General features: G+C 67.3%; 46 protein-coding genes and 1 pseudogene (2 of these 47 cut by a window edge). 32 read left to right on the forward strand and 15 right to left on the reverse strand.

What is annotated here, in order from left to right:
* A protein-coding gene (locus ABNK63_RS00750) for an IS5 family transposase (RefSeq protein ID WP_007810605.1) crosses the window boundary here: on the reverse strand, positions 1 to 729 show its 5' portion. The gene continues 270 nt to the left of window position 1, outside the view; only the first 729 of its 999 coding nucleotides appear in the window; the start codon lies at positions 727 to 729; its stop codon lies off the left edge, out of view.
* Positions 730 to 754: 25 nt separating this feature from the next.
* On the opposite strand from ABNK63_RS00750, the gene ABNK63_RS00755 reads away from it, so the two are divergent.
* The 7 genes and pseudogenes from ABNK63_RS00755 (at position 755) to ABNK63_RS00785 (ending at position 5,544) form a co-directional block, all read left to right on the forward strand.
* A complete protein-coding gene (locus ABNK63_RS00755; protein WP_350016394.1) occupies positions 755 to 1,051 on the forward strand; it encodes a hypothetical protein in 297 nt (98 codons plus the stop codon).
* A 12-nt stretch (positions 1,052 to 1,063) separates the two neighbouring features.
* Complete coding sequence (locus ABNK63_RS00760) at positions 1,064 to 1,450, forward strand: Imm44 family immunity protein (RefSeq protein WP_350016395.1); 387 nt, start codon at positions 1,064 to 1,066, stop codon at positions 1,448 to 1,450.
* 173 nt (positions 1,451 to 1,623) lie between these two features.
* Positions 1,624 to 1,749, forward strand: a pseudogene (locus ABNK63_RS00765) (transposase); the annotation flags it as partial.
* A 694-nt stretch (positions 1,750 to 2,443) separates the two neighbouring features.
* On the forward strand, positions 2,444 to 4,165 hold the full coding sequence (locus ABNK63_RS00770; protein WP_350016396.1) for a lysophospholipid acyltransferase family protein: 1,722 nt from the start codon (positions 2,444 to 2,446) through the stop codon (positions 4,163 to 4,165).
* Positions 4,166 to 4,430: 265 nt separating this feature from the next.
* Entirely contained in the window at positions 4,431 to 4,910 is a 480-nt protein-coding gene (locus ABNK63_RS00775; protein WP_007808494.1) for an AraC family transcriptional regulator, read from the forward strand.
* Entirely contained in the window at positions 4,907 to 5,332 is a 426-nt protein-coding gene (locus ABNK63_RS00780; RefSeq protein WP_007808496.1) for a VOC family protein, read from the forward strand. Before ABNK63_RS00775 ends, ABNK63_RS00780 begins: the two co-directional genes overlap by 4 nt.
* Positions 5,329 to 5,544 carry a hypothetical protein gene (locus tag ABNK63_RS00785; RefSeq protein WP_056717678.1) on the forward strand — a complete coding sequence of 72 codons (216 nt, stop codon included), beginning with the start codon at positions 5,329 to 5,331 and terminating at the stop codon, positions 5,542 to 5,544. Before ABNK63_RS00780 ends, ABNK63_RS00785 begins: the two co-directional genes overlap by 4 nt.
* Before the next feature lie 20 nt (positions 5,545 to 5,564).
* Here the strand turns inward: ABNK63_RS00785 and ABNK63_RS00790 are convergent, their stop codons facing one another.
* A complete protein-coding gene (locus tag ABNK63_RS00790) occupies positions 5,565 to 6,857 on the reverse strand; it encodes an MFS transporter (RefSeq protein ID WP_007808499.1) in 1,293 nt (430 codons plus the stop codon).
* A gap of 60 nt (positions 6,858 to 6,917) precedes the next feature.
* Positions 6,918 to 7,505 carry a DUF2239 family protein gene (locus ABNK63_RS00795; RefSeq protein ID WP_350016397.1) on the reverse strand — a complete coding sequence of 196 codons (588 nt, stop codon included), beginning with the start codon at positions 7,503 to 7,505 and terminating at the stop codon, positions 6,918 to 6,920.
* A gap of 149 nt (positions 7,506 to 7,654) precedes the next feature.
* Between ABNK63_RS00795 and ABNK63_RS00800 the strand changes: the two genes are divergently transcribed.
* The 3 genes from ABNK63_RS00800 (at position 7,655) to ABNK63_RS00810 (ending at position 11,226) form a co-directional block, all read left to right on the forward strand.
* Positions 7,655 to 9,049, forward strand: coding sequence for a pitrilysin family protein (locus ABNK63_RS00800; RefSeq protein WP_350016398.1), 1,395 nt, complete (start codon positions 7,655 to 7,657; stop codon positions 9,047 to 9,049).
* Complete coding sequence (locus tag ABNK63_RS00805; protein ID WP_350016399.1) at positions 9,046 to 10,521, forward strand: pitrilysin family protein; 1,476 nt, start codon at positions 9,046 to 9,048, stop codon at positions 10,519 to 10,521. Before ABNK63_RS00800 ends, ABNK63_RS00805 begins: the two co-directional genes overlap by 4 nt.
* A 177-nt stretch (positions 10,522 to 10,698) precedes the next feature.
* Positions 10,699 to 11,226, forward strand: coding sequence for an acyloxyacyl hydrolase (locus tag ABNK63_RS00810; RefSeq protein WP_007808507.1), 528 nt, complete (start codon positions 10,699 to 10,701; stop codon positions 11,224 to 11,226).
* Between the two features lie 66 nt (positions 11,227 to 11,292).
* Here the strand turns inward: ABNK63_RS00810 and ABNK63_RS00815 are convergent, their stop codons facing one another.
* The 5 genes from ABNK63_RS00815 to ABNK63_RS00835 form a co-directional block, all read right to left on the reverse strand.
* Positions 11,293 to 12,819 (reverse strand): DHA2 family efflux MFS transporter permease subunit, encoded by a 1,527-nt coding sequence (locus tag ABNK63_RS00815; protein WP_350016400.1) that lies wholly within the window; start codon positions 12,817 to 12,819, stop codon positions 11,293 to 11,295.
* Positions 12,820 to 12,963: 144 nt separating this feature from the next.
* Positions 12,964 to 14,163, reverse strand: coding sequence for an HlyD family efflux transporter periplasmic adaptor subunit (locus tag ABNK63_RS00820; RefSeq protein WP_350016401.1), 1,200 nt, complete (start codon positions 14,161 to 14,163; stop codon positions 12,964 to 12,966).
* A 9-nt stretch (positions 14,164 to 14,172) separates the two neighbouring features.
* Complete coding sequence (locus ABNK63_RS00825) at positions 14,173 to 15,639, reverse strand: efflux transporter outer membrane subunit (protein WP_350016402.1); 1,467 nt, start codon at positions 15,637 to 15,639, stop codon at positions 14,173 to 14,175.
* A gap of 37 nt (positions 15,640 to 15,676) precedes the next feature.
* Positions 15,677 to 16,156, reverse strand: a complete 480-nt coding sequence (locus ABNK63_RS00830) for a MarR family transcriptional regulator (RefSeq protein ID WP_204110184.1) — start codon at positions 16,154 to 16,156, stop codon at positions 15,677 to 15,679.
* Between the two features lie 71 nt (positions 16,157 to 16,227).
* Entirely contained in the window at positions 16,228 to 16,497 is a 270-nt protein-coding gene (locus ABNK63_RS00835; RefSeq protein WP_350016403.1) for a hypothetical protein, read from the reverse strand.
* 118 nt (positions 16,498 to 16,615) lie between these two features.
* On the opposite strand from ABNK63_RS00835, the gene ABNK63_RS00840 reads away from it, so the two are divergent.
* The 6 genes from ABNK63_RS00840 (at position 16,616) to ABNK63_RS00865 (ending at position 21,693) form a co-directional block, all read left to right on the forward strand.
* Positions 16,616 to 17,479, forward strand: coding sequence for a helix-turn-helix transcriptional regulator (locus ABNK63_RS00840; protein WP_350016404.1), 864 nt, complete (start codon positions 16,616 to 16,618; stop codon positions 17,477 to 17,479).
* A gap of 106 nt (positions 17,480 to 17,585) precedes the next feature.
* On the forward strand, positions 17,586 to 18,131 hold the full coding sequence (locus ABNK63_RS00845; protein WP_350016405.1) for a DsrE family protein: 546 nt from the start codon (positions 17,586 to 17,588) through the stop codon (positions 18,129 to 18,131).
* 24 nt (positions 18,132 to 18,155) lie between these two features.
* Positions 18,156 to 19,088 (forward strand): substrate-binding domain-containing protein, encoded by a 933-nt coding sequence (locus ABNK63_RS00850; RefSeq protein WP_350016406.1) that lies wholly within the window; start codon positions 18,156 to 18,158, stop codon positions 19,086 to 19,088.
* Between the two features lie 10 nt (positions 19,089 to 19,098).
* Entirely contained in the window at positions 19,099 to 19,761 is a 663-nt protein-coding gene (locus ABNK63_RS00855; protein ID WP_350016407.1) for a c-type cytochrome, read from the forward strand.
* Positions 19,762 to 19,865: 104 nt separating this feature from the next.
* On the forward strand, positions 19,866 to 20,690 hold the full coding sequence (locus ABNK63_RS00860; protein WP_350016408.1) for a c-type cytochrome: 825 nt from the start codon (positions 19,866 to 19,868) through the stop codon (positions 20,688 to 20,690).
* A 151-nt stretch (positions 20,691 to 20,841) separates the two neighbouring features.
* Positions 20,842 to 21,693 carry an alpha/beta hydrolase gene (locus tag ABNK63_RS00865; RefSeq protein WP_007808528.1) on the forward strand — a complete coding sequence of 284 codons (852 nt, stop codon included), beginning with the start codon at positions 20,842 to 20,844 and terminating at the stop codon, positions 21,691 to 21,693.
* 63 nt (positions 21,694 to 21,756) lie between these two features.
* On the opposite strand, the gene ABNK63_RS00870 is transcribed toward ABNK63_RS00865, so the two are convergent.
* The gene (locus ABNK63_RS00870) at positions 21,757 to 22,041 is read right to left on the reverse strand and encodes a metalloregulator ArsR/SmtB family transcription factor (protein ID WP_157582201.1); all 285 of its coding nucleotides are present in this window, start codon (positions 22,039 to 22,041) and stop codon (positions 21,757 to 21,759) included.
* Between the two features lie 203 nt (positions 22,042 to 22,244).
* Between ABNK63_RS00870 and ABNK63_RS00875 the strand changes: the two genes are divergently transcribed.
* The 9 genes from ABNK63_RS00875 to ABNK63_RS00915 all read left to right on the forward strand — a co-directional run bounded on the left by ABNK63_RS00875 (position 22,245) and on the right by ABNK63_RS00915 (position 31,929).
* Positions 22,245 to 23,534, forward strand: a complete 1,290-nt coding sequence (locus tag ABNK63_RS00875; RefSeq protein WP_350016409.1) for an FAD/NAD(P)-binding oxidoreductase — start codon at positions 22,245 to 22,247, stop codon at positions 23,532 to 23,534.
* Positions 23,531 to 23,941 (forward strand): DUF302 domain-containing protein, encoded by a 411-nt coding sequence (locus ABNK63_RS00880; protein WP_350016410.1) that lies wholly within the window; start codon positions 23,531 to 23,533, stop codon positions 23,939 to 23,941. Before ABNK63_RS00875 ends, ABNK63_RS00880 begins: the two co-directional genes overlap by 4 nt.
* Positions 23,942 to 23,987: 46 nt before the next feature.
* Complete coding sequence (locus ABNK63_RS00885) at positions 23,988 to 24,194, forward strand: DUF2892 domain-containing protein (RefSeq protein WP_350016411.1); 207 nt, start codon at positions 23,988 to 23,990, stop codon at positions 24,192 to 24,194.
* A 29-nt stretch (positions 24,195 to 24,223) separates the two neighbouring features.
* The gene (locus tag ABNK63_RS00890; RefSeq protein ID WP_007808536.1) at positions 24,224 to 25,315 is read left to right on the forward strand and encodes an efflux RND transporter periplasmic adaptor subunit; all 1,092 of its coding nucleotides are present in this window, start codon (positions 24,224 to 24,226) and stop codon (positions 25,313 to 25,315) included.
* Positions 25,308 to 28,571, forward strand: coding sequence for an efflux RND transporter permease subunit (locus ABNK63_RS00895; RefSeq protein ID WP_350016412.1), 3,264 nt, complete (start codon positions 25,308 to 25,310; stop codon positions 28,569 to 28,571). Before ABNK63_RS00890 ends, ABNK63_RS00895 begins: the two co-directional genes overlap by 8 nt.
* Positions 28,572 to 28,684: 113 nt before the next feature.
* A complete protein-coding gene (locus tag ABNK63_RS00900) occupies positions 28,685 to 29,551 on the forward strand; it encodes an MBL fold metallo-hydrolase (RefSeq protein ID WP_350016413.1) in 867 nt (288 codons plus the stop codon).
* A gap of 33 nt (positions 29,552 to 29,584) precedes the next feature.
* Positions 29,585 to 30,001, forward strand: coding sequence for a TIGR01244 family sulfur transferase (locus ABNK63_RS00905; RefSeq protein WP_350016414.1), 417 nt, complete (start codon positions 29,585 to 29,587; stop codon positions 29,999 to 30,001).
* Positions 30,002 to 30,236: 235 nt separating this feature from the next.
* On the forward strand, positions 30,237 to 31,001 hold the full coding sequence (locus tag ABNK63_RS00910) for a sulfite exporter TauE/SafE family protein (RefSeq protein ID WP_350017170.1): 765 nt from the start codon (positions 30,237 to 30,239) through the stop codon (positions 30,999 to 31,001).
* Between the two features lie 70 nt (positions 31,002 to 31,071).
* Entirely contained in the window at positions 31,072 to 31,929 is an 858-nt protein-coding gene (locus ABNK63_RS00915; protein ID WP_350016415.1) for a DMT family transporter, read from the forward strand.
* Positions 31,930 to 32,043: 114 nt separating this feature from the next.
* On the opposite strand, the gene ABNK63_RS00920 is transcribed toward ABNK63_RS00915, so the two are convergent.
* The 4 genes from ABNK63_RS00920 to ABNK63_RS00935 form a co-directional block, all read right to left on the reverse strand.
* Positions 32,044 to 32,382 carry a hypothetical protein gene (locus ABNK63_RS00920; protein ID WP_350016416.1) on the reverse strand — a complete coding sequence of 113 codons (339 nt, stop codon included), beginning with the start codon at positions 32,380 to 32,382 and terminating at the stop codon, positions 32,044 to 32,046.
* Complete coding sequence (locus tag ABNK63_RS00925; protein ID WP_350016417.1) at positions 32,372 to 33,376, reverse strand: RHS repeat-associated core domain-containing protein; 1,005 nt, start codon at positions 33,374 to 33,376, stop codon at positions 32,372 to 32,374. Before ABNK63_RS00925 ends, ABNK63_RS00920 begins: the two co-directional genes overlap by 11 nt.
* A 146-nt stretch (positions 33,377 to 33,522) precedes the next feature.
* The gene (locus ABNK63_RS00930) at positions 33,523 to 34,602 is read right to left on the reverse strand and encodes a LacI family DNA-binding transcriptional regulator (RefSeq protein WP_350016418.1); all 1,080 of its coding nucleotides are present in this window, start codon (positions 34,600 to 34,602) and stop codon (positions 33,523 to 33,525) included.
* 92 nt (positions 34,603 to 34,694) lie between these two features.
* On the reverse strand, positions 34,695 to 35,999 hold the full coding sequence (locus ABNK63_RS00935) for a sugar MFS transporter (RefSeq protein WP_007808553.1): 1,305 nt from the start codon (positions 35,997 to 35,999) through the stop codon (positions 34,695 to 34,697).
* Between the two features lie 420 nt (positions 36,000 to 36,419).
* On the opposite strand from ABNK63_RS00935, the gene ABNK63_RS00940 reads away from it, so the two are divergent.
* From ABNK63_RS00940 to ABNK63_RS00950, 3 genes are all read left to right on the forward strand, one after another.
* Positions 36,420 to 37,517: a glucokinase gene (locus ABNK63_RS00940; RefSeq protein WP_350016419.1), complete on the forward strand. Its 1,098-nt coding sequence runs from the start codon at positions 36,420 to 36,422 to the stop codon at positions 37,515 to 37,517.
* Between the two features lie 111 nt (positions 37,518 to 37,628).
* Positions 37,629 to 40,382: a TonB-dependent receptor gene (locus tag ABNK63_RS00945; protein ID WP_350016420.1), complete on the forward strand. Its 2,754-nt coding sequence runs from the start codon at positions 37,629 to 37,631 to the stop codon at positions 40,380 to 40,382.
* A 217-nt stretch (positions 40,383 to 40,599) separates the two neighbouring features.
* Complete coding sequence (locus ABNK63_RS00950) at positions 40,600 to 42,873, forward strand: family 20 glycosylhydrolase (protein WP_350017171.1); 2,274 nt, start codon at positions 40,600 to 40,602, stop codon at positions 42,871 to 42,873.
* 264 nt (positions 42,874 to 43,137) lie between these two features.
* On the opposite strand, the gene ABNK63_RS00955 is transcribed toward ABNK63_RS00950, so the two are convergent.
* Together ABNK63_RS00955 and ABNK63_RS00960 are read right to left on the reverse strand one after the other, a co-directional pair.
* The gene (locus ABNK63_RS00955; protein WP_350016421.1) at positions 43,138 to 43,296 is read right to left on the reverse strand and encodes a hypothetical protein; all 159 of its coding nucleotides are present in this window, start codon (positions 43,294 to 43,296) and stop codon (positions 43,138 to 43,140) included.
* Positions 43,297 to 43,300: 4 nt separating this feature from the next.
* Positions 43,301 to 47,851: a DEAD/DEAH box helicase gene (locus ABNK63_RS00960; RefSeq protein WP_350016422.1), complete on the reverse strand. Its 4,551-nt coding sequence runs from the start codon at positions 47,849 to 47,851 to the stop codon at positions 43,301 to 43,303.
* Positions 47,852 to 48,090: 239 nt separating this feature from the next.
* Between ABNK63_RS00960 and ABNK63_RS00965 the strand changes: the two genes are divergently transcribed.
* From ABNK63_RS00965 to pbpC, 4 genes are all read left to right on the forward strand, one after another.
* Positions 48,091 to 50,106, forward strand: coding sequence for a trypsin-like peptidase domain-containing protein (locus tag ABNK63_RS00965; RefSeq protein WP_350016423.1), 2,016 nt, complete (start codon positions 48,091 to 48,093; stop codon positions 50,104 to 50,106).
* A gap of 232 nt (positions 50,107 to 50,338) precedes the next feature.
* Positions 50,339 to 51,229 (forward strand): lysophospholipase, encoded by an 891-nt coding sequence (locus ABNK63_RS00970; RefSeq protein WP_350016424.1) that lies wholly within the window; start codon positions 50,339 to 50,341, stop codon positions 51,227 to 51,229.
* Positions 51,230 to 51,378: 149 nt separating this feature from the next.
* Positions 51,379 to 56,385, forward strand: coding sequence for an alpha-2-macroglobulin (locus ABNK63_RS00975; protein ID WP_350016425.1), 5,007 nt, complete (start codon positions 51,379 to 51,381; stop codon positions 56,383 to 56,385).
* A 165-nt stretch (positions 56,386 to 56,550) separates the two neighbouring features.
* Positions 56,551 to 57,671 carry the 5' portion of a penicillin-binding protein 1C gene (pbpC, locus tag ABNK63_RS00980; RefSeq protein ID WP_350016426.1) on the forward strand. 1,297 nt of this gene lie beyond the right edge of the window, so only the first 1,121 of its 2,418 coding nucleotides appear in the window; the start codon lies at positions 56,551 to 56,553; the stop codon falls past the right edge of the window.

Raw genomic sequence — 57,671 nt, forward strand, 5'->3', positions numbered from 1 at the left:
CGTCCGCCCTCGCTTGGCAGGCGCGTGTTTCTCGGCACCCGTGTAGCCGGCGTCGCCAAACACGACTTTCTCTTTGCCGTGCAGCAGATCGCCGACCTGGGTGACATCACCCACGTTCGCTGCCGTCGTCACCACGCTGTGAACCAAGCCGGTGGCCTCGTCCACGCCGATGTGCGCCTTCATGCCGAAATACCACTGGTTGCCTTTCTTCGTCTGGTGCATCTCCGGATCACGCGCCTTGTTTCGGTTCTTCGTCGACGACGGTGCACCAAGGATCGTCGCGTCGACGATGGTGCCCTGCGACAGCTTCAACCCCTTGTCGTGCAGATGTCGATTCACTGCCTTGAACAGCTCTTTGGCCAGCCCGTGCTTTTCCAGCAGGTGGCGGAACTTGCACACCGTCGTTTCGTCCGGCGCCGGCTCGCGCCCCAGATCGATGCCCACGAAGCGGCGCATCGACGCCGAGTCGTACAATGCTTCCTCTACCGCGGGATCGCTCAGCGCGTACCACTGCTGCAGAAAGTGGATGCGCAACATGCGCTCCAAACCCACGGGGCGACGCCCGCCTTCGGCACGTGCCTTGGGATAGAACGGTTCGATTACCGCGCACAGCTCCGGCCACGGCACGACCTTGTCCATCTCGGCCAGGAACACATCACGTCGCGTGGCCTTGCGGTGGGCTTCAAATCCACCGTCGACCTGCGTTGCCAAGGTCAGCTGATCGGCCATCGTCTACACTCTCTTGGACAGGTGCGTGCTTCGACAGCGAAGCAAAATCAGAGTTTCCTTAGATGACAAGCCCGCGGAGGGATATTCTTTAAGAGATTCGGAAACAGGCGAGGTGCAGAAATATGGAGAAACGACGCGTGGTGAGCGGCGATTTGGCACGCAAAAAAGATATTCAAAAAAGTATATGAAGGAAAATAAAGTCGATTATCAGAAGGAGGCTACTGGGACAAAAAAGGAGATGCATGAATGGCAGCATCAGAAAATAAGGGAGTATAAGAAGGTAAATGGCCGTCGCCCTCCGAAAAATAAAAATGACTATTGAGGTTATCTGCGTATGAAATTATGGATTGGTGCGGAGATCGAGGCAGATATCGGTGATCAATTCAGAAATGTGAGAAGGTGTGTCGTCGATACGATTAATTCCTATATTGATTTTCGTGAATATGATTTAGGAGTGGAAAGTTGGGACTGCATTGCTATAGTGCGGGACGATGATTGCTTTCCCGAAAAATTTGTTTTAAATAGAAAAAATGGCGACATGGATTTCAGAATTAGAATCGATTATTCGAAATTCAAGTCTGGAGACCGTTATGAGCAAAAGCGCTTGATATTTGAAATGTTAGAAAAAAGTCTATTGATGCTCAAGGAAAAGAATCACAATAACGGCATCGATGCGCTTTTGAGTGACATTAAGTCAATTTGGTCATCAATTGAGAAGTAGTCAGAACAACATTAGGGTCATACGACTATCAAGTGCAAGCAAAAGGTGGGCAAAAGGGGTTGGGCAAAAGGGGTCAGAGACATTATCCGACGAGGAGTGGTGGTCTGAGCTGTTGATGGGGCTTGGTTCGGGCTGCGAGGATGGGGCTGGTCAGAAGATGGCGGGAGGCCGTCATGCCACGTCAGTGCCGTCTGGACTTGCCCGGGGTTCCGCAACACGTCATCCAGCGCGGGAACAATCGCCAGCCGTGCTTCCTGCGCGTGCAGGACTACCTGTGCTACCTGAGTCAGCTCGGTGAGGCAGCGCTGGCAGATCTTGGGGTCAGGTCTTGTTTTACGAACTAAAGGGGACGTGGCTAATTAAATCGGTTGGGGGGTACATGCCGCCATAGTGCTGCAGGTGGCTGACCAGATCTGCCGGCGGGCGCTCTGCCGAGGGTGGCCTCGGCTTAATTGGCCACGTCTCTTTTTTGACGGCGAAACCGATCCGAACTACGGTCGTACGCTGTCGTACCAGACCCCGCGCACTGTTCGCCTGGGCGTACGTTACGACTTCTCGCTGTAATTCAACACCGCCGGGGGGCAACCCCCGGCACGCTGCCCAGAGTTGAGCCGCCGGTAACCCCGGCGGCTTTTTTTGGATCAAGAAACCCGGTGAGGAGGGGCGGTGGCGTCGAGCGCATGAGTTCGTTGAAGACGGCCCCTTCATCACCGGACCAAGCCGCTTCTCGTTTCGCGAACGTGCTTGCGGTCCGACTGGTTGAAGGCTGGCAGATCATCGTGAGTGCCGCTCCGCCGTACGAAGCGCGGCCCACGGGTTGTTCACGATAGCGGGCAAAGCTCAGTCGCTCTTCACGTGCTGCGCCAGGCAATGAACGCAATGCTCGGGCCTGCCGCCGACGCGCCGCTGCAAGCGCCGCCTGCTTGGCCGCCTCACCGACCGATTGTCACAATCCCCCTGCACGATGGCGGCAGTCGATTCGAGGACACCGCCATGCTGAGTATCGAGCAGTCACTGGTCGAGCGCCTGCCGTGGCTCGCGCGGTATCCGGCCATCCGTCGCCCGGTGTCGGGCATGCTCGGGCGGCTGGCCGACGAGGACGGTTTCAATCGCGTGCTGAGCCGGGTCGGCACGGCCGAGGGTTTCGATTTTGTCGAGCGGGTGCTGGATGTGCTGGGCACCAGCTGTCAGCTCAACCTGCGCGAACGCGAACACATCCCGCTGGAGGGTGCGCTGCTGGTGGTGGCCAATCATCCGCTGGGGATGCAGGACGCACTGGCGCTGCTGCAGCTGATCGGTTCGGTGCGCCCTGACGTGCGCATCCTCGGCAACGACTGGCTGGCGACGGTGCCGCAACTGGGTCGGCTGCTGCTGCCGGTGGATGTGTTCGGCAAGGGTGCGGCATCGCAGCTGCGCGGGATCTACCGTGCGCTCGACGATGGCCAGGCGCTGATCATCTTTCCCGCTGGCGAGGTGTCGCGGATGCGCCCCGATGGCGTGCGCGACGGGCGCTGGTCGGACGGTTTTGCGCGGCTGGCATTGCGGCGAAATGTACCGGTGTTGCCGGTGCACGTGGCCGCGCGCAATTCGACGATGTTCTACGGCATGTCGATGCTGGCCAGGCCGCTGAGCACGGCGATGCTGCCCCGCGAGGCGGTGGCGCCGGGCAGCCGGCGCATCGGTTTCAGCATCGGCGCGCTGGTGGCGGCGAGCGAGCTTGCACAGCGCAGCGGTGGCTCGCCGACGCAGGCGGCCAGGTTGATGCGACGGCATGTGTATCGGGTCGGCCGGCATCGTGGGCTGATCTTCGGTGGCCAGGCGCCGCTGGCGCATCCGGAGCCGGCCGGGCAGGTGGCGGCCGAACTGGCGCGTGCCGAGCTGCTGGCCGAACTCAACGATGGCAAGCAACTGCTGTTGCTCAAGGGCAGTGCCGACAGCGCGGTGCTGCGCGAGATCGGCCGCCTGCGCGAGCTGACCTTCCGCAAGGTCGGCGAGGGCGTGGGTGCGCGTCGCGACCTGGATGCGTTCGATCCGCACTACGAGCATCTGGTGTTGTGGGACGGCAAGGCGTTGCGCATCGCCGGGTCGTACCGGTTTGGCCATGGCGGCAAGCTGCTGGCCGAACGGGGCATGCAGGGCCTTTATACCTCCGGCCTGTTCGACTATTCGCCGGCGCTGGAATCGCGGCTGGCGCAGGGACTGGAACTGGGGCGCAGTTTCATTGCGCCGGCGTACTGGCGTTCGCGCGCGCTGGACCAGTTGTGGCAGGGCATCGGCCTGTACCTGCAACGCCACCCCGGGCTGCGTTACCTGTTCGGCCCGGTGAGCATGTCGGTCAGCCTGCCGCGCGAGGCGCGCGAATGGATCGCCGCCGCGCACCAGCACTATTTCGGTGCGCCGGGGCTGGCGGCGGCCAGGCAGCCGTTCGTGATCTCCGCGGAAGTCAGCCAGGGCGTGCGACAGGCGCTGGAAGGACTGGACGCTCCCGCCGGCCTGGGCAAGCTGAAGCATCATCTGGATGCGCTGGGCGTGAGCCTGCCGGTGCTGTATCGCCAGTATGTCGACCTGGTCGAGCCGTCGGGCGTGCAGTTCCTGGACTTCGGCGAAGACCCCGGTTTCTCCGGCTGCGTCGACGGACTGGTGATGCTGGACCTGGCGGCGCTCAAGCCCGCCAAGCGGGCACGCTATCTGGGCAAGCCGGCCGGCGCCGCCTGACATCCGGAACCGCCCCTGAAATCGCGACGCCCCGGTCCTTGCCATAGCGGCGGCGTCGGATCGCCAGGCCGGAACGCACCGACAGCATCTGCGCCTGATCGCGCCTGCCCATCTCGCGGTCGGCGGCCATGGCTGCCGGCCGGGGGAACTGGCATGGCGCGACACGCGGACTTGCGCAATTCGTGCTCAGGGTCTGCTTCCGCCACCTTGCCAGGCATGGTCCGCGTTGTAGGCTCTGCTGCGTTCACGAGATTGGCGAGGGCACATGGGCCAGAGTCCCGAACTGTTGCGGCGTCTGCTGCGGGCGAAGGACCGGATGGATGGGTCACCCCACGAAGAGTGGCCGGTGCGTCGGCTGGCGCAGGTAAGCGCGGTGTCGGCAGCGCATTTTGCGCGCTCGTTCCGGGGTGCGTTCGGCATGCCGCCGCACCGCTATCTGCTCACCCGGCGCATCGAGCGCGCCACGGCGTTGCTGCGCGATACCGATATGGCCGTCACCGAGATCGCGCTGCAGACTGGCTGGAGCAGCATCGGCACCTTCGGGCGGATCTTCCGCGACATCACCGGCGAGAGCCCGGGGGAGTTCCGCGCACGCCAGCGGGCGATGCCGCACGGGCACGGGCGTGTTCCGGAGTGCATCGTGCGCGCCGCGCATCGGCCCGATCTCAAGAGCGCAGTTTCGGAGAAGCGGCGCAGCGCGGTGGCCGGTAAAAAGGCACTCCAATCCACGGAGGTTCCACCATGACCCAAGGTGTCGATGTAGCCGGACTGTATGTCCGTGACCAGGATGAGGCGCTCGCGTTCTATGTCGGGAAGCTGGGCTTTGTCGTCCATGCCGATGCGCGCAACGGCGACTATCGCTGGCTGACCGTGCGGCATCCGGAGCAGCCCTCGTTCCAGCTCGGCCTGTTCCGGCCGGGGCCGCCGATGCATGACGCGGCGACCGCGCAGACGCTCTGCGAAATGGTGGCCAAGGGCGCGATGCCGCCGCTGGTGCTGGTGGTGGACGACTGCCGGGCGGCCTTCGAGCGGCTGCAGGCGCTGGGCGTGGAATTCACCCAGGAACCCACCAGCCGCTACGGCACCGTCGACGCGGGCTTCCGCGATCCCTCGGGCAATGGCTGGAAGATGATCGAGGCGAAGGCGTCGGCGCAGGGGGCGGCATGAGCGCGAGCCAGTGGATCCGCCAGAGCCATCGCTGGCTGTCGATCGTGTTCACCCTCACCGTGATCGCGAACTTCGCCTGGCGCGGCATGAGCCCGCACGAACCGCCGGCGTGGCTGACCTACTCGCCGCTGCCGCCGCTGTTCGCGCAGTTGTTCAGCGGCCTGTACCTGTTCGCGCTGCCGTATGCCGCGAGGCGGCGTATCAAGGCGTGAGGCCGTAGCACGCGGTCGCTTCAGCCGGCCGCCACCGGCGCGGGTCGCTCCATCCCGATGCTGCGCAGCGCCGGGCTGCGCATGCAGGTCAGGGCGATCGCGGTGAGCAGCAGGCCGGCGCCGGCGAACAGGTCGGTGAGCGGGATCAACCTGAGCAGGCTGCCGGCGATCGCGGCCGAGATCGGCCCCAGGCCCATGAAGGTGAACATCAGCACGCTCATGGCGCGGCCCATCATCTCCGGCGCCACCCGGCGCTGGATCCAGCTGACGATGGCGATCTGCGCGATGCCGGCGAGCACGCCGGTGGCGGCCAGCAGCACCGCGCCGGTGACCGTCGCATGCACCAGCGCCAACGTGGCCAGGGCCAGGCCGGCGAGGCTGTCGATGGTCAGCACCATCAGGCCGAGGCGGCCGCGCATGATGCGGCTGGCGTGGCCGGACAGGAAACTGCCCAGCAGCATGCCGCCGCCGTTGGCAGTCATCAGGATGCCCAGCGAGGCGGCGCCCAGATCCATCCGCGTATCGGCCAGCACCGGCAAGCCCACCTGCAGCGGGCCGCCGACGAACACCGAGACCACCGCCGCGTAGAGCATGAACGCGCGCAGCGGCAGGTCGGCCCAGATCATCCGCACGCCGCTGGCCACGTTGGCCAGCACGCCGCCCGCGGCGGGTTTCGGATCGAAGTCGCTGTGCACGCGGATCAGCAGCAGCGATGCCAGCGAGAAGGCGAAGCTGACCGCGTCGACGGCGAATGCCAGGCCCAGCCCTTCGGCATCCTGCATGGCCTGCGGCTGTGCGCCGTGCGTGCCCACGCTGATCACCACGCCGGCCAGCGCCGGGCCGACGAACATGCTGAGCTGGCGCATGCCCATCACCAGCGCGTTGGCCGGTTGCAGCTGATCCTTGCGCACCAGTTGCGGCAGGATTGCCGAGCCGGCCGGGTAGGCGAACGCGGTGGACAGGCCGATGCCCAGCGCGATCAGGTACACCAGCCACATGCGGATGTCGCCCAGCAGCACCAGCGCGGCCAGCAGCGCCACCAGCAGCGCGTTCACCCCGCGCGCGGCCAGCAGCACGCGGCGCGGCGACAGCCGGTCCACCAGTGCGCCGCCGATCAGCATGAACAGCGCGCGCGGCAGCGCCATCGCCGCCAGTACCAGGCCCAGCGCGGCGGGGTTGCCGGTGAGCTTCAGCACCAGCCACGGCAGCGCCACCAGGGTGAACTGGTCGCCCAGCATCGAGATCGTGCTGCCGCCGAACAGCAGGCGGAAGTTGTGGTTGGCGAAAACGGAATCGCGGTGGGCGGTGGCCATCGGTGGGTTCGCAGGTCGGGTGGCTGAGCGGGATGAAAATGCAATGGGCTGCCGCCCGGGTCAGCCGGCGTCCGCGCGCTCGTCCCAGGCGATCGCCGCCAGCTGTTGCAGGTGCGCGCTCACGTCCGCCGGCCACGCGGCGATCAGCGCGCCGAAGCGCTCGCGGTCGCCGCGGTAGAAGGCGCGCGAGGCTTCCTCGTAACCCGGTTCGTCGCCGGCCATCACGCGCATGAAGCGATCGACCGATTCGATCGCCTGGCGTGCGCGCTCCTTCGCGCCACCCTGGCGGATGGACTGCTCGACCAGTCGCCGCAGCACCGCCGAGGCGCCGCCGGGTTGCTGGCCCAGCCAGTCCCAGTGTCGTGGCAGCAGGGTGACTTCGCGTGGCACCACGCCCAGCTTGGGGCGACCGGGTCCGCGGCTGGCCGGCTCGGCGGGTGTGGCAGGTGCCAGCCGGGCCAGCACGTCGTCGACGCTGCCGCGGAAGTCGATCTCGATCGGCCGGCTGTCGCGCTCGTCGAACACCAGCAGCGGTCCGGCGGCGCCCGCGTCCAGGCGCTGTTTGGCGGCACGGGCGACATCGGCCAGGGCGCCCTGGCCGATCCGCTGCGGGCCGTCGAAGGCGATGCAGGAGGTGGTTGGCAACATGTTTTGTCCGGGTAAATTCGTTTGGCGGATTTTATACGGATCAAATCCCCTGTCAATACTGCCCGGGTAAAAAGCGAGATGCGGCCGGGCATTCCCGCCCGCCGCGTGCGCCTTGTATGGTTGAGGCTTTCCACCCGAAAGGACTACGGATGACCAAGCGTCTGCGCACGGCCAGCTTGCTGGTTTCACTCGGTGTACTTGCCGCCACCGCGATTCCCCTGCCGTCAGCGGCCGCGGAACTCGCCGTGCCGCCGATCGCCTACCACCAGCGCACCTTGCCGAACGGCTTGCAGGTGCTCAGCGTGGAGGATCACGCCAGCCCCAACGTGGCGGTGCAGATGTGGTACCACGTCGGCTCGAAGGACGACCCGCAGGGGCGCTCCGGTTTCGCGCACCTGTTCGAGCACCTGATGTTCAAGAGCACGAAACACATGCACGCCGAGCAGTTCGACCGGCTGACCGAGGACGTGGGCGGCGCCAACAACGCCTCCACCGGCGACGACGTCACCAACTATTTCGAGATCGTGCCCAGCAACTACCTGCAGACCCTGCTGTGGGCCGAGGCGGAACGGTTGTCCAACCTCAACGTGGACGAGAAGAACTTCAAGTCCGAGCGCGCCGTGGTGGAAGAGGAATACCGCCAGAGCGTGCTGGCCAATCCCTACGGCAAGCTGTTCAACGCGATCGATCCGAAGTCGTACACGGTGCACCCGTACCAGCGCCCGACCATCGGCAGCATCGAGGACCTGGAAGCGGCGTCGCTGCAGAACGTGATCGACTTCCACGGCACCTTCTACCGCCCCGACAACGCCACCCTGATCGTCGCCGGCGACTTCGACCCGAAGCAACTCGATGCCTGGGTCGACCAGTACTTCGGCGGGATCGCGAAACCGGCCACGCCGATTCCGCAGGTCACCGCGAAGGAACCCGCGCGCAGCAAGGACCAGCACTACACCGTCACCAGCGAGACCGCGCCGCTGCCCGGCGTGGCGATCACCTGGCTGATCCCGCCGGCGTCCGACAGCGCCGACAGCATCGCCCTGAAAGTGGCGGCGGCGCTGCTGTCGCAGGGCGAATCCTCGCGCCTGTACCAGTCGCTGGTGTATCGCCACCAGGTTGCCCAGGAAGCGGGCGCCGATGCCGACAGCCGCGTCGGCCCGGGCCTGTTCACCGCCTACGCGATCCTCGCCAGCGGCCACCAGCCGGCCGAGGCGGCCAAGCTGCTGCATGAAGAGATCATCTGGCTGGCGACCCAGCCGATTCCCGACGCCGAGCTGGACAAGGTGAAGACCCAGTTGCTCACCTCCGCGCTGAAACAGCGCCAGACCGCCGAGGGCCTGGCGTTCGCCCTGGGCCAGGCCAGCCTGATCGACGGCAACGTGGAGCGCGTCAACACCGACCTGGATGCCTTGCAGAAGGTCAGCGAGAAAGACGTGCACCGGGTGTTGCAGAAATACGTCACCGGCGCGCACAGCGTCACCATCGACTACCTGCCGCAGGCTGCCGCAGCCAAGCCGGCCGCCGCACAGGGAGCAGTGAAATGAGCCGTCCGATGAAGCACTTCCGCCTGACCGCGCTGGCCGCCGCGCTGATCGCCAGCGGCAACCTGTTCGCCGCCGACTTCCCGGCCACGCCGCCGGCACCGGGTCCGGCACCCACGCTGAGCGTACCCACGCCGTCGTCGCAGACGCTGGCCAACGGCCTGCAGGTGATCAGCGTGCGCCGCGCCGGCCTGCCGCTGGTCACCGCGCAGCTGGTGGTGCGCAGCGGCGGCGAGATGGACCCGCCGACCCTGGCCGGCCTGGCTGACCTCACCGCCAACCTGCTGACCAAGGGCGCTGCCGGGAAGACCGCGCCGCAGATTGCCGCGGCGGCTGAAGCCTTGGGCGGCTCGCTCGGCGCCAGCGCCGGCTGGGACGAAAGCGCGGTGGGCATCACCGTGACCACGCCGAAAGTGCCGCAGGCGCTGCAACTGCTTTCCGAAGTGGTGCGCCAGCCGGACTTCAGCGAGGCCGAGCTGAAGCGCTCGAAGGCACAGGCGCTGGATGACCTGCACCTGATGCTGAGCCGGCCCACCACGCTGGCCTCGTTCGCGGCCAGTCGCGGCGTGTACGGCGATGGCGCCTACGGCCATTCGCGCAGCGGTACGCCCGGCTCGATCCCGCGCATCACGCGGGCCAGCGTTCAGCAGTTGCACGCGGCGCTGTATCGCCCGGACAACGCGATGCTGATCCTCACCGGTGACATCACGCCGGCGCAGGCGCAGCAACTGGCGCAGGCCAGCTTCGGCGACTGGGCCAGGCCGGCCACGCCGCTGCCGGCGCGACCGACCGGCAGCCACGCCGGCCGGCTTCCCGCGGTGCTGCTGATCGACCAGCACGGCGCCGGCCAGGCCGGCGTGGTCGCCGCGCATCCGGCGCCGTCGCGGGCCGATCGCGGCTACTACGTGGGCACGGTGGCCAATGCGGTGCTCGGTGGTTCGTACTCGGCGCGCCTCAACGAGGAGATCCGCATCAAGCGCGGCCTGTCCTACGGCGCCAACAGCCGCCTGATGCCGCTGCACGACGCAGGCATGTGGCTGGCCGCGGCGCAGACCAAGAACCCGTCCGCGCCCCAGGTGGTGGAGCTGATGCTGGGCGAGTTCAAGCGGCTCGGCGGCACGCGGGTTTCCGCCGACGAACTGGCCGCGCGCAAGGCCACCCTGATCGGCGGCTACGGCCGCAGCCTGGAAACCACCGCCGGGCTGGCCAACGAAGTCGGCGACCTGGCCGTCTACGGCGTGCCGCTGGACGAGATCGGCAAGTACATCGCCCAGGTGCAGGCGGTGACCCCGAAGCAGATCGAGAAGTACGCCGACAAGTACCTCACTGCTGATGCCGGCACCGTGGTGGTGGTGGGCGACGCCTCGAAATTCGCCGCGGAGATCCGCAAGACGCACCCACAGGCGGTGCTGCTGGAGTCGACCGCGCTGGATCTGGACAGCCCGACCCTGCAACCAGGCTCAGCCGCCAAATAGCCGTCTCGACACAGCCGTCTCAACCCGGCGTTCACCCGACCCCGGCCATCGTGCCGGGGTTTTTCGTGCCTGGTGAAACACCGTGTTGCCGAGATCACCCGAATCGATGGGGCGGGAGGCGCGCGACGTTTGGTAAACTGTAAGGTACATTAATTCCTTCCACTCCCCGGAATTCCCATGTCCCTCCGCACTCTTGCTCGTCACGCCCTCGCCCTCGGCCTGATTGCCGCCGCCGTGCCCGCCACGGCCGCCACCCGCATCGAGATCCAGGGCGGGCGCAGCTACATGGACAGCTACGGCAGCCATGCCGCCTTCGTCGAGGCGGTGTTCCCGGCGCAACCGATCGGCGGCACCCGCTACAGCTGGTCGCCCGACGTGTCGCTGGGCTGGATCGATGGCCGCGACGTGCATCGTTACGACTACAGCTCCTACACCACCCGTCCTTCGGTGGCGCTGCTGGCCGCCGGTGTGCGCGTCCACCACGGTGACGCGGGCGACTGGTACCAGCCGCTGTTCGCCAGCTTCCAGGTGGCCGCCACCAACCATGCCACCCAGGCGCTGTCCAGCCACTACCAGTTCGTCAGCACGCTGGGTTGGCAGGCGAAACACTTCACCCTGGCGATCCGCCATGTCTCCAACGGCGGCCTGAGCGGACCGAACCGCGGCGAGACGATGGCGGTGGTCGGCGTGGCCTTCGATATCTGAATCAACGGAAGCACGACGGCCCCGAACGGGGCCGTCGTGCTGTTGCGGGTCGCCTGCGCGGTGAGCTCAGTGGCCGCCGGCGGCCGGTCCGGCCTTGGCACCGAACGGCGGCTTGGCCAGCCAGATCACCAGCACCAATCCCAGGAAGATCCAGCCCAGCGCATGGAACACCTCGTTGAACGCGATCTGGTAGCCCTGCTGGGTGATCATGTTGTTGATCAGGCTGCTGGCGCCCTGCGCGTCGCCGTGGCCGAGCTGGCTGATCGCTGCCTGTGAAGTGGGGTCGTAGGCGGTGATGTGTTCGGTCAGCTGCTCGTGGTGGCTGACCGCGCGGCGCTCCCACAGCAAGGTGGTGATCGAGGCCGAGAAGCTGCCGCCCAGCGTGCGCAGGAAGGTGGCCAGGCCCGATCCGGAGGCGATCTCGTTCTGCTGCAGGTCCGACAGCAGGATGGTCAGGATCGGCATGAAGAACAACGCCACGCCGAGGCCCTGCCACAGCTGCACCATCGCCACGTGGTAGAAATCGATGCCGATGAAGAAGTCCGAGCGCATGAAGCAGGTCATGCCCATCACCACGAACGCCACCGAGGCCAGCAGTCGCAGGTCGATCCGGCTGGCGTACTTGCCCACGAAGAAGGTCAGCAGCACCGGGATGACGCCCAGTGGGGCAGTGGCGTAACCGGCCCAGGTCGAGGTATAGCCCAGGTTGCGCTGCAGCCACAGCGGCACCAGCAGGCCGATCGAGAAGAACGCGGCGTAGGCCAGGATCAGCGCGATGGTGCCCGCGGTGAAATTGCGGTGGCGGAACAGTCGCAGGTCGACGATCGGGTCCTTGTCGGTCAGTTCCCAGATCAGGAAGATCGCGATGCTGATCGCCGAGACGATGCTGGTGACGATGATGAAGGTGGAGTTGAACCAGTCCTCGTCGTTGCCCTTGTCCAGCACGATCTGCAACGCGCCGACGCCGATGATCAGGGTGATCAGGCCGACGTAGTCGATCTTCGGACGCTCGGTCTTCTCGACCTTGCCGCGCAGCTGGCTGGCCACCACCATGCTGGCGAAGATGCCGATCGGCACGTTGATGAAGAAGATCCACGGCCACGAATAGTTGTCGGTGATCCAGCCGCCCAGGATCGGCCCGGCGATCGGCGCCACCACCGTGACCATCGCCAGCAGCGCCAGCGCCATGCCGCGCTTGGCCGGCGGGTAGATGCCGATCAGCAGGCTCTGCGTGATCGGATACATCGGCCCGGCCACGGCGCCCTGCAGGGCGCGGAACAGGATCAGCATCTCCATGCTTTGCGAGACGCCGCACAGGAACGAGGTCAGCGCGAACAGCAGGGTGCAGGCGGTGAACAGCCGCACTTCCCCGAAGCGTCGGGTGAGGAAGCCGGTCAGCGGCAGCGAGATCGCCATGCTCACCGCGAACGAGGTGATCACCCAGGTGCTCTGGTTGTTGCTGACGCCGAGGTTGCCGGCGATCGTCGGCAACGACACGTTGGCGATCGTGGTGTCCAGCACCTGCATGAAGGTCGCCAGCGACAGGCCGATCGTGCTCAGTGCCAGATTGGGTGGACGGAATTGGGTGGTCATCGGCGTCGGTCAGTGATGGGGCTTTTGCTTGCTCCTCCCCCCCTGAAAGCAGGGGGAGGTTGGGAGGGGTGACGCTCTTGACCTTCCCTCAAGATCAAGAGCGAACCCCACCCCAACCCTCCCCTGCGAGCAGGGGAGGGGGCTTCATTTTCCGCCAGCCATGTTGGCGTGGATGATCTGGTTGATCGTCGCGTCCGCGGTGACCAGCTGCCGTTTGTAGACGTCGGTGCTGAAGGCAGGCTGGGTCGGCGACTTCTGCGCCAGGGTCGGGCCGTTCTGGTCGTGCAGGTTCACGTCCACGGTCACCGACATGCCCAGTCGCAGCGGGTGCTTGTCCAGGGTGGCCGGATCGTCGAACACCACGCGCACGGGAATGCGCTGCACGATCTTGATCCAGTTGCCGGTCGCGTTCTGCGCCGGCAGCAGCGAGAACGCGCTGCCGGTGCCGACGCCCAGGCTCTGCACCTTGCCCTTGTACTTCACCGAGCCGCCGTAGACGTCCGACTCGATCTCCACCGGCTGGCCGATGCGCATCTTCGTGAGCTGGGTTTCCTTGAAGTTCGCATCCACCCACACGCCGTGCAGCGGCACCACCGCCATCAGCGCGGCACCCGGCTGCACGCGCTGACCGACCTGCACCGAGCGTTTGGCCACATAGCCGTCCACCGGCGCCACCAGGCTGGCGCGGGCGTCGTCCAGATAGGCCGCCCGCAACCTGGCTGCGGCAACCTGCACGTCCGGGTGCGAGGCGACCACGGTGTCGTCGACCAGCACCTTGCTGGTCTGGTACTGCTGTTGCGAAGTGATCAGCGCGCTCTCCGCGGTGGTCAGCGCGTCGCTGGCGTGCGCCAGTTCCTCGGCCGAGATCGCCCCGGACTTGGCCAGCGCCACGCGGCGCTTGTAGTCGGCGCGGGCCTTGTCGACCGCGGTCTTGCGCGCGGCCACGTCGGCCTGGGCGCCGTTCACGCTGGAATACAGGCCGCGCACCTTGCGCACGGTATTGGCCAGGTTGGCCTTCGCCTCGGCCAGCGCCACGTCGGCATCGCTGGGATCGAGTTGCACCAGCACGTCGCCGGCGTGCACCAGGTCGCCGTCGTCGGCGCCGATGCTGACCACGGTGCCGGGCACCTGCGGGGTGATCTGCACCACGTTGCCGTTGACGTAGGCGTCGTCGGTGCCTTCGTACCAGCGGCCATCGAGGAAGTACCACAGCGCCCAGGCGATGATGCCGAGCAGCACCACCAGGCCGAGCAGGCGCAGCATGAAGCCGCGCGGATTCTTTTTCGGGGCGGCGGGAGCCGTGGCGGCCGTGCTATCGGCCGGAGTGGAAGTCGGGCTGGACATGGGGCTGCCTCAGGAACGTGGGATGGGGGAAGAAGAGGAGGGGGCGGGCGCGTCGGCCTGCGGCTGGAAGCCACCGCCGAGCGCCTCGATCAGCTGTACGGAAAGGTCGACCTGCTGCGCTTCCAGCGCGGCCACGCCGCGGTTGGCCGTCAGCAATTGCTGGCGCACCACGAGCGCTTCGAGATAGCTGCCGATGCCGGCCTGGTAACGCTGCTCGGCCAGCTGCCAGGCCTGCCGCGCCGCGGTCTGCGCCCGCCGCTGCGCGTCCAGCTGCAGTTGCACGGCATGCGCGGCGGAGAGTTCGTCGGCCACTTCGTTCAGTGCGCCGACCAGGGTCTGGTTGTACTGCGCCACGGCCAGGTCGTACTGGGCATCCTTGCCGGAAAGGTTGGCGCGCAGGCGGCCGCCGTCGAAGATCGGCAGGCTCAGCGTCGGGCCGAACTGGTAGAAGCGCGCGGGCAGGGTGAACGGATTGCCGCCACCCAGCGTGATCACGCCGGCCATCGCGCCCAGGCTGATGTTGGGCAGGAACTCGGTCTTCGCAGCCTTGATGTCCTTGCCGGCCGCCTCGACCCGCCAGCGCGCGGCGACCAGGTCGGCGCGGTGGCCGAGCAGGTCCAGCGGCAGGTTGTCGGGCACCGCGAGCTGGGCCGGGGTGAGCAGGTGCGGGCGGTCGATCTGCAGGCCGCGATCCGGGCCCTTGCCCAGCAGCACCGACAGCGAGGAACGGGCGGCGTCCACCGCGCGATCGGCCAGTGCGGCATCCTGCTGCGCCACGGCCACTTCGCCATCGGACTGCTTCAGCGCGATCTGGTTGTCGATGCCGGCGGCGACCCGCTGGCTGGTCAGCCTGCGGGCCTGGTTGGCGCGTTCCAGCTCGCCCCGGGCCAGATCCTGCTGGGTGAACGCATAGCCGAGCTGCGCATACGCGCGCGCCACGTTGCCGGACAGCTCGATGCGCGCGGCGCGGGCGTCGATCTCGGCGGCGCGGGCGGAACCCAGCGCGGCTTCCCACGCGGCGCGCTTGCCGCCCCACAGGTCGATGCCCCACTTGAAGCTCACGTCGGCGTACTTGGCCAGCGCGAAATGGCCGCCACCGGCATCCGCCGGCATCAGCGTGGTGGGGATGCGCGCGCCGGATACGCTGGCGCCGGCGTTGATCTCCGGCTTGCGCGCCGCGTCGGCAATCCCGGCCTCGGCCTGGGCCGCGCGGGCGCGCGCATCGGCCACGCCAAGGCCGGGATTGTCGTGCAGCGCCTCATCGATCAGTGCATCCAGCTGGCTGTCGCCCAGCGCATGCCACCAGTCCTGCGCGGGCCAGGCGGCCGGCGTCAGGTCCAGCCGCGCGAGGCTGCGCCCGGCTTTCAGCGAGGTGGCGTCGATGGGCGTGCCGTCCGGCTGCAGGCCGCCGCTGCTGGCGCAGCCGGCCAATGCCAGGGTCAGGGCGGTCGCAGCCGCCAGTAGGTGCAGACGCATGGGTGGAAGTCCGGGGAGGAGGGGGATGGGGGAGGGATCAGTTCTTGTCGCGAAGCGCGCTCAGCACGCGCCCCAGGTAGTCATGCAACCGGGCCTGCTCGGTCGACGTCATCGAACGCTGCGCCGCCGTCATCACCCGCTCGCTGCACAACGAGGCGGAGTTCTGCCAGACCGCGTTGCCGGCACTGGTCAGCTCGATGCGCAGGGCGCGGCGGTCCTGTGCGTGCGGCGTGCGGCGCAGCAGGCCCTTGCGTTCGAGCTGGTCGAGCTGGCGCGTCATTGCGCCACCGTCGAGCTCCACCGCGCGGGCCAGCTCGGTGGCCGACACCGCGCCCAGCTGATGGGCCTTCTTCAGGATCAGGAACTGGGTGAAGCTCAGGTCCAGATCCTGCTTGGCCAGCTCGGCCTCGACCGCGCGCACGATTTCGGCGCGCACCATGTTCAGCAACATGCCCAGGCTCGGCGGGTGTGCCGGGTCGCCGGGGGTCGAGTGCAAAAGCGGGGCTTCGGTCTTCATGCCGCGCATTCTATTGCCAAAACTATAGTTGTCAAGGCAAATATGTCTGCGTCGATGCTTGCACGGGCAAATTACGCTCGAGCGCCGCCCCCGCCCAGTTCCGCCAGCTCGTCGGCCAGCCAGGCCCGCAAGGCGGGATCGCGCAATTCGAACAGGTCGAACACGCCCAGCGCCCGCAAGGTGGGCAACTGGGCCAGCAACCGCGGTTCGACTTCGCGGCGCAGGGTTTCGGGGGTGGCGGGGTCGAGCATCAGCTGCGCCGCGGCGACGAAGGTGACGCAGGCCTCGTTGGCGTCGAGCGTGGGCCGGGTTCGCAGCAAGGTGGGGGTATTCACGGGCATCGGTTTCCTCCGGGATCAGATGGAAGACGTTTCTGCCGGCAGGGAATGGACAGAGCGCCAGAGGGACGTGCTGGATGGGTCGAACCAGTGTAGTTTTCCGCCCGCCTGGCCTGATAACGTGAATAAGTCAAAAAGTGTCGAGAACCCGCCAATGGGACACCAGGAACAATTTCTGCGCATCGAGCGGGCGGACGGCCCGGGCCTGATTGCCTTCGTCGTGAAGGACCTGGCGCCGGAACGGGAGAGCGTGTGGCACCGCCACCTGCGCGGCCAGTTCATGTACGTGGAAAGTGGCCTGGTATGCGTCCGCACCCGGCTCGGCCTGTGGACGCTGACGCCGCATCGGGTCGGCTGGATGCCGCCGGGCGAGGAACACACCGTCAGCGTGATCCAGAGCACCCAAGGTTGGGGCGTGTTCGTGGCGCCACAGGCCGCCGTCGGCATGCCGGACGAGCCCAGCGTGCTGGGCGCCAACGAGTTGATGCGGGCGCTGGTGCATCGCGCCTCCGCCTGGGCCGACAGTGACCGGCTGGACGAGGGGCAGCAACGCATCATGGACGTGCTGATGGACGAGATGCGCCGCGCGCGGATCGCCGATCATCCGTTGCACCTGCCGATGCCGGATGACCGGCGCCTGCTGCGCATCTCGCGCAAACTGCTGGCCGAGCCGCACGACAATCGCAGCCTGGAAGCGTGGGCCGACTGGGCCGGACTTTCGGCGCGCAGCCTGAGCCGGCTCTTTCGCAGCGAAACCGGCTGCAGCTTCGCCCAGTGGCGACAGCAGGCCAGGCTAAGCCGGGCGCTGGAACGCCTGGCCGCCGGCGAGCCGGTGGGCGAGGTCGCCGATGCGCTGGGCTACGTCAGCGTCAGCGCCTTCGTGGCCATGTTCCGGCGCCAGTTCGGGCGGCCGCCGGGTCGCTACTTCGCCCAGCGCTCCGCTCCGGTTGACGGGCCGCGTGATGATCCAGGCGGGCACCGATAAGTCCGGCTTATCGGCCTGATCACAAATCCGTCCTTGGTCGAAGCACCGGTGCGGCATAGCATGACCCGGCGCCATTTCGCGCTGCCGGAAAGTCCGCGAGGTCATCATGATCCGTCCGTTCGTGCCCGCGTTGCTTGCGCTGGCCCTGTTTTCCACCGGCGCCGTCGCCGGCAACGATTTCTGGCAGACCCCGACCATCCACGGCGCCGGCCGGATTCATCCGATGCCGCAGGCGGCCTATCAGCCCGATCGCCAGGCCACCTACAAGGTCGTGTTCAGCCTGGGCAAGGCCGGCGACAAGCCGACCATGGTGAGCCCGTCGCTGGATCACGTGGCGCGGGCGGTGAACCTCTACGTCAACGCCGGCGTGCCGCTGTCGCAGCTGAAATTCGTGGCGATCGCGGCCGGGCCGGCCACGCCGATCGTGTTGAACGACGCGCAGTACCGCAAGAAGTACGGCGTGGCCAATCCCAACCTGCCGCTGATCGCCCAGCTGCGCAAGGCCGGGGTGGACGTCGCCGTGTGCGCCCAGGCCGTCGCCGAACACGACTTCCAGTACGACTGGGTCGATCCGCAGGTCACCATGGCGCTGTCCGGGCTGACCACGGTGATCGACCTGCAGCAGCAGGGTTACGCGTTGAGCCCGCAGTAAGTCCATCCACAGGAGCCGATCGTCATGCGCCATCCGATTCCCCGGCTGTTGCTGGCCGCCGCATGCGTGCTGAGCGCTGCCGCCAGCGCCACCGACCAACCCGACTACCTGCCGCCGTGGAATCCGCCACCGGCCGGCCTGCAGTTCAGCGTGCCGCCGTTCGACGCGATCGCCGACCTGCACGGCGACATCGTCGATCCGCAGCTGGTGGTGTTCTTCGCCGGCAACCAGTTCATGGTGGTGCACGACCTGATGGACGCATTCCGGCAGGCGCATCCCGCCTACCAGCGGATCTTCGTGGAAACCCTGCCGCCGGGCATCCTGGCCAAGCAGATCGAGAGCGGCTCGCTGGTCATGGGCAACTTGCGCATCACCCATCGTCCGGACGTCTATACGGCCGGCAAGGGCGCCATCACCGACCGCCAGAAGGAGCGCGGCTGGTTCGCCGAGATGCATGACTACGCGCGCAATCCGCTGGCGATCCTGGTCGCCCGGGGCAACCCGAAGCACATCGCGGGGCTGGCCGACCTGGGTCGCGGCGACGTGCGGGTCAGCATGCCGAACCCGGCCTGGGAAGGCATCGCGAAGCAGATCGAGGCGAGCTACCGCAAGGCCGGTGGCGAGGCGCTCGACCACGCCATCATGCAGGCCAAGGTGGCCGACGGCACCACCTTCCTCACCCGCATCCATCATCGCCAGTCGCCGCTGCGCGTGCTGCAGGGCGAATCGGACGCGGCGCCGGTGTGGTCGACCGAGGCCTATTTCCAGCAGCAGATCCTGCATCGTCCGGTGGAAACCGTGGCCATCCCCGAGGCGCAGAACGCGGTCGCCACGTATACCGCCGCGCGCATGAAGAACGCACCGCACGCGCAGGCGGCGAAGGACTTCATGGCCTTCATGCAGAGCCCGGCCGCGGCCGCGGTGTATCGCAAGTACGGCTTTCTTCCCGCTCACTGAGGTGCACGCCATGTTCCGGCCAGCCATACGTCGTTTGTTCGGGATCGTCGCGCTGGCCGGCATCGGCATGCCGCCTGCTGCGCTGGCCGTCGATGCCGCCGCCATCGCCCATGCAGGCAACGGGCGCGGTGCCGCGCCGTGCATGGCCTGCCACGGCGCGGACGGCGCCGGCCAGGCGGCCGCGGGCAATCCGCGACTGGCGGGTCTGGATGCCGCGTACCTGCGGAAGCAACTGGACGACTTCGCCAGCGGCACGCGCAGCAACCCGGTGATGCAGCCCATGGCAACCGCGCTGAGCGAAGACGAACGCCACGCGATGGCGGCCTACTACAGCCAGCTGCCGCTGGCGACGAAACCGGCGACGGCGCTGCCCGCGCCCGACAGCGCCGGTGCAGTACTGGCCACGCGGGGTGACTGGAGTCGCGGCGTGCCCGGCTGCGTGCAATGCCACGGCCCGGGCGGCAGCGGCGTGGGTGCGAACTTTCCGCCACTGGCCGGCCAGCCCGCCAGCTACATCGAGGCCCAGTTGAAGGCCTGGCAGCAAGGCACGCGACACAACGATCCATTGCAGCTGATGCAGCATCTGTCCGCAGCGCTCAGTGCGCAGGACATCGACTCGGTGGCGGCGTGGTTCGCGGCCCAACCTGTTCCGGTCGCGGAGACTGCGCCATGAAGTACGTGCTTGCGGCTTTCGCGTTCGTCTGTGTCCTGACCGCTTGCACCCAGAAGCCAGCGCCCGCGCCTGCACCGGCGACCGCCGCCTCAGTGCCGAAAGCGGTGGCCGCCGCGCCCGCGCCGACGACGTTCTCGCCGCCGGCCGAGTCGGCGATTCCCGCCGGCCCGCTGGGCGACGTGATCCGCCAGGGGCGCGACATCTTCACCGACACGCCCACGCACGCGAAGGCGTACGTCGGCAACGGACTGAGCTGCAGCAACTGCCACCTCGATGCCGGTCGCCAGGCGAACTCGGCACCGCTGTGGGGTGCCTATGGCGTGTACCCGCAGTACCGCAAGAAGAACGGCAAGGTGAACACCTTCGGCGAACGCCTGCAGGGCTGCTTCCGCTTCAGCATGAACGGCAAGGCGCCGCCGCTGGACAGTGCCGAGATGGTGGCGCTGGAGACCTACGCCTGGTGGATGGCCACGGGCGCGCCGGTGGGGAAGAAGCTGCCCGGGGCGGGCTATCCGAAGGCCGGCTTCAAGCCGCCGCAGCCACCGGACTACGCGCGTGGCGAAACCGTGTTCAGGAACAACTGCGCGCTCTGCCACGGCGACGACGGCCAGGGCCGGCAGGTTGCCGGGCGCAACGTGTTTCCGCCGCTGTGGGGGCCGCAGTCGTTCAACTGGGGTGCGGGCATGCACCAGCTGGACAACGCCGCGGCCTTCATCAAGGCGAACATGCCGTTCAGCCGGGGCAACACGCTGAGCGACCAGGACGCATGGGACGTGGCGATGTACATGGACGCGCACGAGCGGCCGCAGGACCCGCGCTTCGACGGCAGCGTCGGCGAGACGCGCAGGAAGTATGACGACACGCCGATGTCGCTGTACGGCACGGAAGTCCAGGGGCATCTGCTGGGCTCGCCGACCGGCATGCACTGAGTTTCCAGGAGGCTGCCGGCCTGGTGGCGGCAAGCCATGGTTGACCGGATTCATGCTCCGGCGTGTTGCGCCAGGGAGTGTTCGCCGGGCGTGCGCCAGGAGTAGAGTTCCGCCGACGGCGCAGGCGATGCCACCACCCACAGGAATGACCATGTCTCGTGTCTGGCTGCTCGTTCTGCTCGTCCTGGTATCGCCGGCCAGTGTTGCCGTCGAGCGCTGGCAGACGCTGCCAGCGGCACCCGCACCGGTCGCCATGGCGCGCCACGGCCACGTCGAAACGCAGGGTGCGCGACTCTATTACGCCGTCACCGGCAAGGGTTCGCCGGTCCTGCTGCTGCACGGCGGACTGGGCAGTTCCGACGATTGGGGCAACCAGGTCGGCGCGCTGTCCGCGCACCACACCGTCATCGTGATGGACAGCCGCGGCCAGGGTCGCAGCAGCCACGATGCGCGGCCCTTCAGCTACGACCTGATGGCCGATGACGTGGTGGCGCTGCTCGACGCACTGAAGCTGGACAAGGTCGACGTGGTCGGCTGGAGCGACGGCGCCAACATCGGCCTTGACCTGGCGATGCGTCATCCCTCGCGCATCGGCAAGCTGTTCGCGTTCGGCGCCAATGCGAGCACCTCCGGCATGTCCACCACCGGAGAGACGAATCCGATCGTCCCCCTGCTGATGAAGCACATGGGCGCCAGCTACGCCCGGTTGTCGCCCACGCCGAAGGGTTTCGAGGCGCTTGCCACGCAAATGGGCACGATGTGGTCGACCGAGCCGGACTGGAGCGATGCGCAGCTGAAGACGATCACGTCGCCGGTGTGGATCGTCGATGGCGACCATGAGGAATTCATCCGCCGCGAGCACACCGAACACGTCGCCGCCGCGATTCCCGGCGCCGGCCTGATGATCCTGCCCAACGTCAGCCACTTCGCCCCGCTGCAGGCGCCAGCGCTGTTCAATGCGGCGGTGCTGCAATTTCTCGATGGTGAATCGACCGCCCACTGAAGACGGCCCCCGCGGGCGGACTGTCAGGACCCGCATTGCAGGCCGGGGGAAGCGCCGCGAAGGTCAGGCGCTGCAATAGATTTCGTGCAGCGCCAGCATCAGCCGTTGGCTCGGCCCCCGAGTCAGCGCGTACCAGATGGTTTGCGCTTCGCGCCGCGTGGTGACCAGTCCCCGCTCGCGCAGCCGCGCCAGATGCTGTGACAGCGCCGACTGGCTCAGGTCGGTCAGCTGTTCGTTGATCTGTCCCACGGTCATTTCCTGATCCACCAGCAGGCACAGGATGCGCAGCCGGTACGAGTTGGCCAGTGACTTCAGCAAGTCCGAAGCCTCTTCGGCACGGCCCTGCATGGCGCCCATGTCCGGAAGCGCCGGTGCTTGCTTGCGACGGTTGGCCGCACCCGTTGGGGCAGGCGCGCGAGTTGACTTCCTGGCAGGCATATATATAAGATATTTCTAAATTAGACCATGTTCATATTCACGCGCCGGTGGCACGCTGTCAAGTTGGCAACGCAGTACCGATGCAAGGGTCACGCTGGTTGGAGGCTGGGCTCATGGCAAGCATCGTCATTCTGGGTGCAGGGTTGGGCGGGATGTCGGCGGCGTACGAAGTACGTGCGCTGCTCGGCAGCGAGCATGGCATCACGGTGGTGGGAGAGGGGCCGCAGTTCAACTTCACCCCGTCCAACCCGTGGGTCGCGGTGGGCTGGCGCGAGCAGAAGGACATCCGGGTGGATGTGAGGCAGCCGCTGCAACATCGCGGCATCCACTTCATCGAGATGCGCGCCGACAAGCTGCTGCCCGACGAAAACCGGCTCCTGCTGCAGGACGGACGCAAGCTGGATTACGACTATCTGGTCGTGACCACCGGGCCACGCCTTGCCTTCGAGCGGGTTCCCGGCTCGGGCCCCGCGGGCCATTCGCAGTCGATCTGCACGGGTCCCCACGCGCATGCCACCTGGCTGGCCTATCAGGAATTCCTCAAGCATCCCGGCCCGATCGTGATCGGTGCGGTGCAGGGAGCGAGCTGCTTCGGCCCGGCCTACGAGTTCGCGATGATCGTGGATACCGACCTGCGCCGCCGCAAACTGCGCGACAAGGTACCGATGACCTTTGTCACCGCCGAGCCGTACATCGGCCACATGGGGCTGGGCGGGGTGGGTGATTCCAAGGGCCTGCTCGAATCGGAACTGCGCCAGCGCCACATCAAGTGGGTAACCAATGCAAGGGTGACCTCGGTCGAGTCGGACAAGGTCCATGTGGAACAGCTCGACGACAGGGGACAGCTGCAGCAGACCCACGAGCTGCCGTTCGCCTTCTCCATGCTGCTGCCCTCGTTCGCCGGCGTGGATGCGCTGCAAGGCATCGACGGCCTGGTCAATCCCGGCGGGTTCGTGTTGATCGACGAGCATCAGCGCAACCCGAAGTATCCGAACATCTTCGCGGCGGGCGTGTGCGTGGCGATTCCTCCGGTCGAAGCCACGCCGGTGCCCACCGGTGCGCCGAAGACCGGCCTGATGATCGAGTCGATGGTCACCGCGATCGCGCAGAACCTGCACGACGAACTCGCCGGCAAGCCGGCGCGGGCACGCGCCACCTGGAACGCGATGTGTCTGGCCGACATGGGTGACAGCGGCTTCGCGTTCATCGCCTTGCCACAGATTCCCCCGCGCAACGTGACCAGGGCCATGACCGGCAAGTGGGTGCACCTGGCCAAGGTCGCCTATGAAAAGTATTTCCTGCGCAAGATGCGCAAGGGCCAGGCCGAACCGCTGTACGAAAAGTACGTGATGCAGGCGTTCGGCATCGAGCGCCTGAAGCACGACGTGCAAGACCAGGCGTGACCAGTTCACCCAAGGAGATCCACATGTATTACATCGTCGAAACCGACAAGTCGTTCGAGCAGGCCGCCGCCGATCTGGACGCCGCCGTCAGGCGCCACCAGTTTGGCGTGCTGCACGTGCATGACCTGGGTGCCACCTTGCGCAGCAAGGGCATCGCGTTCGCCGAGCAGTGCAAGGTGTTCGAGGTGTGCAATCCGCAGCAGGCGGCGCAGGTCCTGGCGATCGACATGCAACTCAACATGGCGTTGCCGTGCCGCATCTCGGTCTACACGAAGCTCGGCCGCACCCATATCGGCATGATCGAGCCGGAGCGGATGCTGGCCCGGCTTTCGGATGACCCCCGCCTGGCGACGATTGCCGCCGAGGTTGAACGTTCCACCCGCCAGATGATCGACGAAGCGCGCTGAGCCCCCGACTTCGCAACCAGCCTCCCACCTGACCGAGAACCATGCAATGAACATCGACCGTGTCGTCTTCGCGTTTGCCGGCAGCGTGATCCTGCTGAGTGTGGCGCTGGGGCATTTCGTCTCGCCCTGGTGGCTGCTGCTGTCGGTGTTCGTTGGTGCGAACCTGCTGCAGTCGGCTTTCACCGGTTTTTGTCCGCTCGCCAGGATCCTCGCCCGGCTGGGCCTGAAGCCCGGCTGCGCGTTCGGATACTGATTCATTCACGCCCGCAACGAGCGCCATCCATGAAGTTCAAGCTGCGCCTTCTCGGGCTGTCCGTCACGCTGGCTGCTCTGGCCGGCTGTGGTGACAGGCCTGCCGTACCGGCTGCCCCGTCGCCACCCGCTTCGCTGGCCGGCAGCGTGGTGCACGGGCAGCCGTCCCGCCGGGAACAGGTGTGGGATGGGGTGGTCGAGGCGGTCAACCAGGTGACGATCACCGCACAGACCAGCGCGCGGGTGGTCGAGCTGCCCTACGACGTCAACGACGTGGTGGCCAAGGGGGCCGTGCTGGTGCGCTTCAGCGACGTGGAACAGAAGTCCGCGCGGAATGCGGCGCAGGCGCAGATCGCGTCGGCACAGGCGACCTACAGGGATGCGCAGGCCTCCTACGAACGCATCGCGGCGGTGTACGCGAAGGGCTATGTGTCCACGGCGCAGATGGATCAGCAGCGCGCGGCACGCGATGCGGCCAGGGCTGCGCTGGAATCGGCGCGCGCCCAGTCGGGCGCGGTCGGCCAGCAGCTCGACTACACCGTGTTGCGCGCGCCGTTCGCCGGCGTCATCACGCAGCGCTTCGTGCATGTGGGCCAGGCCGTGCAGGCCGGCCCGCCGTCGCCGCAGCCGCTGATCCAGTTGCAGGCGCTGGACGATTTGCGCGTCAACGTGCAACTCCCGCAGAGTGCGGTCGACGCCGTCCGCAAGTTCCACGCCGCCAGCGTGATGCCGGCGGATGGCCAGCCGATCGCGGCCAGCTCGATCGAGGTGTTCCCGTATGCCGATGCGGCCACGCACAGCTTCAACGTGCGCGTGCAGCTGCCGGCCGGCACCACCGCCCTGTATCCGGGCATGACGGTGAAGGTGGCGTTTGCCATGGGCGATGCCAGGCGTCTGCTGGTGCCGGCCACGTCGCTGGTCCGGCGCGGCGAGCTGGTGGCGGTGTACGTGATCGGCGAGCGCGACGTCACCTTGCGGCAGGTGCGCCTCGGCAACCGCGAGGGCGACGAGGTGGAGGTGCTCGCCGGGCTGGATGATGGCGAGCGCGTGGCGCGCGATCCGCAGGCGGCGGTGGCCTGGCTGACCCGGCGCAATGCCAGGCCGGGTGCCGCTCATGAGTGAGCCGTCCAGGCTGGGCATCTCCGGCCGCATCGCCCGCGCATTCCAGGTTTCGCAGATCACGCCCCTGCTGGCGGTGGCGGGGCTGCTGCTGGGTATCGCCGCGGCGATCATCACGCCGAAGGAAGAAGATCCGCAGATCGAAGTGACCATGGCCAACGTGCTGGTGCCGTACCCCGGCGCCAGCGTGCGCAGTGTCGAGAACCTGGTCAGCTTTCCGCTCGAGCAGAAGCTGTCCGAGATCAAGGGCGTCAAGCACGTTTACTCGATGAGCCGCGCCGGCATGGCCGTGGTGACGGTGGAGTTCGATGTCGGCGTGCCGCGCCAGCATGCGCTGGTCGATCTGTACGACAAGATCTATTCCAACGCCGACTGGGTGCCGCAAGGCCTTGGCGTCGGCCAGCCCCTGGTCAAGCCTTACGGCATCGACGACGTGCCGATGATGGCGGTCACCCTGTGGTCCGACCGCCCCGAGACCACGCCCGAGCAGCTGGCCAAGGTGGCGCACACGCTGGAAACCGACCTCAAGCGCGTGCCCGGCACGCGGGACGTCTACACGCTCGGCGCGCCGGACCGCGCGGTGATGGTCGAGATCGATCCGGCCAGGCTGGCCAGCTACCAGCTCACCGTGGGCGACCTGTCACGCAGCCTGAGGGCGGCGAATGTCGCCGCCGACATCGGCAGCGAGGTCGGCGGCAACCAGGATCTGCCGGTGAAGGCCGGCAGCCTGCTGATGAATGCGCAGGACGTGTCGCACCTGGTGATTGGCCTGGCCGGCGGGCACCCGGTGTATCTGTCCGATGTGTCACGGGTGGTTTCCGGCACCAATCACGCCACGCGGCTGGCCTCCTTCGGTGCCCCGCCGGGCCGCTCCGGCCCGTCCACCGGGCTGGTGCCGGCGGTGACCCTGGCGATCGCCAAGAAAGCCGGCAGCAATGCGCACACCATCGCCAGCAGCATCCGCGAGCGACTGGATGCGCTGCAGGGCGTGGACATTCCCGAAGGCGTGCATGCCACGATCACCCGCGATTACGGACAGACGGCCAATGACAAGGCCGACGAGTTGCTGCTGCACCTGGCGCTGGCCGCGTTTGCAGTGGTGCTGCTGGTGCTGTTTGCACTGGGCTGGCGCGAAGGCGTGGTGGTTGGCGTGGCCGTGCTGATCACGCTGGCGGTGACTTTGTTCGCATCGTGGGCGATCGGTTTCACCATCAACCGGGTATCGCTGTTTGCGCTGATCTTCTCGATCGGCATCCTGGTTGACGATGCCATCGTGGTGGTGGAGAACATTCACCGGCACATGGTACCGGGTGAGAAAAGCCTGCTCGAGGCGATTCCGCTGGCCGTCGACGAAGTGGGTGGGCCGACCATCCTGGCCACTTTCACGGTGATCGCCGCCCTGCTGCCGATGGCCTTCGTCGGCGGCCTGATGGGTCCGTACATGCGGCCGATTCCGATCAATGCCTCGGTCGGCATGCTGATCTCGCTGGCGGTGGCTTTCGTGGTCACCCCGTGGCTGGCGTATCGATTGTTGCGCGGTCACATGCCGCCACCGCGCGGCGAGGCGGCGAGCAGCGCTGCGCCCGCGGAACCGAAGATCGACCGCTTCCTGCAGCGCCTGTTCATCCGCGTGATGACGCCGTTCCTGGGCAACCCCGGGGCTGCGCGCAATCGTCGCCGCCTGTTCATCGGCATGGGCATGCTGGTGTTGCTGGCCGCGGGCCTGGCCGGGGTCAAGCTGGTGATCCTGAAGATGCTGCCGTTCGACAACAAGTCCGAGTTCCAGATTGTGCTGGACATGCCCGAGGGCTCGACGCTGGAACAGACCAACCGCGCGCTGGTGGACATGAGCCAGCTGCTCAACCATGTGCCCGAGGTCAGCGACTACCAGTTGTACGCAGGCACCTCGGCGCCGATGAACTTCAACGGCCTGGTGCGCCAGTACTACCTGCGCAACCAGCCGTACCAGGGCGACATCCAGGTCAACCTGGTCGACAAGAGCGAGCGCAAGCGGCAGAGCCATGAGGTGGCGATGGCGGTGCGCCCGGCGCTGGCCGAGGTGGCCAGGCGCTTTCACGCGCACCTGGTGGTGGCCGAGGTTCCGCCGGGGCCGCCGGTGATGGCGCCGATCGTCGCCGAAATCTATGGCCCGGACTATCAGGGGCAGCGTGCGGTGGCCTTGTCGATGGAGAAGCTGTTCGCGCAGACGCCCGGCATTGCCGACGTCAACCTCAGCGTCGAAAACGCTCGGGCCAGGCGTCAGTTGATCGAGATTGATCGCGCACGGGCGGCCGCCCTCGGCGTCAGCCAGGCTGAAATCGTCGACGTCTTGCGTGCCGGCATGGGCGGTGACCCTGCCAGCTATGTCGCCGACGAAAACGCAAAGTACGCGGTACCGATCATGCTGCGCCTGCCAGCGGCCATGCTCGGTTCGATGGACACGATTCTCAGCCTGCGCGTGCGCTCCCGCGCCGGCCAGCTGGTGCCGATCTCCGAGGTGGTGAAGGTGGTCGAGGAGCCGTGGGCCGGCGCGGTTCACCACAAGGACCTGCTGCCCTACACCTTCGTCACCGGCGACGACGTCGGCACGGAGGACAGCCCGGTCTACGGCATGTTCGGCCTGGTCGGCAGGATCCGCGACACGCGCCTGGCGGGCCAGCAGCTGACGCAGGAATTCACCGGCCCGCCGGCCGGTGACACGGGCTATTCCGTGCGCTGGAGCGGCGAGTGGGAAATCACCTACGAGACCTTCCGCGACATGGGCATCGCCTACTCGATGGGCCTGCTGCTGATCTACCTGCTGGTGGTTGGCCAGTTCAGGAGCTACGTGGTGCCGCTGATCATCATGGCGCCGATTCCGCTGACCGTGATCGGCGTGATGCCCGGCCACTGGCTGTTTGGCGCGCAGTTCACCGCCACGTCGATGATCGGCATGATCGCGCTGGCCGGCATCATCGTGCGCAACTCGATCCTGCTGGTGGACTTCATCAACCACTCGCTGGCGGCGGGGCTGAGCCTGGAGCAGGCGGTGGTGAAGGCAGGCGCCGTGCGCGCCAAGCCGATCATCCTCACCGCGCTGGCCGCCATGCTGGGCGCGTTCTTCATCCTCACCGACCCGATCTTCCAGGGGCTGGCGGTATCGCTGGTGTTCGGCGTGATGGTGTCGACGGTGCTGACCTTGCTGGTGATTCCGCTGCTGTACTACACGTGGCTGTCGCGCGGCAATGGGCGGCATCTTCCATCAGCCGCGGGCCAGTGATGGCGTCCGGATGACTCGATGAGGCGGCGGTCGCATACTCTGGCCGCAGCGGTATCCGTACACGCGTTGCGCACGCGACCCATGCCTGCAGCCGAGCTGATGGAAAGTTGACCATGCACCGCCCCGAAGTCAGGTCGTTCTTCCACGAACCCAGCAATACCTTCAGCCACGTGGCGTGGGACCCCGCCACGATGAAGGCGGCCGTGTTCGACGTCGTGCTCGACTACGACGCGGCCTCCGGGCGCACCGGCCACGCGTCGGCCGACGCGGTGATCGCCTTCGTGCGGGCGCAGCGGCTCGACGTCGAGTGGCTGATCGAGACGCACGCCCATGCCGATCACCTTTCCGCGGCGCCGTACGTGCGCGAACAGCTGGGCGGCCGGCTTGCCATCGGCGAGCACATCCGCGAGGTGCAGGCGACCTTCGGGGCGCTGTTCAACGCCGGCGGCGGCTTCGCCCGCGATGGCAGCCAGTTCGATCACCTGTTCGCCGATGGCGAGCGCTACCTGCTGGGCAGCATCGAGGCGCTGGCGCTGCACACGCCCGGCCACACGCCGGCGTGCATGGTGCACGTGATCGGCAACGCCGCCTTCGTCGGCGACACCTTGTTCATGCCCGACTACGGCACCGCCCGCTGCGACTTCCCCGGCGGCGACGCGGCCACGCTGTACCGCTCGATCCGCAGGATCTTCGCGCTGCCGGACGCGACGCGGCTGTTCCTGTGCCACGACTACCCCGTGCCGGGACGCGACGGGTTCGTCTGCGAAACCACCGTGGCGGCGCAGCGCGCGGGCAACGTCCACGTGCGCGACGGCATCGATGAGGCCGCCTTCGTGGCCATGCGCAGCGCCCGCGACGCCACCCTGAAAGTGCCGCAGTTGCTGTTGCCCGCGGTACAGGTGAACATGCGCGCCGGCCACCTGCCGCCGGCCGAAGACAATGGCGTGCGCTATCTGAGAATTCCGCTGGATGCGATCTGATCGCCGGCGCGGCTTCACCCCGGAGGGAAACCCATGCAACCCCGTCAACTCACCGAGCAGCTCAGCGTCGCCCCGCAGATCGCCGTGGCCGACATGCCGGCGATCGTCGCGCAGGGCTTTCGCAGCATCGTCAACAACCGGCCCGACGGCGAAGAGCCGGGCCAGCCGGACAACGCCGCGCTGGAGGCGGCAGCGCACGCGGCGGGCCTGGAATGGCGGCATATTCCGGTGGTGTCGGGCAAGGTCAACGATGACCAGGTGCGCAGCTTCAGCGAGGCGATGGCGCAGCTGCCCGGCCCGGTGCTGGCGTTCTGCCGCAGCGGCACGCGCTGCAGTGCGCTGTGGGCGCTGTCGTCCGACGACACCGTCGACAACATCCTGGCCACCACCGAGGCGGCCGGCTACGACTTGTCGATCCTGCGCGGCTGGCTGGAAATGAGCCGTCGCTGATGGCCGCCGTCACCCGCCGCAGGCCTCGCGCACGGCATCGCCACGTCGGCCACCCTGTCGCAGCGGCATTCCCTGCTGCTTCGCGAGGGCGCGGTCAGGGGCGAGGTGCGAGGTGCGGACGATTCATGGCCGCATCGGCGCCCCGCACCTGCAGGCGTTGGTGACCACCTTGTTCAGGCCGTTCCGTGTCGACGACTGACCTCCACCCAGCATGGAAACCGCGATGACGCATCTGCTGACCATGCAGGCCCTGCTGGCGATCGCCTGCGGCTCGGCCGTGGGTTTCTCGCTGGCCCTGATCGGCGGCGGCGGCTCGATCCTCGCGGTGCCGCTGCTGCTGTACGTGGTCGGCGTGCACGACCCGCACCTGGCGATCGGCACCAGCGCGCTGGCGGTGTCGTTCAACGCGTTCGCCAACCTGGTTCCGCATGCGCGTGCCGGCCACGTGCGCTGGAAGGTGGCGTTCACCTTCGCCGCCACCGGCGTGCTCGGCGCCTTCATCGGCTCCAGCATCGGCAAGGCGATCAACGGCCAGCACCTGCTGGTGCTGTTCGCGCTGCTGATGATGGTGGTGGCCGGCTTCATGCTGCGTGGGCGGCGCGGCGGCGTGGATCGCTATCCGCTGCCGGGCATGTATCCGCGGCTGGGCGCGGTGGGCCTGGGCACCGGCAGCCTGGCCGGCTTCTTCGGCATCGGCGGCGGCTTCCTGATCGTGCCCGGGCTGATGTTCGCCAGCGGCATGGAGATCATCTACGCGATCGGCACCTCGCTGTTCGCGGTCGGCGCGTTCGGCCTCACCGCGGCGACCAATTACGCGATCTCCGGCCTGGTCGACTGGCCGGTGGCGGCCGAGTTCATCGGCGGCGGCGTCGTCGGCGGCTGGCTGGGCGCGATGGGTGCGAAGCGGCTGGCGAAGACCCGCGGCGCGCTCAACATCATCTTTGCGCTGGCGATCATCGCGGTGGCGATCCTGATGCTGGTGAAGAGCCTGCGCGGCTGATGCCCGACCGCGCCGACGACTTTGGCCGGTGCTGCGGCACAATGCGCCCTGGTCGCGCTGGAATCCCCCGATGATTTTCGTGTTGCTGAGCGTGTTGTGCAGCGTGCTGGTGTCGGTGTTGCTGAAACTGGCGCGTCGATTCCGGCTCGACGTGGGCCAGGCGATCGCCTGGAACTACCTGGTGGCCAGCGTGCTCACCGCGCTGCTGCTGCAACCCGCGCCGGCCAGCCTGCGCGCACCGGGCGTGCCGTGGCTGGCGCTGGTCGCGCTGGGCGTCCTGCTGCCGACCATCTTCCTGGCCCTGGCGGCCGCGGTGCGCCACGCCGGCATCTTGCGCAGCGACGCGGCGCAGCGGTTGTCCCTGCTGCTCTCGCTGCTGGCCGCGTTCGTGCTGTTCGGCGAGCGGCTCTCCGCCTTCAAGCTGGGCGGCATCGCGCTGGGCCTGCTGGCGCTCTCGTGCATGGTCTGGCGCAGCGGCCAGGCACCGACGAGCGAAGGCGCCGCCGGCGGGCTGTATCCGCTGCTGGTGTTCGCCGGCTTCGGCGTGATCGACATCCTGTTCAAGCGCGTGGCGCAGGCCGGCGTGCCACTGGGCACGTCGCTGCAGGCGATGTTCGCGCTGGCGCTGCTGGTCGCGTTCGCGATGCAGCTGTGGCGTCGCGTCCACCGCAGCACCCGCTTCACCGCCCGCAGCGCCGTGGCCGGGCTGCTGCTCGGCCTGGCCAACTTCGGCAACATCTTGTTCTACCTGCGTGGCCACCGCGCCCTGCCGCAGCATCCGGCGCTGGTCTTCGCCAGCATGAACATCGGCGTGGTGGCGCTGGGTGCGGTGGTGGGACTGGTGCTGTTCCGGGAGCGCCTGAGTCGGCTCAACCTGGCTGGCGTGGCGCTGGCGGTGGTGGCGATCGGCGTGCTTGCGCGGGGGTGAGTTTATTCCGCTGGACTCGATCGGGCGAACCACCCGCCGCTTGGTGGAAGGTTTGTTTGATGCGGGACGATGTGGCAAAACAAGACCTGATCCTGAGGTTTGCGTGGAGAAACCTCAGCCTCCGTCCCCTTTGCTTGAAAGAGTCTTGATCAAGGACAGTGCCTTGGCCTTGGTCAGGTCACCATTGATTTCAGGGTTGGCCAATTCGAACAGCACATCATTGATGCCAACGTCTCTTGGTGTGTCGACATTGACACGCTCATTCATCTCAAGCGCTTCCATCAAATCAACAACACCTTCAGCAGAAATATGATCCTCAAGATATCGGCGTAGCAATGTAACAAGTGCGAACCGACTCAATTTCAAATGCCGATCGACATCAAGCAACATTTCATGCAAATCTGAGAGACTCTCTTGCCCTGAGATGATTACAAATCGCGCGTCACTGGTCATGGGGAATGATCGTGTTGTTGATCTTGTCTTTAATGTGAACAACAGACCCATTTGGCGCAAATGTCGTTTTTAGATAGCTCGACGTCTGTCCAGCGTTATCTACGGTCTTCTGATAGACCGCCGATGAGCCGGGAACCCTTCCTGGAACAGTTGCAGAGAAAACGACACCGCCTCCCAGGCTGTCAACGTCTACCCCAAGGTTCCCGCTTGGGAGGCTCTTTTCGAAGCGAGCCAAATTTGAAGACTGGCCTGTTGTTAAGGAAATCTCCCCATCCATCATTGTGGACAACGGAGACATCGGCGCGTTGACGCCGTTGGCTGCCGCGACCCCTTCCGCAAGCAATGATCCACTAGCAACCACGGCAGGCCCGTTTGCCATCAATCCAGCGGCAAGACTCCCGGCAGCAAGTGAGTCATAGACGACAGCGACGGCGGTTTTCGCCACGAATCCCGCTGCCGGAGAAGCCGCCGCCGTCGCCAAGGTTCCCAACACAAGTTGGGCTTGCGCCGCGTTTTGTTGGTTGAGCTGCTGAACCTGCTGAGGACTTTGCTGAGCCATGATGGCTTGGCCTGTCCACCACCCCGCATCCATCGTGCTTTGTCGCCCGTCCGGATCAATGTTGGCAATGGGATTGTTGTTGACGTACGCATAACGATTGAAGCTGAAAACATTACCCGACGTCGGCCCCATCGGATCCACGCTGAGCATGCGCCCCATCGGGTCGTAATACCGCGCCTGCATGTAAACGAGCCCAGTCTCCGGATCGTTCACGTGCCCCGTATACCCCACCCCGTCCGGTGAGCCGCTCATGCCCGCCACCGGCACCCCGTACGGCGTGTACTCGTAGGTGGCGATGATGTTGCCTTGCGCGTCGGTCTTGGCCAGCACCGTACCCTGCGGGTCGGTGTAGTAGTAGTGGTGAGTGCCGGCGTGGGCGGCTCCCCACAGCAACAGACCCAGTACGATGATTGCTAGCTTCGTTGCTTTTGTCATTGATCGTTATCCATGAAAATGATCAATCCGAACTCCGTGTACAACATTTTTCGTTGATTCTTACTATTCGATTTTTTGGGGCACAGAGGTAATTAAACGCCAATCTTCGACTTCGCCAGACGCACGCCCAGGTTTCCGACAGGCTCTCACGCCCCCGGCTTGCGCCGCCCACCGCCACCCCGCGGCGCCTGCGCCACATGCCGCGGCGCCGTCGATCCGCGCACCACCAGCTCCGGGCTGAAGCCTTCGTTCGCATGCCGGGCCGGTTCGCCGTTGGCTTCGCGCTGCAGGTCGCCGATCAGGCGCTGGGCGGCATGCCGCGCGATTTCCTCGGTGGCCTGGCGGGCGGTGGTCAATGCCGGCCAAGACTGCTTGGAGAACGGGCTGTCCTCGAAGCCGGCGATCGACAGTTCGTAGGGCACGTTGATGCCGTCGGAATGGGCGGCGGCCAGCACGCCGGCGGCGATCTCGTCGTTGGAGCCGAAGATCGCGGTGGGGCGATCCTTCAGCGCCAGCAGTTTGCGGGCGCCGCGGAAGCCGTCGTCGAAGGTGTAGTCGCCGGCGAGGATCAGCTTGCGGTCGAGCGGGATGCCGTAGTCCTTCAGCGCGTCCTCGTAACCCTGGTAGCGCTCGGGGCTGGAACGGTGTTCGCGGCCGCCCCACAGGAAGCCGATGCGCTGGTGGCCGAGCTGGATCAGGTGTTCGGTGATCGCGTAGGCGGCGTCGCGGTCGTCGACGTAGACGCAGGGAAAGCCGTCCTGCGGGTCCTTGCGCGCGGAGATGATCCGGATGAACGGGATCTTCGCCTCGACCAGGCTGCGGATCAGTTCCGGCTGTTCGGACATCGGCGGCGCCAGCACCAGGCCGGCCAGGCGCGAGCGCTGCACCAGGGTGCGCAGCTCGTCGGCCAGTTTCGGCGAGCCCGAATCGCAGGGATGGATCTGCAGGCCGAAGCCGCTGGAGCGGCACACCGACAGTACGCCGCGCTGCAGGTTGATGATGTAGTGCGCGTTCGGATTGTCGTAGACCAGTCCGATCGCGTAGGCGCGGGTGCTGCGCAGGCTGCGCGCGGAGGGGTCGGGCTGGTAGCCGAGCGCGTCGATCTCGCGCTGCACCTTCTCGCGGGTGCGGGCATGCACGGACGGTTCGTTGTTGATCACCCGCGAAACGGTCTTCAGCGAGACGCCGGCCCGTTCCGCGACATCCTTGATGGTGGCACTGCGCACCGGTTGAACCTCATGCATCGTGATTGGTGACGCCGCTGCCGTCGAACCGAAGCGGGCGCCGCCGGATTGCGCGGCGGCGCATGCATCCTAGCTCAAGTGCCTTGTGCCGCGCTGCTGGCGGCGGCCTGGCCGATGCGGTGCCCGGCCAGGCCGTAGTAGAGGATGTACAGGTAGCACGGCACCATCACGCACAGGAAGGCCAGCTGGAAATCGATCAGCTGCTTCAGGTGCACGAAGACCTGCGGGATCAGCGCGCCGCCGACGATGCCCATGATCAGCAGCGCGGAGGCCGCCTCGGTGTGCCGGCCCAGCCCCTTGATCGCGAGCGGGAAGATCGCCGGCCACATCATCGCGTTGGCGAAGCCCAGCGCGGCGACGAAGCCCACCGACACGTAGCCCCGGGTGACGTACGCGCCGATCGCGAACAGCACGCCCAGCACCGCCGACACCGCCAGGTAACGCTGCTGCGAGATGAAGCGGGGGATCACCAGCAGGCCCACGACGTAGCCGGCCAGCATGCCGAGCATGGTGTAGGAGGTGAAATGCTTGGTGGCGTCCAGCGGCAGGCCGAAGCCCTGGCCGTAGATGCCGATCGCGTCGCCCGCCATCACCTCCACGCCGACGTAGAGGAACAGGCACAGCACGCCCAGCCACATGTGCGGAAAGCTGTAGATGCTGCGGCCGGCATGGCCGATCGCCCTTTCGTCGTTGGCGCCGGCGGGCTTGATCTCCGGCAGCGACGAGCGCACCACCCAGATCGCCAGCAGCACCAGCAGCGCCGCCATCGCCATGTACGGCCAGTACACGCGCGCCGCAAAGCCGTTGAGCAGGGCCTCGCGCGCCGCCGCGGTGGGCGCGTCCTTCACCTGCTGGTCCAGCGTGTCGATGCCGCTGAGCACCAGCGCGCCGAACACCAGCGGCGCCAGCGCGCCGGCCACCTTGTTGCAGATGCCCATGAAGGCGATCCGCTGCGCCGCGCTGTCGATCGGTCCCAGGATGCTGATGTAGGGATTGGACGCGGTCTGCAGCAGCGACAGCCCGGCGCCGATCACGAACAGCCCGACCAAGGCGCCGTGGTAGACGCGGATGTTGATGAATTCGCCGAACAGCACCGCGCCGATCGCCATCACGAACAGGCCCAGCGCCATGCCCTTCTTCATGCCGGTGCGTCGCAGCACCACCGACGAGGGCAGGGCCAGGCAGAAGTACGACAGGTAGAACGCCACCGGGATCAGGAAGGCGCTGACGTCGTCGAGGTTGAAGGCGAGCTTCACGAAGATCGTCAGCGGGCCGTTCAGCCAGGTGACGAAGCCGAAGATGAAGAACAGCACGCCGATGATCAGCATCGGACCGAAATAGCCGCGTTGGGACGGTGCCGCCGTCAGCGTCGTTGCCATGGATGTTTTCCCCGAGTCGCCGCGTGCGCCGATCGGATGATCGGGCTGGCTGGAATGTCTCTTTATTCGCTGAAAAGTGCAACGTTGTCAATTATGGCCGGGCGTACGCCATGGCCAGGCGTCTCCGGGGCGGCCGTCCAGACGTCCGAAACGAAGCCTCGTGTGGCGTTGCGTCAGCGCCCGGAAGGTCGGTTCCAACTCGCGCCATCGCCGTGCAGCAAGGCCGCAGCGGGCAAAGTTCAACGCCGGCGCAGGAGTGTCGCGACAGCTATGTTGCGACGCCGCAGGGCGCTTTGAAAAAACTGTCGGGCACCCTGTTGACAACGTTGTCATTTTGACAGCAGACTCGGCCCCCATCAGCCCCGGCCGGGTGCGTCCATCGCACCGCTTTCGCCAGCGGGCCAGACACGGGAGAGGGCAGTGGGGGAACGCGCCAACCAGCGCCATGCATCCGCGGCAACCGGCACGTCGCTGGGCGGCGGCCTGTCGTCGACAGGCGTCGGTCGTGCCGGCCCCGTTGCGGCGCAGCCGTTCCTGGCCGCCGATGTGGGCGGCACGCACGCGCGCATCGGCCTGGTGGTCGCGGCGCCGGGTGGGCAGTCGGTCAAGGTGCTGCACTACCACCGCTACAGCTGCGCGGACTGGTCCGGCCTGCCCGCGATGCTCGGCGACTTCGTGGCGCAGCTCGAGGCATCACCGCACGCGGGGCTGTGCAGCCAGCTCAGCGATTGCGCGGTGGCCTGCGCCGGCTACGTGCTGGACGACGCCATCGTCAACGAGAACCTGCCGTGGCCGGTGTCGATCGGCGAGATCCGCGCCGCGCTCGGCATCCGCCAGCTGGCCGTGATCAACGACTTCGAGGCGGTCGCCTACGCCACCCAGTTCATCGGCGCCGACGACGCGATGTCGATCATCGAGAGCAACCGGCCCGCCACTCGCGGACCGGTGCTGGTGATGGGCCCGGGCACCGGCCTGGGTTCGGCGGTGCTGCTTCCCGGCCAGCCGCGCGCCCAGGTGCTGGCCACCGAGGCGGGCCAGATCTCGCTGGCGCCGGGCACCGAGCGCGAGATCGAGATCCTGCGCCTGTTCCGCCGCGAGCGTTCGCACGTGTCGTTCGAGGACGCGCTGTCCGGCCCCGGCCTGCTCAAGCTCTACGGCGCGCTGTGCGAGCTGCGCGGCTGCACCGAACGCCAGCTGACCCCGGCCGAGATCACCGCTGCCGCACTGGCCGGCAACGATGCCGCCGCGGTCGAGGCGCTGCAGGTCTTCTGCGGACTGCTGGGCAGTTTCGTGGGCGACCTGGTGCTGCTGTACGGCGCCCGCGCGGTGTATCTGGCCGGCGGCATCCTGCCACAGATCCAGCCGTTCCTGCTGGCCAGCACGTTTGCCGAACGCTATTTCAACAAGGGCGTGATGCGCGCCTGGCTGCAACAGGTTCCGGTTCGACTGATCGAGCACGGCCAGCTTGGTGTCATTGGCGCCGCCGGCTGGTTTCTGGATGAGCACAAGGGAGATTGAGATGAGATTCCGTCCGCCATCCGGCGACACGGCGCCAAGCAAGTCACAACCAACGTCCGCGACCGTCATCAGCCGGTCCTGATTCAAGCCAGCCTCTGAGGGGAGGAGATCATGAACTACCGCAAGACATTGCTAGCCGCGAGCATCATCACCGGTCTGTGCGTATCCGGCGTGGCGTTTGCGCAGGACGCACAATCGACCGGCGACACGACCAGCACGACCCGGCAGAAGGACAAGGACGCCACCCAGCTTGGCACCGTCACCGTGGTGGGTATCCGCGACAGCGAGGCCGAGTCGCTGAACCTCAAGAAGACCGCGGCGTCGCACGTGGAAATCGTCACCGCCGAAGACATCGGCAAGCTGCCGGCGAAGAACGTGGCCGATACGCTGCAGCGCCTGCCCGGCGTCAACATCAGCTCGTCCAGCGCGGCCGAAGGCGGCTTCGACGAGAACGATCGCGTCAGCCTGCGCGGCACCAACCCCAGTCTGACCCAGACCCTGGTCAACGGCCACACCGTGGGCACCGGTGACTGGTTCGTGCTGAGCCAGGTGCAGACCGTGGGCCGCAGCGTCAGCTACAGCCTGCTGCCGTCGGAAATCGTCAGCCAGGTCGTGGTGCACAAGACCTCCGAGGCGAAGATCGTCGAGGGCGGCGCGGCCGGCTCGGTCGACATCATTTCGCGCAAACCGCTTGAGTTCGCCAAGAACATCACCGCCGAAGCGTCGATCGGCGGCGTCTACTCCGACCTGCCCAGCAACACCAAGCCGCAGTTCAGCGGGATGTTCAACTGGAAGAACGACAGCAACACCGTCGGCCTGCTGGTGCAGGGCTTCTACGAGAAGCGCAGCCTGCAGCGCAATGGCCAGGAAGTGGTCGGCGGCTACAACCAGATCACCGCGGCCTCCGCGCCGAACACCGTCGCGGCGCATCCCGAACTGGCCGGCCTGTACTACCCGAACGAGATCGGTGCAGTGCTGTTCACCCAGACGCGCGAGCGCAAGGGCGGCGTGGTCGACCTGCAGTTCAAGCCCACCGACAACCTCACGCTCGACTTGAACGGCTTCTATTCCAAGCTCAAAGCCGACAACTACAACCGCAACTACATGATGTGGGCCAGCAGCGCGCTGGGCGGTGCGGGTGGCGGCGTGCTGACCCCGGGCTCGGTCAACAACAATGTGGTCACCAACGGCACGATCAGCGGCGGCACCAACCCCTATGGCGTCTATGACCAGATCTCCCGCCCGGGTGCGGCCTCCGAATCGAAGTTCCTCACTCTCGACGCCAACTGGCGGGTCACCGATCACCTGACCCTGAAGGGCCAGGTGGGCAGCACCCGCGGCACCGGCAGCAGCCCGACCCAGGACGTGATCGAACTGGGCACCGCGGGCGGCGCGGGCGCCAGTTGGGACATGCGCGGCACCGGCCAGCCGATCAACTGGACGCTGGGCGGCGACAACGCCTCGCCGTCCGGCATCCTGCCCGGTTCCGGCTGGATCTTCGGCGGCCAGGGCATCAAGGTCACCGACAAGGAGAAGTGGGGCCAGCTCGACGGCGAGCTCGCGTTCGATGATGGCGCGTTCTCCTCGCTCGAGTTCGGCGTGCGCTACGCCGACCACACCCGCGAGAACCCGTTCGAAGTGGCGCAGGGTCCGAACTGGGCCACCGACTGGACCAATCCGGCGCTGTACCCGACCTCGCACCAGAACTACCCCGGCGATTTCGGCAACTCGGTGGGCGGCAGCTTCCCCAGCAACATCTGGTACTACACGCCGGGCCAGCTGGCGCAGATCGATTCGCAGTTCGCCAATCGTGATCCGGTCGGGCGGTTCTACTTCAACGACATCTACCGGGTGAAGGAGAAGGACACCGCCGCCTATCTGCAGATGAACTTCGAAACCGGCGCGGTCGCCGGCAACTTCGGCGTGCGCTACGTGCAGACCAAGGAAGACATCGGCTACAGCAGTACCGCACCCGATGGCGACGCCAATACCGTGGAAGGTCCGATCACCGGCTCCGCGTTCGGCGACTACTACTGGAACACCTACAAGAAGACCCACAGCAAGTTCCTGCCCAGCGCGAACCTGCGTTACAGCATCAACGACGACCTGCTGCTGCGCGTCGCTGCCTCGCAGACGATGACCCGCCCGGACTACTCAGCGCTGGCCGGCTACGTCTCCGCCGACGATCTCACCCACACCGGCAGTGGCGGCAACCCGAAGCTCAATCCGCTGATCTCCAGCAACTTCGATGCGTCGCTGGAATGGTATTTCGCGCCGCGCGGCCTGCTTTCCGCCGGCGTGTACGCGATGAACCTGAAGGACTACATCAACTTCGGCAACGAGACGCGCACGTTCAAGGACATGCAGGCCTCCCAGGCGGCCGGTCACGACGTGTTCAACGACTACCTGATCAGCGTGCCACGCAACGTCAACGGCCAGGTGCGCGGGGTGGAGCTGAACTACATCCAGCCGGTCGGCGAGCACTTCGGCGTGCAGGGCAACTACACCTACGCCGATGGCCATGCCACGGGTGACGAGCCGTTGCAAGGCACCTCGAAGAACACCTATAACGTGTCCGGTTACTTCGAGAACAAGCTGCTGAACGCCCGCGTCAGCTACACCTATCGTTCGGAGTTCTACGCCGGTGTCAGCCGCACCGACACCTACTTCCAGCAAGGCATCGGCAGCCTGTCCGCTTCGCTGGGCGTGAACCTCACCGACTGGATGTCGCTGTCGCTGGACGCGATGAACCTCAACAACCCGAAGCTGAAGTACTACACCAAGAACGACGCCTACGGAAAACAGCCGTATGCGTTCTACGTGAACGGTCGCCAGTACTACCTGAACCTCCGCTTCAAGCTCTGAGCCGCGTTTTCTGACCTGCGTGCTCTGAGCGGCATGCAGAAAACGCGAGCCATGGATGGCGCCGCATCCTCCCCGAACGGGCCCGGGCAAGTCTTTCCGGGCCCGTTTTTTTGAGCAGGCCTTGCGTCCACGTCCATGGCATCCTGCGTGGACCATCCTGCGGAGACCGCCGATGACCTTGTCGACAACACGCCGCCAGATCGTCCTGTTGCGCTGCATGCTGGTTGCCGTGACCTGGCTGCTGGCCAATCCGCTGCTGGCCCGGCCACCCATCACCTCCCTGATTCCCCAGCCGGCCCATGTCGACCTGGCCGAAGGACATTTCACCGTAGACCCGGCCACGCCGATCGTGGTTGTCGACCAGGGCGCGGCAAGCCTGCGCACCGCGCAATGGCTGGCTGACCTCACCGGGCGCACGCGGGGCCTGAAACTCGCCGTGCACCAGCGCGCCGCCGTCACCGGCGAGATCGTGCTGCAGCTCGACCCCGGGCTTGCGCCGGCGAACGACGAAGTCTATGTGCTCGACGTGAAGCCGCAAGGCATCAGGCTTGCAGCGCGCACCGACGCCGGACTGTTCCGTGGCGCGACCACGCTGTGGCAACTGCTCACGCCCGATGCGAAGCAAGGCGCGGTGCAGGTGCCGGCCATGCACATCGCCGACCAGCCCCGCTTCGCCTGGCGCGGCCTGATGCTGGATTCGGTGCGCCACTTCCAGAGCGTGGACGAGGTGAAGCGCCTGCTTGACCAGATGGCCCAGCACAAGCTCAACGTGTTCCATTGGCATCTCACCGACGACCAGGGCTGGCGGATCCAGATCAGACGCTATCCCGAGCTGACACGCATCGGTGCGTGGCGCACGCCACCGGACGCCGGCAAGGACGGCGAGCCGAAACGCTACGGCGGCTTCTACACGCAGGCGCAGATCCGCGAGGTGGTCGCCTATGCCACCGCGCGCCACATCACCATCGTGCCGGAGCTGGACATGCCCGGTCATGCGCAGGCCGCGGTGGCCGCGTACCCGCAGCTCGGCGTCACCGGAAAGCGGCCGGAAGTGTCGGTCGACTGGGGCATCAATCCGTATCTGTACAACGTGGACGATGCCACCTTCGACTTCATCGACAACGTGCTCGACGAAGTGCTGGCGCTGTTCCCCTCCAGATACATCCACGTCGGCGGTGACGAGGCGATCAAGGACCAGTGGCAGGCCTCGCCCGCGGTGCAGGCGAAGATGCGCGCGCTGGGGATCACCGGCGAGGATGCGCTGCAGGGCTGGTTCATCGACCGCATCGGCCAGTACCTCGACAAGCATGGCCGCAAGCTGATCGGCTGGGACGAGATCCTCGAGGGCGAGCATCTGCCGGCCGATGCCACGGTGATGTCCTGGCGCGGCACCGACGGCGCGATCAAGGCGACGATGATGGGCCACGATGTGGTGATGTCGCCGGCGCCGGCGCTGTACTTCGACCACGTGCAGGGCGACCGGATCGACGAATACGCCGGGCGCATGGGGGTGGAATCGCTGCGCAGCGTCTACGCTTTCCAGGTGGTGCCCGCCGTGCTGGGCCCGAAGCAAGCCGCGCATGTGCTCGGCGTGCAGGCCAACGTGTGGGCCGAGCACATTCCCACCTTCGCGCATGTGGAGCATGCCGTGTTCCCGCGGCTGGATGCGCTCAGCGAAGTGGCGTGGTCGCCGGCCACCAGCGACTGGCCGGGCTTCCTCGCCCGGCTGCCGGCGCAGCTCGCGCGTTACCGCACCCAGCATGTCGGCTATGCCGACAGCGCGTTCGCGGTGGACATCGCCATCGATCGCACGCTTGCCCTGGTCACCGGCAAGGCCACCGTCACGCTGTCGAACCAGACGGACTTCGGCACCATCCGCTACACGCTGGACGGCAGCGCGCCCACGCAGGCTTCGCCGCGCTACGACGCACCGTTCAACGTGAGCCTGCCGACCACCGTGCGCGCGGCCAGCTTCGCCGCCGATGGAAGCGTGCTGGCCAGCTCGCGCCAGCGTGTGCTGGATCGCGCCAGCCTGCTCGGCCTCGACGGCAACGACTTGCCGAACTGCCCCGGCAGCGACTTCCGCCTGCGCGTGCAACCGCTGCCCGATGCCGCCTCGGCGTCGCCGGTCTACAGCATCAACGTGTTCAACAGCTGCCAGCTGTATCCCGCCACGCCGCTGGAAGGGCTGCGCCGCATCCATGTCGACGCAGTGCGACTCGAACGCAACTATGCGCTGGCGCACGAGCAGAAGCTGGTGGCGTCGCATCCGAACGAGACGCCGTTCGGCGAACTGGTGGTGCACCTGGACACCTGCGCCGGCCCGGTGCTGGCCAGCATGGCCTTGCCCGATCCCGCGCACAGCGCCCGCAACTTCACCCTGGACGCGGCGCTGCCCGCGCAGCAGGGTGAACGCGCGTTGTGCCTGATCTACACCGCGCCGATCGACGGGCCGCTGTACGCGTTGGGCCGCGTGGCGTTGCAGCCGTGAGTCACGGTCGACTGGTGGCATCGCGCTCCCTCCCCTGCAAAGCAGGGGAGGTTTGGGGTCGCTCCTGATCGCCCACGCGACCCTGAGCTACCTCTTCCCTCTGCCCGCGCTGGGCCGGGCGACGTGGTGTCGCATCCGGTTCGCCGGCTGGATGAAGCCGCGCTTCGGCCCGTAGGTGCCGGCGCTGGCGTTCGCCGCAATATTCGTGGCGGTGTGGTGGCTGATAGTTCGGGCGATGGATCGCCGGCACATCCACCTCAAGCTCTAGCGCCGCCGCCGCATCGCCCGGACCAGCAGGATCATCAAGCCCAGGCCAAGCGTCAGGCCGATGCCGCCGCCCCAGATGCCGCCGACGTCGCCGCCCACCAGATAGCCAAGCCCGAAACCCAGCGGAAACAGCAGCAGCACGGGCAGGCAGCCCATCGCGTCAGCGCGCCGCCGCCACGGCTTCCGGCTGCGAGGGGGGATGGCGCAGCAACACCTGCTTCGCCAGCCGGGCATCGGCTGCCGACAACTCGATCAATGGCACGACCTTGCCGCCGACCAGCGCGGCGATCGGCATGCCGTCGCGGTACAGCACGCGCGAGCCGGCCAGCGCCGGCACCTTGTCGCCGACCAGCACGGTGCCGACCAGGTTCAGCGGATCGCTGCCGCTGACGCAGACCAGCTCGCCGTCATCCGCGCGCTGGCGAATCGCCCGCAGCGGCGCAATAGCCTCGGGCAGGGCGAACTGCTCGCCGACCAGGCCTTCGACGAAACGGCCGCCGCGGATTTCGCCGCGCGCCTCCAGCCGGTGATAGACGCGCAGCAGTTCACGCCACGACGGCAGCCACGGCGCCTCGCGTTCCAGCAGTTTCCAGAACACCACGCCGTAGCGACGAAGCAGGGTGCGCGCGATGTGTTCGATGGCGTCAGGATCAAGAGCTTCACCCCCTCCCAACCTCCCCCTGCTTGCAGGGGGAGGAGCAGGAGCGGTTGTGCTCCCTTCCCTGCGAGCAGGGGAGGGTTGGGGTGGGGTGCTCTTCGCCGTGCTGCGCGCCAGCGACCAGCGCCCCGCATCCTCGATGCCGCCGAAGGTGTGCCGGCGCATGCGCCGATGCCGTGCGCCGTCGCGCTTGGCCGCCGGCAGCAGCAGGGCGCGCAGGCCGGCGAAGCTGTCCGCGCTGATCCGGCCGGCAGCGACCAGTTCGCCCAGCGCGTCTTCCAACTCGGTGCGCAGCAGGTGGGTCTCCGCCAACAGTTCGTCGAAGAACAGCGCACCATGTTCCTGCAGCGCATCGGCCACGGCCTGGGCGCGTGAGGACAGCAGGATCTCCTGCGGGTCGCCCGCGGCGACGGCCGTCCAGACGGCCATCTCCCGCCGGGGAAGCAGCACGATCGGCGTACTGCGCACCGGTCCGCCACCGCCGCCACTGCCGGTGCGCAGGCGGCTCCAGGCGATGCGGCCGGAACGGCACAGCTCGTCCAGCCAGCTGATCGAGTAATCGCCCACGCGCGCCGGCAGGATCTCCGCTTCCCACGCGCCGGCCGCGGCTTCGTAACCTTCCAGCTGCGCCAGCGTGGCGACCAGCGCGTCCGGCCCGTTCGAGCGCGTGGCCGCCGACACGTGCTGCCAGTCGAACAGGAAACGCATCAGCGCGCGCCGGCTGACCGGCTCGATCTCGCGGCGCAACCGGCCGATGGTGTAGCGGTGGATGCGCGCCAGCAGGTGCCGCTCGCACCATTCGGTGTCGCTGGCATCGGCGGTGAAGCGACCCTGCATCACGTAGCCTTCGGACTGCAGCCGCAGCAGCGCCTGCTCGACCTCGCCCGCGTCGACGTTCATCGACTGCGCCAACTCGCGCGCGGTGACCGGGCCAAGCCCGCCGAGACGGTGGCGCACCAGTTCCAGCAGCGCGTCCTCGCGCGGCCACGCCTGCGCGGCGTACTCGGCGGGCGCGGCGATCGGCGGTTGCATGCTGGCCGCCGGATGCAGCGCAAGCCACAGCGGCAACTGTTCCGCGGTGGTCCACACGTCGGTGAGGCGCGTCGCGCGCCTGGCCGTGGCGAGCGCCTGCAATCGTTCGGCCCAGCCGGTGTTGGCCTCGACCTCGGCGACGGTTACGAAACCCAGCAAGGTCAGCGCCTCGTGCATCTCGTCGGCATCGCGCACCTGCGGCCAGGCTTCCTCGCGCACGGCGGCGATCGCGTCGGGATCGAGCCGGCCGAGGTCGTCGGCGTTGTCGGCGTTCCAGCGGCGTGTCTGCACGGCCTGGGTGCGGCGCTCCTCCAGCGGCGCGTCGTCGAGAAAGGCATACGGTGCCGCGTTCAACACTTCGGCCGCGAGCGGGCTGGGTGCGGTGAGGTCGCGGGCGACGATGGCGATCTCGCCGGCTTCGAGTTGGCGCAGGATCGCCAGCAGGCCATCGACGTCCATCGCCTCGCGCAGGCAGTCGTGCATGGTCTGGTTGACCAGCGGGTGATCCGGCACCTCGCGCTCGCCCACGATGTTTTCCAGGCAGGCGACCTGGTCGGGGAACACCGCGGCGAGCAGGTCCTCGCTCTTCATCCGCTGCAGCGGCGGCGGGGTCTTCTTGCCGCCGGTGAAGCGCGGCAGCGCCAGCGCGGTCACCGCATTCCAGCGCCAGCGCGCGGGAAACAGCGGCGCGTCGAGCAGCGCCTGCACCAGCACGTGCTCGGCGGTGTTCGAGTGCAGGTAGTGCGCGACTTCCTCCAGCGGAAAGCTGTGGCTGGTGGACAGCGACAGCACGATCGCGTCCTCGGTCGCCGCCGCCTGCAGCTCGAAATTGAACTGGCGGCAGAAGCGCTTGCGCAGCGCCAGCCCCCACGCGCGGTTGATGCGGCTGCCCCACGGCGTGTGGATCACCAGCTGGGTGCCGCCGGATTCGTCGAAGAAGCGCTCCAGCACCAGGGTGTGCTGGCTGGGGAGGACGCCGAGCGCGGCCTTGGCGCGGGCGAGGTAGTCGGCCAGCTGCTGCGCGGCAGCTTCGTCCAGGCCGAGTTGATCATGCAGCCAGGCGATCGCCGCCGATACGCCACCGGCATCGAGCTGCACGGAAATCTCCTCGCGCAGCCGCGACACGCCGAACGACAGCTCGTCGCTGCGCCCGGGCGCCTCGCCCAGCCAGAATGGGATGCTCGGCGGCGCGCCATGCGCGTCCTCCACCCGCAAGCGGTCGCGCTCGACGCGCTGGATGCGGTAGCTGGCGTTGCCCAGCTGGAAGATGTCGCCGGCCATGCTCTCGACCGCGAAATCCTCGTTCACCGTGCCCACGATGATCGCCTGTGGTTCCAGCACCACCTTGTAGTCGGCGGTCTCGGGAATGGTGCCGCCGGAGGTCAGCGCGGTGAGCCGCGCGCTGCGCCGCGGGCGCAACTGGCGGTTCACCGCATCGCGATGGATGTACGCCGCGCGCGGGCCTTGCCGGGTGGTGAAACCTTCGGCCAGCATGCGCACCACCGCATCGAAATCCGCGCGCGAAAGATCGCGATACGGATACGCGCGGCGCACCAGCGCGTACAGCGCGTCTTCGTCCCATTCGGCGCAGGCCACCTCGGCCACGATCTGCTGGGCCAGCACGTCCAGCGGCTGCGGTGGCAGGATCAGCGCGTCCAGCTCGCCGCGGCGCACGCAGTCGAGCAGGGCGGTGCATTCGATCAGGTCATCGCGGGTGGCCGGGAACAGCCGTGCTTTCGGCGTGCCGTCGATGCTGTGGCCGGAACGCCCGGCGCGCTGCAGGAAGGCGGCGATCGAGCGCGGCGAGCCGAGCTGGCAGACCAGGTCCACCTCGCCGATGTCGATGCCCAGTTCCAGCGAGGCGGTCGCCACCAGCACCTTCAATTCGCCGCGCTTCAGCCGCTGCTCGGCGTCCAGCCGCAGTTCCCTGGCCAGGCTGCCGTGGTGCGCCGCCACGTGTTCCTTGCCCAGCCGCTCGGACAGGTGCCGCGCGGCGCGCTCGGCCATGCGCCGCGTGTTGACGAAGACCAGGGTGGTGCGATGCGCCTCGACCAGTTGGGCGAGGCGGTTGTAGACCAGCTCCCAGCTGTCGTTGGACATCACCGCTTCGAGCGGTACGGGCGGCACTTCGATGGCGAGGTCGCGGGGGCGGGTGTGGCCCGTATTTATGATGGTGCAACGAACTCCCTTCTCCCCTGCGGGGAGAAGGTGGCCCGAAGGGACGGATGAGGGGTGGGTGCTCGCGGGGGAGTCACATTCGTGAGCCGCTTTGTTGTTGCTTTTTCGCGACCCCGAACCCTCATCCGCCCTACGGGCACCTTCTCCCGGAGGGAGAAGGGAGTGTCGAGCGCCGACTAAAAAGTCGGCGATCTTTTCTATGGGCTTCTGCGTCGCCGACAAGCCGATCCGCAGCAACCGCCGCTGGCACAGCGACTCCAGCCGCTCCAGCGACAAGACCAGGTGCGAGCCGCGCTTGCTGCCGGCGATGGCGTGGATCTCGTCGACGATCACCGAGCGCACGCCCGCCAGCATCGCGCGGCCCGAGGCCGAACCGAGCAGCACGTACAACGATTCGGGCGTGGTGACCAGGATGTGCGGCGGCAGCTTGCGCAGCAGGTTGCGTTCGGCCTGCGGCGTATCGCCGGTGCGCACGGCGGTGCGGATCGCCACGTCGGGCAGGCCGAGTTTCTCCAATTCGGCGCGGATGCCTTCCAGCGGCGCTTCCAGGTTGATGTGGATGTCGTTGGACAGCGCCTTCAGCGGTGACACGTAGAGCACGCTGGTGGCGTCGGCCGGCACGCCGCCGTGCGCCACGCCTTCGCGCACCAGTTCGTCGATCGCGGCGAGGAAGGCGGTCAGCGTCTTGCCCGAGCCGGTGGGTGCGGCGACCAGGGTGTGGCTGCCGGCGCGGATCGATGGCCACGCTGCCGCCTGCGCCGCGCTGGGCGCAGGGAAGGTGCGACGAAACCAGGCGGCAACGGCCGGATGGAATGCGTCCAGCGGGCAGGGGGCGATGTGCATCGATGCGGATTCGCGCAGCGGTCGGGGAACACTAGTCGATCATATATGGGGCCTGGCAGGCCCGAATCCACCGCTTCGACGGCTCCTGTCATGGCTTCGGCCGATCCCCGCCACCCGTACGCCGGTGCAGCGCCGGACCTGCCATGGCAGTATTCGGAATCGGCAGTATCCAGATTCGGCCGTCACAGCCAGGGGCCCGCGGGGGGAATCCGGTGGCGGCGTTGATGCGAAGGACACTCATGCACGTAATGGAATCGCCGCGGCGCAAGCCCGGCTTCATGCGCACGGCCTGCAGCCGGTTCGCGCTCCTTGCCCTGGTGAGCCTGTTCGCTGCGGCCGCCAGCCATGCGGCCAGTCTCGATCCGGCCGTGTTGCCGAAGATCCAGGCGGCCACCTTCGAAGTGGTGGCGGCCAAGCCGGTCAAGGACCCGCTGACCTACGAGAAGCCGCTGCCGCTGGAGCTGCTGCCGTTCCAGGAGCGCAACGACAAGTACTACTCGATCGGCACCGCTTTCGCGCTGGGCAACAACCGCTACGTGACCGCGGCGCACGTGCTGCAGGTGGGCATCGACAGCCTGTGGGGCGAGCCGGCCCTGCGTGATGCCGACGGCCATGTGTATGCGATCGACAAGATCGAGAAATATTCGCTGCAGCAGGATTTCGTGGTGTTCAGCCTGGCCACGCAGCCGGCGAAGGCCGCCGCGCTGGAGGCGGACACCAAGCCCAGCCTCAACGGCGTGGTCTATGCGGTGGGCAATGCGCTGGGTACCGGCGTGGTGATCCGCGACGGCCTGTACACCTCCGACACGCCGGAAGACCAGGACGGCCGCTGGAAGTGGATGCGCTTCTCGGCGGCGGCATCGCCGGGCAACAGTGGCGGCCCGCTGCTGGACGCGACCGGCAAGGTCATCGGCATCGTGCTGATGAAGTCGCAGAACGAGAACCTGAACTACGCGCTGCCGATCGGCCGCGTGCTGGACGCGCCCGACCACGTCGCCTCGATCGACCAGCGCATGCCCTACCAGTTCGACGTGTTCGACACCACGCTCAGCAACACCTTCAAGGCCGAATTCAGGTTGCCGCTGAGCTTTGCCGACTTCAGCGCGGCATTCCAGCAGCGCTTCAACGCCTATGCCGACAGCCAGCTCAAGGCTTTGCTGGCGAAGGAGCCGGAGCGGCTGTTCCCCCGCGGCCAGGGCTCCAACGAACTGCTGCATTCGACGCCGTCGATGGACGACTTCCCCTCGCTGATCACCCGCGACAACGACGGTACCTGGAGCCTGGCGAAGAAGGAGGGCGGCAAGACCAGCCTGCCCAACAACGGCTACGTCACGCCGGGCGTGGTCGGGCGCAACCTGCTGTTCCACGTGCGCCGGCCCGACAACGTGACGGCCGCCGCGCTGTACCGCGACCCGGCCAAGCTGATGGACATGATCGCCAGGGTCGGCTTCCTCACCCGCAACGTCGGCCCCGAGCAGGTGCGCATCACCTCGCTGGGCAAGCCGGTGCGCGACACGCTGTATACCGATGCCTGGCAGCGCCGCTGGCAGGTGCGGGTATGGCCGATACCGGCCGAGAACGCGGTGGTGATGAGCTTCGCCCTGCCGGTGCCGGACGGCTACGCGGTGCTGATGCGGATCGCCCCGGCCAGCCAGGAGCACGACTACCTGATCAACCTGCAGGCGCTCACCGACTTCTTCTACGTCACCTACGACGGCAGCCTGGCCCAGTGGCAGGATTTCCTGAAGCAGAAGGACCTGCTGCCGGCGGCGTTCGACGACATCCACATCGACATCGACTACGGCCATCGCTTCGCCTACAGCTCGAAGCGGCTGCGCTACGCCTATACCCCGGCGCTGCAGAAGATCGACAGGGACAGCATGCTCACCATCGGCTTCAGCTACTTCCTCGACCACGGCAAGGTGGTGTGGGACGTGACCGACGTGTGGCAGGCGGCCAGTGCGCACGACAAGTACTGGAGCAATTTCGCCCGCGTGGTGGCACCGTCGGACGACCTCAACGACGACTACAAGAGCAACTGGAGCAAGATCAGCAACCGCCAGCGGCCGTTCGACGGCGTGCCGCGCAGCGAGAACGACGTGATGAAGATCAGCAGCGTGCTGGCCGCGCCGGGCCAGGCCCGGCCCGACGTGCTGTACACCGTCTACCACTACGCCGAGGGCAGCCACCCCGCCGCCGACATGAAGGCCAAGCTCGACCTGCTGCTGAAGGACGCCCGGGTCACCGAGCACTGAGAGGTTGTGAATTACAACCTCGAAGCCCGGCCATGAATGGCCGGGCGCGGATCGGGAACGCAAGTGCCAGATTCGCGTGAGCACGTCCGGGCGTGTACCGGACGTGCGATAGAAGAAAACCACAGTAAGTGGTTTTCTTCACAGGCACTGAGCGTCGGGCGCATCGGCCGGTGGTGACGACACCGGCCGATCCGGCTACGGTATCCCGTTGAAACAGGCGAGGAGGAAGCGGGTGGAACGACGGGTACGGGCGCCGGCGCCGGATACGCCAGCGCAAGACGACAGCAGCATCAGCTGGCTGGAGATGGCCGACGGCCAGCCGCTGTGCCTGCGTGACTGGCCACTGGCCCAGCCGCACGGCGCGGTGCTGATCGTGCACGGGCTGGGCGAACACGGCGGGCGTTACCAGCGCCTGGCAGCGTGGTTCAACCAGCGCGGCCACGCGGTGCGCAGCTACGACCAGCGCGGCCACGGCCGCAGCCCGGGGCGGCGCGGTGCCCTGCGCCAGGCCGACGACCTGCTGGAGGATCTGGCCACCGTCTACAACGACTACGCCGCCAGCCAGCCGCACCCGCCGCTGCTGCTGGGCCACAGCATGGGCGGCCTGGTCGCGGCGCGCGCGGTGCTGGATGGCCGGGTCACGCCGCCGGCGCTGGTGTTGTCATCGCCGGCGCTGCGCAGCTGGGAGTCGCCCCGGATGATCGCGCTGGCCCGGCTGCTCAGCCGGCTCGTGCCGAACCTGCCCCTGCGCAACGGGCTGGATGCCAGCAAGCTGTCGCACGAAGCCGGCGTGGCCGCCGCTTACCGCAACGACCCGCTGCGCCACGGCTGGATCACCCCGCGACTGGCCGACTTCATCTTCCATGCCGGAGCCGCCTGCATCCGCGATGCCGCCGGCCTGGCGGTGCCGACCCTGCTGCTGGTCGCCGACAGCGATGCGCTGGTCGATCCGTCCGGCAGTCGCTCGTTCGCCCGCAAGGCGGCCGGCAGCGGCCAGCTGACCACCCGCTTCTTTTCCACGCTGTACCACGAGCTGTTCAACGAGGCCGAACCGGGGCGCAGCCAGGTGCTGATGCAGCTGGCCGACTGGCTGGGCCGGCAGGATCTCGCGGCGGCTCCGTAGAGGACCTCGCGGGGAAGCGCGCTGCGGCCGGTTTTCGACCCGCCCGCTGGGGCGTTCGACGCGAAAAAAATCGGCGCGCCCGCTGCGCGCCTCCGGATCGCCATGATTGGCGGCGATACTTCCACGCAAACCTACAGGGAGAAGGTTGCATGTCACCTCGATCGAGCCGGCGCATCTCGCGCCACCTTGCGTGGCGAGTCCTCGCCTGCCTTGCGATCGGCCTGGCGCTGGGCGCCTGTCATCGCGGTGGCGACGACGGCAAACCCGCCTTGCAGGGCAAGCCTGCCGCCAGCGCGTCGACCGCGCCCGCGAAGGACGCGGGCACGGCCGGCTTCGCGCTGGTCTCGGCCAGCTCCACCCCGCGCGATTCGCGCACCGCGCTGATCCTGCGCTTCAACGCGGCCCTGGCCTCGGCCCAGGCGTTCGACAGCCTGATTGCGGTGACCGGCCCGAACGGCGAGGTGGTCAGCGGCAGCTGGAGCCTGGACGACGACGGCAAGACGCTGAGCTTCCCGTTCGTGCAGGCCAACACGCGCTACGTGGTGCAGCTGAAGTCCGGCGTGCTGGCCGCCGACGGCCGCACCCTGGGTCACGAGGTGAAGCACGAGGTGTATTCCGGCAACTTGCCGGCGGCGGTGGGCTTCGCCTCGCACGGCAGCGTGCTGCCCGCGCGCGGCACCCGCGGCCTTCCGCTGGTGTCGATGAACGTGCACGACGCCGACGTGGAGTTCTTCCGCGTGCACGAGGACGCACTCTCGGACCTGTTCTGCGCCTATCCACGCAACGGCCATCGCGAGAGCTACGAGCTCGACCACGAGGTCCGCTACTACAACCAGTGCGGCGAAGGCGACGATCGCCGCGCCAGCGTGCCGATCACCGACATCGCCGACTCGGTCTACGCCAACCACTACACGCTGGGTGGCGAGGCGAACGAGCGCACGGTGACCTACCTGCCGGTGCAGAACATCAAGGAGCTGGCCACGCCTGGTGTGTACATGGCGGTGGTCAAGGCCGGCGGCACCTTCAAGGACGGCTACGACACCGCCACCTTCTTCGTCAGCGACCTCGGCCTGCACCTGCGCGTGTACCGCGACAACGTGCTGCTGCACGTGGCCTCGCTGCGCGACGGCACGCCGGTCAATGCGGTGGATGTCGAAGTGCGAGACGTGAACGGGCGCAGCAAGCTCAAGGCCACCACCGACGCCGACGGCAATGCGCTGATCGCATACAAGGTCAAGGCGTCCGACGTGCTGGTGGCGCGCCACGGCAAGGATGTCTCGGTGCTGCCGTTCAACCGGCCCGCGCTCGACGTGTCGAACTTCGACATCAGCGGTCGCAGGCAGGCGCCGTTCGAGGTCTATGCATGGTCCGGGCGCGACCTGTACCGCCCCGGCGAGACGCTGCGTGCGTCGGCCCTGCTGCGCGACTACGACGGCAAGCCGATGAAGCCGCAGTCGCTGTTCGTGCGGGTGAAACAGCCCGACGGCCGCACCCTGGTGGAGAAACGGCTGGAGCCGCAGCAGCTGAACTATTTCGAGCTGAGCCAGGCGATTCCGGCCGATGCGCCGACCGGCCTGTGGCAGCTGGAATTCCGCCTCGACCCTTCAGCCAAGGACACCGTGCAGGCGTTCCCGTTCCACGTCGAGGAGTTCCTGCCCGAGCGGCTCAAGGTCGAACTGTCCAGCCCGCAGCAGCAGCTGGCGCCGGACGAGCCGCTGAAGCTCAAGGTCGCCTCCAGTTACCTGTACGGCGCTCCCGCCGACGGCAACCGCTTCACCGCGAAACTGCTGGTAGCGCCGGAAGTGCATCCGCTGGAGAAGATGAAGGACACCTTCTTCGGCAACCCGCTGGTCGAGCTGCCCAAGAGCGCCGACGACGTGATCGACGCCAAGCTCGATGCGCAAGGCGTGCTGGAGCAGGACGTGGCGCTGCCCGACGACGTGCAGCCGGTCGCGCCGCTGGCGGTGACCCTGTCCGGCAGCGTCTATGAAAGCGGCGGCCGCGCGGTGACGCGGCTGCTCAAGCGCAGCTACTGGCCGGCCGATGCGCTGGTCGGCGTGCGCCCGTTGTTCGACCCGAAGCAGGGCGCCGAAAGCGAGGCGCCGGCCGGTTTCGAGATCGTGCGGGCCAATGCGAAGGGCGAGCTGATCGCCGGCAGCCACCTGAAGGTGCGCCTGCAGCGTGAGCTGCGCGACTTCTACTGGCTGTATGAGCAGAACGGTGGTTGGCAGTCCAGCGCGAACCAGCGCCTGCAGCTGGTCGACGAGAAGGATGTCGACGTGGCCGCCGGCCAGTCGGCCCACGTCGAATTCCCCGTGCAGTGGGGCAGCTACCGCGTCGAGGTATACGACCCGCTGACCAAGCTCACCACGGTGTTCCCGTTCTTCGCCGGCTACAACTGGGATGACGAAAACCTCGGCAAGGAGGCGCGGCCGGACAAGGTCAAGCTGCAGCTGGACAAGGCGCGCTATCGGGCTGGCGACACCATGAAAGTCACGGTGACGCCGCCGCAGGACGGCCCCGGCGTGTTGCTGGTGGAGTCGGATCATCTGCTCTACACCAGGAACATCGAGGCCAAGGCCGGCGCGGTATTCGATATCCCGGTGACGAAAGACTGGGAGCGCCACGACGTCTACGTGACGGCGCTGGTGTTCCGCGGCGGTGAAGCGGCCGAGCACACCACGCCGGCCCGCGCGATGGGCGTGGAATACGTGGCGATGGATCGCAACGACCGGCGCATTCCGCTGAAGCTCGACGCGCCCGCGCTGATGCGCCCGGGCAACCCGCTCGAGGTCGGCGTGCAGGCCACCGGCCTGGCCGGGCAGAAGGCGTTCGTCACGCTGTCGGCGGTCGACCAGGGCGTGCTCAACATCACCGACTACCCGGTGCCCGATGCGTGGGCGTGGCTGTTCGGCAAGCGTGCGTTGAGCGTCGATGCGTACGACCTGTACAGCCGCATCATCGAGGCGATGGACGGCGAGCAGGCCAGGCTGCGCTACGGTGGCGACATGAGTGCAGGCGCGTTGCCGAAGGCGAACCGGCTCAATCCCAAGGTGCAGATCGTCGACCTGTTCAGCGGCCCGGTGGCGTTCGACGCCCAGGGCAAGGCCACGCTGCATGTGGATGTGCCCGACTTCAACGGCAGCCTGCGTCTCGCCGCGCTGGCGTATACCGACAGTCGCTACGGCAATGCCGACGGCAACGTCACCGTGCGCGCGCCGCTGGTGGTCGAGCCCAGCACGCCGCGGGTGATGGCGGCCGGCGACAAGGCGATGATCAGCCTCGACCTGAAAAACCTCTCGGGCAAGGACGGCACCGCCAAGGTCAGCGTCAAGGGTGGTGGCCTGATCACCATCGAGAAGGCCGTGCAGGACGTGGCGCTGAAGGACGGCGCCGGCACCACCTTGCACATGCCGGTGACGGCGCAGGCGGGCGCGGCGGTGGCGACCGTGGACATCCACGCCGAACTCAACGACTACCGCGTGGATCGCCACTTCGAGTTCGCGGTGCGCCCGGCCTGGCCGGAAACCGTCACCACCACGCCGCTGGCGCTGGAAGCCGGCAAGCCCGAACGCTTCGGTGCCGCCGCGATTGCCGGCCTGCTGCCGGCCACGGTGAACGCGCGGCTCACCCTGAGCACCTTGCCGCCGCTGCCGTACGCCGCCGCCCTGCGCGACATCCTGCGCTACCCGTACGGCTGTATCGAGCAGACCACCAGCAAGGGCTACGCCGCGCTGATTCTGGACGGCCAGACGGCCAAGGCGCTGGGCGCGCCGGTGATGAGCGATGACGTGCGCAAGGCGGCGGTCGAGGGCGCGCTGTCGCGGATCGCCTCGTTCCAGGCCAGCAACGGCCACTTCAGTTTCTGGGGCGGCAGCAGTCCGATCGTCACCTTCACCACGCCGTACGTGGTCGACTTCATGCTGGACGCCCGCGACGCCGGTTTCGCGGTGCCGCAGGACGTGCTGCAGAAATCGCTGCAGCGGCTCAACGACGACCTGCTCGCCGGCGGCCACCCGTACTACGACTATGAGCACCACGACCACCTGCGGCTGGCCGACGAGGCGTACTCCGGCTTCGTGCTGGCGCGGGTCAACCGCGCGCCGCTGGGCACGCTGCGCGCGCTGTTCGACAACGAACGCCAGAAGCTGGTCGCTCCGTTGCCGCTGGTGCACCTGGGCATCGCGCTGAAGCTGATGGGCGACAACGAGCGCGCGCAGAAGGCGATCGACGAGGCGTTCGCGTGGAGCAAGGAACGCCCTTGGTACGTCGGCGACTACGGCTCGGACCTGCGCGACCTGGCCCTGATGGTGGCGCTCACCCATACCTACGGCGTGAACAAGCCCGCCTACGACGCCAAGCTGGTCGACTGGGCCCGCAACGCCACTGCCAACGTGCGCCAGCGCCAGCAGCAGGACAAGGACTACCGCTGGTCGTGGTCGTACCTGAGCACGCAGGAGCAGGCGGCGATCGCCCGCGTGGCGAGGGCGTTCGACGCGAAGAGCAACGCCCCGCTGGCTGCCACGATCACCGCCGGCGGCAAGACCGAGCAGGCACCCGACCAGCGCGTGTGGAGCCGTCCGCTCAGCGTGGCCGAACTCACGGCTGGCGTCAGCGTGCAGCCGACCAGCGACGCGGCGATCTTCGCCACGCTCGACGTGGCCGGCATCCCGCAGAAGGCACCCGCAGCCGACGACAGCCAGATCGACGTGCGCCGCAGTTACTTCACCACTGACGGCAAGCCGTGGACGGGCGATGAGCTGAGGGAGGGCGATACGCTGATCGTCGAACTCGACATCGAGGCGCGCATGGACATCCCCGATGCCCTGGTCACCGACCTGCTGCCCGGCGGGCTGGAAGTGGAGAACCTCAACCTGGGCGGCGCGCAGACCTGGTCCGGCGTGGTGATCGACGGCATCAACCTGGACGAACACGCGTCGGCCGCCGACATCCAGCACGAGGAGTACCGCGACGACCGCTACGCCGCCGCGCTGAACCTGCGCCGCGGCGACAAGGCCCGCGTGTTCTACCTGGTGCGTGCGGTGACCCCCGGCAACTACACCGTGCCACCGCCGCTGGTGGAGGACATGTACCGCCCCGCCGTGCGCGGCATCGGCAAGGTCGAGCCGGCGAAGATCACCGTGGTCGAACCGTGATGCTCCTGCTCCTCCCCCTGCTCGCAGGGGGAGGCTGGCGACCGAAGGGAGTCCTTCAGGTGAGGGGGTAGGGCTTTTGACTTTCGCTTGGGTATGACAAAGAGCACCCCACCCCAGCCCTCCCCTGCTGTGCAGGGGAGGGAGCCAGGCAGCCTGCACCGCACCATGACTGCGATTCCAACCGCCACGCCGCTCGCTTCCACACGCCGCTCGCGCGCGTGGCGCTGGCTGCGTGCGGTGCTCATCACTGTCGGCGTGCTGCTGCTCGCCGCCTTCACCCTCGACCGCCTGTTCCCGCTCCACCTCCCCGCCCCCGACACCGGCAGCACCGTGGTGCTGGCGCGCGACGGCACGCCGCTGCGCGCGTTCGCCGACAGCGACGGCGTGTGGCGCTATCCGACCACGGCGAAGCAGGTGTCGCCGCTCTATCTGCAGGCGCTGCTGACCTATGAAGACCGCTGGTTCTACCGCCATCCCGGAGTGAATCCGTATGCGCTGCTGCGCGGCTTTGCCGGCGGCATCGTGCACGGGCACATCGTGTCCGGCGGTTCCACCTTGACCATGCAGGTGGCGCGGATCATCGAGCCCATCTCGTCTGAGTTCGGCCCGCACACGTTCCGTGGCAAGCTGGTGCAGATCTTCCGGGCGCTGCAACTGGAAGCGCATCTGTCGAAGGCGCAGATCCTCGACCTGTATCTCAACCACGCGCCGTTCGGCGGGCCGATCGAAGGCGTCGAGGCGGCGTCGTGGGCGTACCTGGGCAAGCCGGCCACGCGCTTGTCGCATGCCGAGGCCGCGCTGCTGGCGGTGTTGCCACAATCGCCCAGCCGGCTGCGCCCGGATCGTCGCGCGCAGGCGGCGCGGACCGCCCGCGACAAGGTGCTGCGCCGCATGCGCGATCTCGGGGTGTGGAGTCCGGCCGAGGTACGCGACGCGGCGATCGAGCCGGTCGTGGCGCGTTCGCTGCGCGCGCCGCTGTCGGCCGCGCTGCTGGCCGAGCGGCTGCAGCGCCAGCAGCCGGCTTCGCGGCGGATCACCAGCACCATCGATGCGAACCTGCAGCGCGCCGCCGAGGATCGCGTCGGCGCCTACCTGTCGCGACTGCCGCCGCATACCTCGGCCGCGTTGCTGGTGGTGGACAACGCCACGCTGGAGGCGCGCATCTACGTCGGCACCAGCGACTTCGCCAACCCGCAGCGGCACGGCTACATCGACATGGTGGCCGCGCCGCGCTCGCCCGGTTCCACGCTGAAGCCGTTCCTGTACGGACTGGCGCTGGACGATGG

The organism is Rhodanobacter sp. IGA1.0, from assembly GCF_040208325.1.
In the GTDB taxonomy this organism is placed as follows: domain Bacteria; phylum Pseudomonadota; class Gammaproteobacteria; order Xanthomonadales; family Rhodanobacteraceae; genus Rhodanobacter; species Rhodanobacter spathiphylli.

What these genes read in the sequence shown, in the direction of transcription:
- ABNK63_RS00870 (WP_157582201.1), bottom strand. Translation starts at nt 22,041, where the DNA reads ATGCAGGGCCGTGCCGAAGAGGCTTCGGACTTGCTGAAGTCACTGGCC.
- ABNK63_RS00775 (WP_007808494.1), top strand. Translation starts at nt 4,431, where the DNA reads ATGGGCCAGAGTCCCGAACTGTTGCGGCGTCTGCTGCGGGCGAAGGAC.
- ABNK63_RS00900 (WP_350016413.1), top strand. Translation starts at nt 28,685, where the DNA reads ATGCACCGCCCCGAAGTCAGGTCGTTCTTCCACGAACCCAGCAATACC.
- ABNK63_RS00855 (WP_350016407.1), top strand. Translation starts at nt 19,099, where the DNA reads ATGTTCCGGCCAGCCATACGTCGTTTGTTCGGGATCGTCGCGCTGGCC.
- ABNK63_RS00950 (WP_350017171.1), top strand. Translation starts at nt 40,600, where the DNA reads ATGCTGGTTGCCGTGACCTGGCTGCTGGCCAATCCGCTGCTGGCCCGG.
- ABNK63_RS00960 (WP_350016422.1), bottom strand. Translation starts at nt 47,851, where the DNA reads ATGCACATCGCCCCCTGCCCGCTGGACGCATTCCATCCGGCCGTTGCC.
- ABNK63_RS00810 (WP_007808507.1), top strand. Translation starts at nt 10,699, where the DNA reads ATGTCCCTCCGCACTCTTGCTCGTCACGCCCTCGCCCTCGGCCTGATT.
- ABNK63_RS00835 (WP_350016403.1), bottom strand. Translation starts at nt 16,497, where the DNA reads ATGCCCGTGAATACCCCCACCTTGCTGCGAACCCGGCCCACGCTCGAC.
- ABNK63_RS00850 (WP_350016406.1), top strand. Translation starts at nt 18,156, where the DNA reads ATGCGCCATCCGATTCCCCGGCTGTTGCTGGCCGCCGCATGCGTGCTG.
- ABNK63_RS00825 (WP_350016402.1), bottom strand. Translation starts at nt 15,639, where the DNA reads ATGCGTCTGCACCTACTGGCGGCTGCGACCGCCCTGACCCTGGCATTG.
- ABNK63_RS00780 (WP_007808496.1), top strand. Translation starts at nt 4,907, where the DNA reads ATGACCCAAGGTGTCGATGTAGCCGGACTGTATGTCCGTGACCAGGAT.
- ABNK63_RS00800 (WP_350016398.1), top strand. Translation starts at nt 7,655, where the DNA reads ATGACCAAGCGTCTGCGCACGGCCAGCTTGCTGGTTTCACTCGGTGTA.
- ABNK63_RS00885 (WP_350016411.1), top strand. Translation starts at nt 23,988, where the DNA reads ATGAACATCGACCGTGTCGTCTTCGCGTTTGCCGGCAGCGTGATCCTG.
- ABNK63_RS00905 (WP_350016414.1), top strand. Translation starts at nt 29,585, where the DNA reads ATGCAACCCCGTCAACTCACCGAGCAGCTCAGCGTCGCCCCGCAGATC.
- ABNK63_RS00920 (WP_350016416.1), bottom strand. Translation starts at nt 32,382, where the DNA reads ATGACCAGTGACGCGCGATTTGTAATCATCTCAGGGCAAGAGAGTCTC.
- ABNK63_RS00820 (WP_350016401.1), bottom strand. Translation starts at nt 14,163, where the DNA reads ATGTCCAGCCCGACTTCCACTCCGGCCGATAGCACGGCCGCCACGGCT.
- ABNK63_RS00795 (WP_350016397.1), bottom strand. Translation starts at nt 7,505, where the DNA reads ATGTTGCCAACCACCTCCTGCATCGCCTTCGACGGCCCGCAGCGGATC.
- ABNK63_RS00790 (WP_007808499.1), bottom strand. Translation starts at nt 6,857, where the DNA reads ATGGCCACCGCCCACCGCGATTCCGTTTTCGCCAACCACAACTTCCGC.
- ABNK63_RS00770 (WP_350016396.1), top strand. Translation starts at nt 2,444, where the DNA reads ATGCTGAGTATCGAGCAGTCACTGGTCGAGCGCCTGCCGTGGCTCGCG.
- ABNK63_RS00925 (WP_350016417.1), bottom strand. Translation starts at nt 33,376, where the DNA reads ATGACAAAAGCAACGAAGCTAGCAATCATCGTACTGGGTCTGTTGCTG.
- ABNK63_RS00965 (WP_350016423.1), top strand. Translation starts at nt 48,091, where the DNA reads ATGCACGTAATGGAATCGCCGCGGCGCAAGCCCGGCTTCATGCGCACG.
- ABNK63_RS00760 (WP_350016395.1), top strand. Translation starts at nt 1,064, where the DNA reads ATGAAATTATGGATTGGTGCGGAGATCGAGGCAGATATCGGTGATCAA.
- ABNK63_RS00875 (WP_350016409.1), top strand. Translation starts at nt 22,245, where the DNA reads ATGGCAAGCATCGTCATTCTGGGTGCAGGGTTGGGCGGGATGTCGGCG.
- ABNK63_RS00915 (WP_350016415.1), top strand. Translation starts at nt 31,072, where the DNA reads ATGATTTTCGTGTTGCTGAGCGTGTTGTGCAGCGTGCTGGTGTCGGTG.
- ABNK63_RS00955 (WP_350016421.1), bottom strand. Translation starts at nt 43,296, where the DNA reads ATGGGCTGCCTGCCCGTGCTGCTGCTGTTTCCGCTGGGTTTCGGGCTT.
- ABNK63_RS00865 (WP_007808528.1), top strand. Translation starts at nt 20,842, where the DNA reads ATGTCTCGTGTCTGGCTGCTCGTTCTGCTCGTCCTGGTATCGCCGGCC.
- ABNK63_RS00935 (WP_007808553.1), bottom strand. Translation starts at nt 35,999, where the DNA reads ATGGCAACGACGCTGACGGCGGCACCGTCCCAACGCGGCTATTTCGGT.
- ABNK63_RS00785 (WP_056717678.1), top strand. Translation starts at nt 5,329, where the DNA reads ATGAGCGCGAGCCAGTGGATCCGCCAGAGCCATCGCTGGCTGTCGATC.
- ABNK63_RS00830 (WP_204110184.1), bottom strand. Translation starts at nt 16,156, where the DNA reads ATGAAGACCGAAGCCCCGCTTTTGCACTCGACCCCCGGCGACCCGGCA.
- ABNK63_RS00895 (WP_350016412.1), top strand. Translation starts at nt 25,308, where the DNA reads ATGAGTGAGCCGTCCAGGCTGGGCATCTCCGGCCGCATCGCCCGCGCA.
- ABNK63_RS00805 (WP_350016399.1), top strand. Translation starts at nt 9,046, where the DNA reads ATGAGCCGTCCGATGAAGCACTTCCGCCTGACCGCGCTGGCCGCCGCG.
- ABNK63_RS00890 (WP_007808536.1), top strand. Translation starts at nt 24,224, where the DNA reads ATGAAGTTCAAGCTGCGCCTTCTCGGGCTGTCCGTCACGCTGGCTGCT.
- ABNK63_RS00945 (WP_350016420.1), top strand. Translation starts at nt 37,629, where the DNA reads ATGAACTACCGCAAGACATTGCTAGCCGCGAGCATCATCACCGGTCTG.
- ABNK63_RS00975 (WP_350016425.1), top strand. Translation starts at nt 51,379, where the DNA reads ATGTCACCTCGATCGAGCCGGCGCATCTCGCGCCACCTTGCGTGGCGA.
- ABNK63_RS00815 (WP_350016400.1), bottom strand. Translation starts at nt 12,819, where the DNA reads ATGACCACCCAATTCCGTCCACCCAATCTGGCACTGAGCACGATCGGC.
- ABNK63_RS00845 (WP_350016405.1), top strand. Translation starts at nt 17,586, where the DNA reads ATGATCCGTCCGTTCGTGCCCGCGTTGCTTGCGCTGGCCCTGTTTTCC.